This window comes from Phytoactinopolyspora halophila, assembly GCF_003287285.1.
GTDB classification, from domain to species: Bacteria; Actinomycetota; Actinomycetes; order Jiangellales; family Jiangellaceae; genus Phytoactinopolyspora_A; species Phytoactinopolyspora_A halophila.
On the sequence record NZ_QMIG01000020.1, the window covers coordinates 1 to 57,671 of the forward strand.

49 protein-coding genes, 1 tRNA gene and 1 pseudogene (1 of these 51 running past the window's edge) are annotated in these 57,671 nt (G+C 67.2%); 23 read left to right on the plus strand and 28 right to left on the minus strand.

Translation table 11 applies throughout. From position 1 onward, the window contains the following. Positions 1-107 precede the first annotated feature (107 nt). The 3 genes from DPM12_RS16425 to DPM12_RS16435 form a co-directional block, all read right to left on the minus strand. Complete coding sequence (locus tag DPM12_RS16425; RefSeq protein ID WP_112259432.1) at positions 108-518, minus strand: cytidine deaminase; 411 nt, start codon at positions 516-518, stop codon at positions 108-110. 16 nt (positions 519-534) lie between these two features. Further along, a complete protein-coding gene (locus tag DPM12_RS16430) occupies positions 535-2,115 on the minus strand; it encodes an acyl-CoA mutase large subunit family protein (RefSeq protein ID WP_112259433.1) in 1,581 nt (526 codons plus the stop codon). Positions 2,116-2,373: 258 nt separating this feature from the next. Continuing rightward, positions 2,374-2,979 carry a hypothetical protein gene (locus DPM12_RS16435; RefSeq protein ID WP_112259434.1) on the minus strand — a complete coding sequence of 202 codons (606 nt, stop codon included), beginning with the start codon at positions 2,977-2,979 and terminating at the stop codon, positions 2,374-2,376. Positions 2,980-3,526: 547 nt separating this feature from the next. Here DPM12_RS16435 and guaA point away from each other — a divergent pair. Beyond that, positions 3,527-5,098 carry a glutamine-hydrolyzing GMP synthase gene (gene guaA, locus DPM12_RS16440; protein WP_112259435.1) on the plus strand — a complete coding sequence of 524 codons (1,572 nt, stop codon included), beginning with the start codon at positions 3,527-3,529 and terminating at the stop codon, positions 5,096-5,098. Between the two features lie 75 nt (positions 5,099-5,173). On the opposite strand, the gene DPM12_RS16445 is transcribed toward guaA, so the two are convergent. Together DPM12_RS16445 and DPM12_RS16450 are read right to left on the minus strand one after the other, a co-directional pair. Continuing rightward, entirely contained in the window at positions 5,174-5,368 is a 195-nt protein-coding gene (locus DPM12_RS16445; RefSeq protein WP_112259436.1) for a hypothetical protein, read from the minus strand. Beyond that, the gene (locus DPM12_RS16450) at positions 5,365-6,930 is read right to left on the minus strand and encodes a PspC domain-containing protein (protein WP_158542926.1); all 1,566 of its coding nucleotides are present in this window, start codon (positions 6,928-6,930) and stop codon (positions 5,365-5,367) included. Before DPM12_RS16450 ends, DPM12_RS16445 begins: the two co-directional genes overlap by 4 nt. Before the next feature lie 157 nt (positions 6,931-7,087). Between DPM12_RS16450 and DPM12_RS16455 the strand changes: the two genes are divergently transcribed. The 8 genes and pseudogenes from DPM12_RS16455 to DPM12_RS16485 all read left to right on the plus strand — a co-directional run bounded on the left by DPM12_RS16455 (position 7,088) and on the right by DPM12_RS16485 (position 16,242). Beyond that, the gene (locus tag DPM12_RS16455) at positions 7,088-8,443 is read left to right on the plus strand and encodes an ATP-binding protein (protein ID WP_112259438.1); all 1,356 of its coding nucleotides are present in this window, start codon (positions 7,088-7,090) and stop codon (positions 8,441-8,443) included. A gap of 40 nt (positions 8,444-8,483) precedes the next feature. Continuing rightward, on the plus strand, positions 8,484-9,170 hold the full coding sequence (locus DPM12_RS16460) for a response regulator (protein WP_342778802.1): 687 nt from the start codon (positions 8,484-8,486) through the stop codon (positions 9,168-9,170). 58 nt (positions 9,171-9,228) lie between these two features. Continuing rightward, a pseudogene (locus DPM12_RS24360) lies at positions 9,229-9,375 on the plus strand (alpha/beta fold hydrolase); the annotation flags it as partial. 13 nt (positions 9,376-9,388) lie between these two features. Further along, on the plus strand, positions 9,389-9,616 hold the full coding sequence (locus DPM12_RS16465; protein WP_123788572.1) for an alpha/beta fold hydrolase: 228 nt from the start codon (positions 9,389-9,391) through the stop codon (positions 9,614-9,616). Positions 9,617-9,740: 124 nt separating this feature from the next. Then, positions 9,741-10,094: a hypothetical protein gene (locus DPM12_RS16470; RefSeq protein ID WP_112259441.1), complete on the plus strand. Its 354-nt coding sequence runs from the start codon at positions 9,741-9,743 to the stop codon at positions 10,092-10,094. A 106-nt stretch (positions 10,095-10,200) separates the two neighbouring features. Then, positions 10,201-12,570 carry a DNA helicase PcrA gene (gene pcrA / locus DPM12_RS16475; RefSeq protein ID WP_112259499.1) on the plus strand — a complete coding sequence of 790 codons (2,370 nt, stop codon included), beginning with the start codon at positions 10,201-10,203 and terminating at the stop codon, positions 12,568-12,570. A 127-nt stretch (positions 12,571-12,697) separates the two neighbouring features. Beyond that, a complete protein-coding gene (locus tag DPM12_RS16480; RefSeq protein WP_112259442.1) occupies positions 12,698-14,503 on the plus strand; it encodes an ABC transporter ATP-binding protein in 1,806 nt (601 codons plus the stop codon). Then, entirely contained in the window at positions 14,500-16,242 is a 1,743-nt protein-coding gene (locus DPM12_RS16485; RefSeq protein ID WP_112259443.1) for an ABC transporter ATP-binding protein, read from the plus strand. The genes DPM12_RS16480 and DPM12_RS16485 overlap by 4 nt, the downstream gene beginning before the upstream one ends. 90 nt (positions 16,243-16,332) lie before the next feature. Here the strand turns inward: DPM12_RS16485 and DPM12_RS16490 are convergent, their stop codons facing one another. The 3 genes from DPM12_RS16490 to mfd form a co-directional block, all read right to left on the minus strand. Beyond that, positions 16,333-17,052, minus strand: a complete 720-nt coding sequence (locus DPM12_RS16490) for a nucleoside triphosphate pyrophosphohydrolase (protein ID WP_112259444.1) — start codon at positions 17,050-17,052, stop codon at positions 16,333-16,335. Further along, the gene (locus tag DPM12_RS16495; RefSeq protein ID WP_164465312.1) at positions 17,030-17,692 is read right to left on the minus strand and encodes a SurA N-terminal domain-containing protein; all 663 of its coding nucleotides are present in this window, start codon (positions 17,690-17,692) and stop codon (positions 17,030-17,032) included. Before DPM12_RS16495 ends, DPM12_RS16490 begins: the two co-directional genes overlap by 23 nt. Positions 17,693-17,825: 133 nt before the next feature. Next, positions 17,826-21,488: a transcription-repair coupling factor gene (gene mfd / locus DPM12_RS16500; RefSeq protein WP_112259446.1), complete on the minus strand. Its 3,663-nt coding sequence runs from the start codon at positions 21,486-21,488 to the stop codon at positions 17,826-17,828. Between the two features lie 123 nt (positions 21,489-21,611). Here mfd and DPM12_RS16505 point away from each other — a divergent pair, with 123 nt between their 5' ends. The 3 genes from DPM12_RS16505 to cysC are packed head-to-tail and all read left to right on the plus strand — an operon-like array spanning position 21,612 to position 24,496. Further along, positions 21,612-22,472 (plus strand): SDR family NAD(P)-dependent oxidoreductase, encoded by an 861-nt coding sequence (locus DPM12_RS16505; RefSeq protein WP_211659058.1) that lies wholly within the window; start codon positions 21,612-21,614, stop codon positions 22,470-22,472. A gap of 21 nt (positions 22,473-22,493) precedes the next feature. Further along, positions 22,494-23,168, plus strand: a complete 675-nt coding sequence (locus DPM12_RS16510) for an SDR family oxidoreductase (protein ID WP_112259448.1) — start codon at positions 22,494-22,496, stop codon at positions 23,166-23,168. A 23-nt stretch (positions 23,169-23,191) separates the two neighbouring features. Further along, positions 23,192-24,496, plus strand: a complete 1,305-nt coding sequence (gene cysC, locus DPM12_RS16515; protein WP_211659059.1) for an adenylyl-sulfate kinase — start codon at positions 23,192-23,194, stop codon at positions 24,494-24,496. On the opposite strand, the gene DPM12_RS16520 is transcribed toward cysC, so the two are convergent. Continuing rightward, complete coding sequence (locus tag DPM12_RS16520) at positions 24,471-25,106, minus strand: dTDP-4-dehydrorhamnose 3,5-epimerase family protein (protein WP_112259501.1); 636 nt, start codon at positions 25,104-25,106, stop codon at positions 24,471-24,473. The two genes, cysC and DPM12_RS16520, sit on opposite strands and share 26 nt — an antisense overlap. A gap of 266 nt (positions 25,107-25,372) precedes the next feature. Between DPM12_RS16520 and rfbB the strand changes: the two genes are divergently transcribed. Next, positions 25,373-26,356, plus strand: coding sequence for a dTDP-glucose 4,6-dehydratase (rfbB, locus tag DPM12_RS16525; RefSeq protein ID WP_112259449.1), 984 nt, complete (start codon positions 25,373-25,375; stop codon positions 26,354-26,356). Positions 26,357-26,455: 99 nt separating this feature from the next. Here the strand turns inward: rfbB and DPM12_RS16530 are convergent, their stop codons facing one another. After that, positions 26,456-27,352 carry a LysR family transcriptional regulator gene (locus DPM12_RS16530; protein WP_112259450.1) on the minus strand — a complete coding sequence of 299 codons (897 nt, stop codon included), beginning with the start codon at positions 27,350-27,352 and terminating at the stop codon, positions 26,456-26,458. Positions 27,353-27,462: 110 nt separating this feature from the next. Between DPM12_RS16530 and DPM12_RS16535 the strand changes: the two genes are divergently transcribed. Next, complete coding sequence (locus tag DPM12_RS16535; protein ID WP_112259451.1) at positions 27,463-28,425, plus strand: DMT family transporter; 963 nt, start codon at positions 27,463-27,465, stop codon at positions 28,423-28,425. A 31-nt stretch (positions 28,426-28,456) separates the two neighbouring features. On the opposite strand, the gene DPM12_RS16540 is transcribed toward DPM12_RS16535, so the two are convergent. The 10 genes from DPM12_RS16540 to DPM12_RS16585 form a co-directional block, all read right to left on the minus strand. Further along, positions 28,457-31,408 carry a discoidin domain-containing protein gene (locus DPM12_RS16540; RefSeq protein ID WP_112259452.1) on the minus strand — a complete coding sequence of 984 codons (2,952 nt, stop codon included), beginning with the start codon at positions 31,406-31,408 and terminating at the stop codon, positions 28,457-28,459. Between the two features lie 362 nt (positions 31,409-31,770). Beyond that, entirely contained in the window at positions 31,771-32,559 is a 789-nt protein-coding gene (locus tag DPM12_RS16545; RefSeq protein WP_112259453.1) for an alpha/beta fold hydrolase, read from the minus strand. A 41-nt stretch (positions 32,560-32,600) separates the two neighbouring features. Next, positions 32,601-33,893 carry a sulfate adenylyltransferase subunit CysN gene (gene cysN, locus DPM12_RS16550; RefSeq protein ID WP_112259454.1) on the minus strand — a complete coding sequence of 431 codons (1,293 nt, stop codon included), beginning with the start codon at positions 33,891-33,893 and terminating at the stop codon, positions 32,601-32,603. Beyond that, the gene (gene cysD, locus DPM12_RS16555) at positions 33,894-34,802 is read right to left on the minus strand and encodes a sulfate adenylyltransferase subunit CysD (RefSeq protein ID WP_112259502.1); all 909 of its coding nucleotides are present in this window, start codon (positions 34,800-34,802) and stop codon (positions 33,894-33,896) included. Beyond that, positions 34,802-35,671, minus strand: coding sequence for a 3'(2'),5'-bisphosphate nucleotidase CysQ (locus DPM12_RS16560; RefSeq protein WP_245951296.1), 870 nt, complete (start codon positions 35,669-35,671; stop codon positions 34,802-34,804). The genes cysD and DPM12_RS16560 overlap by 1 nt, the downstream gene beginning before the upstream one ends. A gap of 128 nt (positions 35,672-35,799) precedes the next feature. Next, positions 35,800-36,387 (minus strand): aminoacyl-tRNA hydrolase, encoded by a 588-nt coding sequence (gene pth, locus DPM12_RS16565; protein WP_211659061.1) that lies wholly within the window; start codon positions 36,385-36,387, stop codon positions 35,800-35,802. Between the two features lie 23 nt (positions 36,388-36,410). Continuing rightward, positions 36,411-37,052 (minus strand): 50S ribosomal protein L25/general stress protein Ctc, encoded by a 642-nt coding sequence (locus DPM12_RS16570; protein ID WP_112259457.1) that lies wholly within the window; start codon positions 37,050-37,052, stop codon positions 36,411-36,413. 174 nt (positions 37,053-37,226) lie between these two features. Next, positions 37,227-38,204: a ribose-phosphate diphosphokinase gene (locus DPM12_RS16575; RefSeq protein ID WP_112259458.1), complete on the minus strand. Its 978-nt coding sequence runs from the start codon at positions 38,202-38,204 to the stop codon at positions 37,227-37,229. Further along, on the minus strand, positions 38,201-39,661 hold the full coding sequence (gene glmU, locus DPM12_RS16580; RefSeq protein ID WP_112259503.1) for a bifunctional UDP-N-acetylglucosamine diphosphorylase/glucosamine-1-phosphate N-acetyltransferase GlmU: 1,461 nt from the start codon (positions 39,659-39,661) through the stop codon (positions 38,201-38,203). The genes DPM12_RS16575 and glmU overlap by 4 nt, the downstream gene beginning before the upstream one ends. A gap of 145 nt (positions 39,662-39,806) precedes the next feature. Beyond that, positions 39,807-39,879: transfer RNA gene (locus DPM12_RS16585), tRNA-Gln, on the minus strand. Between the two features lie 249 nt (positions 39,880-40,128). On the opposite strand from DPM12_RS16585, the gene DPM12_RS16590 reads away from it, so the two are divergent. Further along, positions 40,129-41,184 carry an acyl-CoA desaturase gene (locus tag DPM12_RS16590; protein ID WP_112259459.1) on the plus strand — a complete coding sequence of 352 codons (1,056 nt, stop codon included), beginning with the start codon at positions 40,129-40,131 and terminating at the stop codon, positions 41,182-41,184. A gap of 36 nt (positions 41,185-41,220) precedes the next feature. On the opposite strand, the gene mgtE is transcribed toward DPM12_RS16590, so the two are convergent. Next, complete coding sequence (gene mgtE / locus DPM12_RS16595) at positions 41,221-42,549, minus strand: magnesium transporter (RefSeq protein WP_112259460.1); 1,329 nt, start codon at positions 42,547-42,549, stop codon at positions 41,221-41,223. A gap of 583 nt (positions 42,550-43,132) precedes the next feature. Here mgtE and DPM12_RS16600 point away from each other — a divergent pair. Continuing rightward, positions 43,133-43,747: a TetR/AcrR family transcriptional regulator gene (locus tag DPM12_RS16600; protein ID WP_112259504.1), complete on the plus strand. Its 615-nt coding sequence runs from the start codon at positions 43,133-43,135 to the stop codon at positions 43,745-43,747. Between the two features lie 121 nt (positions 43,748-43,868). Here the strand turns inward: DPM12_RS16600 and DPM12_RS16605 are convergent, their stop codons facing one another. Further along, on the minus strand, positions 43,869-44,618 hold the full coding sequence (locus DPM12_RS16605; protein WP_211659062.1) for a trans-aconitate 2-methyltransferase: 750 nt from the start codon (positions 44,616-44,618) through the stop codon (positions 43,869-43,871). Positions 44,619-44,710: 92 nt separating this feature from the next. On the opposite strand from DPM12_RS16605, the gene DPM12_RS16610 reads away from it, so the two are divergent. Continuing rightward, entirely contained in the window at positions 44,711-45,211 is a 501-nt protein-coding gene (locus DPM12_RS16610; RefSeq protein ID WP_245951297.1) for a MarR family winged helix-turn-helix transcriptional regulator, read from the plus strand. Between the two features lie 2 nt (positions 45,212-45,213). Here DPM12_RS16610 and DPM12_RS16615 read toward each other — a convergent pair whose 3' ends face one another. From DPM12_RS16615 to trpS, 3 genes are read right to left on the minus strand one after another with little or no spacing between them, the layout of a single operon-like run. Then, positions 45,214-46,140 (minus strand): YihY/virulence factor BrkB family protein, encoded by a 927-nt coding sequence (locus DPM12_RS16615; protein ID WP_158542928.1) that lies wholly within the window; start codon positions 46,138-46,140, stop codon positions 45,214-45,216. Then, on the minus strand, positions 46,137-46,769 hold the full coding sequence (locus tag DPM12_RS16620) for a 2'-5' RNA ligase family protein (protein WP_112259463.1): 633 nt from the start codon (positions 46,767-46,769) through the stop codon (positions 46,137-46,139). The genes DPM12_RS16615 and DPM12_RS16620 overlap by 4 nt, the downstream gene beginning before the upstream one ends. Before the next feature lie 8 nt (positions 46,770-46,777). After that, entirely contained in the window at positions 46,778-47,800 is a 1,023-nt protein-coding gene (gene trpS, locus DPM12_RS16625; RefSeq protein WP_112259464.1) for a tryptophan--tRNA ligase, read from the minus strand. 61 nt (positions 47,801-47,861) lie between these two features. Between trpS and pgm the strand changes: the two genes are divergently transcribed. The 6 genes from pgm (at position 47,862) to DPM12_RS16655 (ending at position 55,036) form a co-directional block, all read left to right on the plus strand. Continuing rightward, on the plus strand, positions 47,862-49,523 hold the full coding sequence (gene pgm, locus DPM12_RS16630; protein ID WP_112259465.1) for a phosphoglucomutase (alpha-D-glucose-1,6-bisphosphate-dependent): 1,662 nt from the start codon (positions 47,862-47,864) through the stop codon (positions 49,521-49,523). Between the two features lie 167 nt (positions 49,524-49,690). Then, positions 49,691-50,473: a DeoR/GlpR family DNA-binding transcription regulator gene (locus DPM12_RS16635; RefSeq protein WP_112259466.1), complete on the plus strand. Its 783-nt coding sequence runs from the start codon at positions 49,691-49,693 to the stop codon at positions 50,471-50,473. An 85-nt stretch (positions 50,474-50,558) separates the two neighbouring features. Continuing rightward, positions 50,559-51,638 carry a galactose-1-phosphate uridylyltransferase gene (galT, locus tag DPM12_RS16640; RefSeq protein ID WP_112259506.1) on the plus strand — a complete coding sequence of 360 codons (1,080 nt, stop codon included), beginning with the start codon at positions 50,559-50,561 and terminating at the stop codon, positions 51,636-51,638. A gap of 40 nt (positions 51,639-51,678) precedes the next feature. Further along, positions 51,679-52,650 (plus strand): UDP-glucose 4-epimerase GalE, encoded by a 972-nt coding sequence (galE, locus tag DPM12_RS16645; protein ID WP_112259467.1) that lies wholly within the window; start codon positions 51,679-51,681, stop codon positions 52,648-52,650. Continuing rightward, a complete protein-coding gene (gene galK / locus DPM12_RS16650; RefSeq protein ID WP_112259468.1) occupies positions 52,647-53,825 on the plus strand; it encodes a galactokinase in 1,179 nt (392 codons plus the stop codon). The genes galE and galK overlap by 4 nt, the downstream gene beginning before the upstream one ends. 194 nt (positions 53,826-54,019) lie before the next feature. Continuing rightward, positions 54,020-55,036 (plus strand): siderophore-interacting protein, encoded by a 1,017-nt coding sequence (locus DPM12_RS16655; protein ID WP_211659064.1) that lies wholly within the window; start codon positions 54,020-54,022, stop codon positions 55,034-55,036. Here the strand turns inward: DPM12_RS16655 and DPM12_RS16660 are convergent. The 3 genes from DPM12_RS16660 to DPM12_RS16670 all read right to left on the minus strand — a co-directional run. After that, positions 54,993-55,973, minus strand: coding sequence for a hypothetical protein (locus DPM12_RS16660; RefSeq protein WP_112259470.1), 981 nt, complete (start codon positions 55,971-55,973; stop codon positions 54,993-54,995). The two genes, DPM12_RS16655 and DPM12_RS16660, sit on opposite strands and share 44 nt — an antisense overlap. Positions 55,974-56,079: 106 nt before the next feature. After that, positions 56,080-57,294: an NADP-dependent isocitrate dehydrogenase gene (locus tag DPM12_RS16665; protein WP_112259471.1), complete on the minus strand. Its 1,215-nt coding sequence runs from the start codon at positions 57,292-57,294 to the stop codon at positions 56,080-56,082. A 146-nt stretch (positions 57,295-57,440) separates the two neighbouring features. Continuing rightward, positions 57,441-57,671, minus strand: the final stretch of a protein-coding gene (locus tag DPM12_RS16670; protein WP_112259472.1) for a malate dehydrogenase. Its footprint extends 795 nt past the window's final position; only the last 231 of its 1,026 coding nucleotides appear in the window; the start codon falls outside the window, past its right edge; its stop codon occupies positions 57,441-57,443.

Here is a 57,671-nt window from a genome sequence, read left to right on the forward strand (position 1 = left end):
GACGCCATCAACGCCCACCTCCACCGCTAAGCATGAACGTTGCAAGCACCGCTTGAGCCCGCCATGTAGTCGCTTAGTGTTCATGATCAGCGGGAGGAGGCGGGGGCTCAGGAAAGTTCGCGGGCGTCGAATGCTTGCGGAAGCACCTGGTCCATGGCAAGCACCCCCTGTGGCGTTTCCACCAGCAACGACGCGCCTCCATGCTCCCAGAGCAGCTGACGGCAACGCCCACACGGCATGGTCGTGGCCCGATCGTCACCGCCGACACAGGTGAACGCGACGAGCTTCCCGCCGCCGGACGCGACCAAGGCCGAGACCAGCCCGCATTCGGCACACAGGGTCAGGCCATAAGACGCGTTCTCGACGTTACAACCGGTCACCACACGCCCGTCGTCGACGAGGGCCGACGCGCCTACCGCGAAGCCGGAGTACGGCGCATACGCCCTCCCCGCCGCCTCGGCCGCAGCCTGCCGCAGCGCCTCCCAGTCGATGGGCTCACGGTCGATGGGTCGGCTCATGGGTACATCGTCGCACTCAGATGGTGGCCGGCGGCTGGTACATGCCCCAGACCTCGCGCAGGGCGCTGCACACCTCACCGACCGTGGCCCGCGCCGCCAGCGCGGCACGCATGGGGTCCATCACGTTCTCCGAGCCCTCGGCCGCCCGGCGCAACGCCGCCAGGGTGCGCTCGACCTCGGCGGCGTCCCGGCTGGAGCGCAGCTTCGCCAAGCGCTCGACCTGCGCCTCTTCAAGCGCCGGATCCACCCGCAACGGCTCGTACGGCTCCTCGTCGTCGGTGTCGTACTTGTTCAGGCCGACGACGACCCGCTCGCCCGAGTCGATCTGCTGTGCCGTGGCATAGGCGGAACGCTCGATCTCGGTCTTCTGAAAACCCTGCTCGATGGCGGCGACGGCGCCGCCCAAATCCTCGACCTGCTGCATCAGGTCCACCGCCGCCTCTTCGAGCTCGTCGGTCATCGACTCGAGTGCGTAGGAGCCCGCAAACGGGTCGACGGTCTTGGTCACGTCCGTCTCGTGCGCGAGCACCTGCTGGGTACGCAACGCCAGGCGAGCGGCCTTCTCCGTGGGCAGCGCGATCGCCTCGTCGTAGGCGTTGGTGTGCAGCGACTGCGTACCTCCGAGCACCGCGGACAATGCCTGCACGGCCACCCGCACCAGGTTGACTTCCGGCTGCTGGGCGGTGAGCTGGACGCCGGCGGTCTGGGTGTGAAAGCGCAGCATCTGCGACTTCGGATTGCGCGCGCCGAACTCGTCGCGCATCATCCGCGCCCAGATGCGCCGCGCGGCCCGGAACTTGGCGACCTCCTCGAGGAACGCGGTCCGGGCGACGAAGAAGAACGACAGGCGGGGCGCGAACTCGTCGACATCGAGGCCCGCCGACAGCGCCGTGCGGACATACTCCCGGGCGTTCGCCAGGGTGAACGCCACCTCCTGGGCGGGCGTGGCACCGGCCTCAGCCATGTGGTAGCCGGAGATGGAGATCATGTTCCAGCGGGGGATCTCCCGGCGGCAGTACGCGAAGACGTCGCTGACGAGCCGTAACGACTCGGCCGGGGGGAAAATGTAGGTGCCGCGCGCGATGTACTCCTTGAGCACGTCGTTCTGGATGGTGCCGGTGAGCTTGTCGCCCGGCACGCCCTGCTCGGCGGCCACCAGCTGGTAGAGCAACAGCAACAACGACGCCGGGGCGTTGATGGTCATCGACGTGGAGACCTTGTCCAGAGGTATGCCGTCAAACAGGACACGCATGTCCTCGATCGAGTCGATGGCCACGCCCACCTTGCCGACCTCGCCGGCGACCAGCGGCGCATCCGAGTCGTATCCCATCTGGGTGGGAAGGTCGAAGGCCACCGACAGACCTCCGGTGCCGGCCTCAACGAGCTGGTGGTAACGCCGGTTGGATTCGGCAGCGGTACCGAAGCCCGCATACTGGCGCATCGTCCAGGCTCGTCCGGTGTACATCGTCGGATACACGCCGCGGGTGAACGGGAACTCGCCAGGATCACCCAATTGCTCGTCAGGATCCCAGCCGTCGAGCGCATTCGGTCCGTAGACCGGCTCCATGGGCAGACCAGACTCCGTTGTCGCGCTCATGTTCGCCTCTATTTCCGAACGGGAACCGCGGCCCTCCGGCGGTCACGCCCCCGCTGTGCCGTCCCGCCGGACCATCACATCGGCGTGTTCACCGGTGACGGACTCCAACCGTAGCTACTCCGCCAGCGTACGACCGTGAAAATGCCCACACCAGGAGATACTTCACACACCATGCACCCCCTACCCGCTGATCATGAACACTAAGCGACTACATAGGTCGCTTAGTGTTCATGATCAGCGGGTAGGGGGAGTGCGAGGTTAGTTCACTTGGTGCGCCGAGGTCTGCTCGTCGGCCTGGACCACGAGGAAACGCTCCCCGCGGCCGATCTTGCGTCCGATGGGTATGTTCTGCCGGCCGTCACCGAGCCTGCCGACGAATATCGGCATCTGATGCAACCGGTGCATCAGATCGAGCCGAAGCATGGTGACAGTGACATCAGCCGACCTTTGCATCATGAGTACAACGCGATTATTCACTTGTTCATACACGGCGCTATTGACAATTCGCGCATCACCTGACGGTGTACTCAGTGATTCCTGGATCTGCGCGACGAGCAATTGAGGTATCGGAGCCAAACCGTCGACGACTTTCAACGACGGATTTTGTGCACGCAACGCGGACACGAGTGCCTCACGCTTTGCGCCCCGCACCGCTCGCCCCAGCGCAACGACATCGACGCTGGAGCCATCGATGCTGTTCCGCGCCCGTTCCAGATCCGTCTCCTGGATCGCTTCCATGCCCAGGTGCTGCAACGATCGACCGAGCTCGTCAAGTACCCGAACCCGCTTCCCGACCAATAGAACTCGTGCGCTTCGTGCCGCTTCCGCTGTCATCGGCATCCCCTGACCGTGCTGCTCCGCCATCCCTTGACAATGATCATGGATGTTCGTCGCATCAGAAGTCACGACCCCATCTCTCATCGTGAGATTTCACACACGAACAATCCAGCCGTCACATTTCTCGTCATCCGATAACGGCAAATAACAATTCCGGTCCTCGCCGGAAGCGGCATCCCTCTCCCTTCCATCACCGGGCTGCAGAACACGAGGCCCGCGGACGGCTCGCGATCTTTCGATCTTGATCATCACAGAGCCTCGGCGACACCGTCCAGCCGGGTCCCACCCCCGCGCAGCCCGGTCCCACATCGGCGGGGAACAGGTGATGGCGCGGGTCGCAGTCCCGCTCCCCGCACAGCCGGGTTCCCACCCCGGCGCGCGGGCCTCACGCGTTCATCAGACGGCACCTCAGCGGCGCGAAGCTGTTCCACCCGGCGCGCGGGCCACGCGCGCACCACTTCCTGCCCGATCTCCTGGCCCGACGGGCAATACTTCAGCCCGCAGACCACCGTCGAGACACCTGCGCGCGGACACCTGCGCGACCGGGTGCACACGAGTTAGGTAGGGTCACAGAGTGGCTGAGAACGAGCACGACACCGTCCTAGTCGTCGACTTCGGCGCCCAGTACGCCCAGCTGATCGCACGGCGGGTACGCGAGGCCAAGGTCTACTCCGAGATCGTCCCGCACACCATGCCGGTGGCGGAGATGCTGGCGAAGAATCCGCGAGCCGTGATTCTGTCCGGAGGACCGGCCAGCGTCTACGCCGACGACGCGCCCGGAGTCGATCCCGCACTGTTCGAGGCGGATATCCCGGCCTTCGGGATCTGCTACGGCTTCCAGGCGATGACCTCGGCGCTCGGCGGCCAGGTCGCACGCACCGGCATGTCGGAGTTCGGCCGCACCCCTCTCGCCGTCACCGAACCCGGCGTCCTGCTGCGCACCATGCCGGACGACGTCGCCGTGTGGATGAGCCACAACGATGCGGTGACCCACGCACCGCCGGGATTCGAGACCCTCGCGGTAAGCGACGGCACGCCCGTCGCGGCCTTCGAGGACACCTCGCGCAAGCTGGCGGGTGTCCAGTGGCATCCAGAGGTGCTGCACACGGAGTACGGCCAGGCGGTACTGGAGCACTTCCTCTTCGATCTCGCCGAGGTTCGCCCCACCTGGACGATGGTCAACATCGTCGACGATGCCGTCGAGACCATCCGGGCCCAAGTCGGCGACAAACAGGTGGTGTGCGGGCTGTCCGGCGGCGTCGACTCCTCGGTAGCGGCCGCCCTCGTGCAGCGCGCCATCGGAGATCAGCTTACCTGTGTCTTCGTCGACCACGGCCTGCTCCGCGAGGGCGAGGCCGAGCAGGTGGAGAAGGACTTCGTCGCCGCCACCGGCGTCGATTTGCACGTCGTCGACGCCGCCGACCGTTTCCTCATCGCGCTGAAGGACGTCGAAGATCCCGAGGAGAAGCGGAAGATCATCGGCCGGGAGTTCATCCGCGCCTTCGACGAAGCCGCACGCGAGATCGTGGCCAGGGCGGGCGCCGAGGGAAGCGAGGTCGAGTATCTCGTGCAGGGCACCCTCTATCCCGACGTCGTCGAGTCGGGTGGTGGCGAGGGCGCCGCGAACATCAAGAGTCACCACAACGTCGGTGGCCTGCCCGAAGATCTCCAGTTCACGCTGGTCGAGCCGCTGCGGTGGCTATTCAAAGACGAGGTGCGTGCCGTGGGCGAGCAACTGGGCATCCCCGCTGACATCGTGTGGCGGCACCCGTTCCCCGGTCCCGGGCTCGCCATCCGGATCATCGGTGCCGTCGAGAAACAGCGGCTGGAGGTGTTGCGCCGCGCCGACGCTATCGCCCGATCCGAGCTGCACGCTGCCGGCCTCGACCGGGAAGTCTGGCAGTTCCCGGTGGTCCTTCTCGCCGACGTGCACTCGGTAGGGGTTCAAGGCGACGGGCGCACCTACGGACATCCGGTCGTCCTGCGTCCGGTCAGCAGCGAAGACGCGATGACGGCCGATTGGTCGCGGCTGCCGTTCGAGCTGCTCGAGAGGATCTCCACCCGGATCACCAACGAGATACCCGAGATCAACCGGGTGGTGCTCGACATCACCAGCAAACCACCCGCCACCATCGAGTGGGAGTGACAGCGGCGAGCACCTCGATACGATCCCGGCACGGCCGGGCGAGCGAGCTGTGCGGCCAGTGAGCGAGGCGGGCGGCTAGCGATCGCGGCGCGCCCGCACGAGTGAGGCACCGATGCCCACGAGCCCGATGGACACCAGCGCGATCGGTCCCGCGATACGGAGCCCGTCAGGCTCCATGGCGCCAGACTCCACCGCGAACCACAGGCCGCACACGCTGAGAAACAGCAGGCCGAAGACGAGGGATGTGACGTCCGTAGCGTGCCGTTTCATCGCGCTGCCTCCTCGTCCTGCAACGGCGAGCTGTCCCCGTCGTCGGTGGCCGGTCCGGCCTCATCCGTGCGCTCGATCTGGATATTGCCGACACTGACATCGAGGTCGAGCTCGATGGTTCCGCCATCGATGCCGGCCGGTCCCTCCGCTATTATCTGCCGCTGCTGCCCGAATCCGCTGTATGCCTCGTCGAAAGCCTGCATGTTGCCGAGGGTCACGTTCCCGTCTACGGCGACGTCGACGTCCTCGGGCACGATGATCTGCATGCTTCCCACGGCAAGGTGCAGTTCGAGATCGACCGTCTGGCCCTCGTCGAGTTCCAGAGCGGAGAGGTCGTAGATCAGCTGCCCGACGGCGTGGTTGACCGGCTCGCCGGGCAAGGCGGCCGGATCTGCTTCGGCAACCATGACATGTCGCCCCATCAGCGTGTCCCAGTTCGCGACGAGGGTTCCGGGGACCAGCGCCACGGTCAGCACGATCCCCCAGCCGATCATCGAACGTGCACGGCCGATCCACGTGCCCACCAGCAATCCGATCGCGATCACGCCCAGCGGCATCACGAGATACAGCGCGCCGGGATCGAGCGCGCCGGACGCATCGAACAATGCCAGCACGCCCACCGACACGAGTGATACGCAAAACGTCAGCCAGCCCAGCGCTGGCCCGGTCCGTTCCGGATCATCACCGGTGTCCGCACCTCTGCCGTCCGGCCCGGCTGAGAACGGCGCCTGCTCCGGCGCCCGGTACACGCCGTCATAGCCCGTGTGACCACCGGGAACGTTCCAGTCCGGACCCTCTGGCCAGCCGCTCGAGTACACCGGCGACTGCGCCCGGGATGTCCAGCTCACCGGCTCGGCCGGGGTCCGCTCGGGTTCGAAGCGTTCGGGTTCAGCACGCCCGGATTCAGCACGCTCCGCTTCGGCACGCTCGGGTTCGGCGCGCTCCGCTTCGGTAGCATCTCGAGCTGCCGTGCCTTCCCACACCCGCTCGGGCGCACGGCCGCCATCCAGCTGGCTGCCGGGTTCGCGCTCGTCGTCCGCCGGACGGTCCGCGCCCGGTATCCACCCCGCGTCGCCGGAACTACGCGCATGCCCAGCGGCACCCGGATCACCCGCCTCACCATGCCGCTTGACCAGCACGTACAGCCCGAATCCGGCGAGGGTCAGCAAGACCAGGCTGCTGAACGACCCGCCGATGATCACTACCGCCGAGATCAAGGTGATCGCTCCCAGGGCGAGCGCGAGCGGCACCGCAGCAGCGTCCCGGACCTCGTCCCGTCCAATCGCCTGTTCGAGAACGGATGCCTGATCCCCCTCGGCGGGAATCAGCAGCCAGGCGAGTGCGTAGATCGCGATACCCACGCCACCGAACACCGCGAGCACGGCGGTGACGATCCGCAAGATCATCGGGTCGATACCCAGTTTGCGGCCGAGACCATCGAGCACGCCCGCTACGACACGATCGTCCCGGCTGCGGCGCAGCGCGCGAAATCCCTCGTCCCGGTCGGGCGGCGTCGTCGCGGTGGCCTCGCTGGCCGAGGCGTCCGGCGGTTGTTCGGTCATATGTCGATCGTGCCCTGTTCGATCGCTTCCAGCCATCAGGGATCCCCCTGATCGCGCCCCGATCGTGCTCGTCACCCACACCTCCTCCGGGGTTCGGGGCTGCGCCTCAGGGTCTTCCCTCATGGCAGAGCAGGCGCACACGTGTGACTATCGAACAATGACCGTTGCACCACGCGCTCCGTCCGCCGACCGGGCGGGTGATGCGGATAGCTCGGAGCGTAGCCGTGAACACCGGGATCGCGAGCCCGAACCACCCAGGTTTGCCCGCGGCTCCGATGGCCGGCTCATCGGGGGTGTCGCCAGTGGCCTCGCCACCTACTTCGGCATCCAGCCACTCACGGTGCGCATCGCGTTCTGCGTTCTCAGCGGGATCTCGGGGTTCGGTGTCGTGCTCTACGCGGCATTGTGGATCTTCACACCGTCCGCCGACGACGTGGCACGCCAGGAGGAGAACGCGTCGCCAGCCGGCATCGCCGCCGCATCCCGAGCGGGCAGGCGCTGGCGATCCGCCGGTCACCCGCTGTCCGCCCGCCGCGGAGACCTCGGCCAGCTCGCCGCCATTCTCCTTCTCGGGCTCGGAGCGTTTCTCATCCTCGGGCAGACACCGCTCGGGCTCCGGGCGGAGGTCGCCTTCCCACTCCTGCTCACCGCAGTCGGCCTGGCGCTGGTCTGGCGTGGTATCGAGCACGATGAACGCCGCGCGACAGCCCACCCGGAGCGCGCACCGTGGCTCACGGCCATCACCGAAGGGGGAGGCTGGCTCGCGGTACTCCGGCTCGGTGCGGGAGTCGTCATCGTGGTCCTCGGCGTCGGCGTGTTCCTTATGGGCCAGGGCCAGCTCGCAGCGATGCTCGACGCGCTGGCCGGGATCGTGGTCCTGCTCGTCGGCCTCGGGCTGATCATCGGGCCCTGGTTGTGGAAACTGTGGCGTACCGCTGACGCCGAGCGGCGGGAACGGATCGTCTCCCAGGAACGCGCCGACATGGCGGCGCACCTGCACGACTCGGTGCTCCAGACACTCGCCTTGATCCAGAAACAGGCACACGATCCCCGCGCCGTCGTCAGCCTGGCCCGGCGGCAAGAACGCGATCTGCGCTCCTGGCTGTACGGCGACCAGAGCGGCGACGAGGAATCCTCCCTGGCCGCTGCACTCTCCACGACCGGCACGGAAGTCGAGGAGGACTTCGGCGTGCCGGTCGAGGTGGTCACCGTTGGCGATGCCCCTTTGGACGACCTTGGGCGAGCGATCATTCAGGCCGCGCGGGAAGCCGCCGTCAACGCGGCCAAGCATTCCGGCGCGCAGAAGATCGATATCTACCTCGAAGCCACCGAGGACGGCATCGACGTGTTCGTCCGCGATCGGGGAAGCGGATTCGACCCGGAGCAGATACCCGACGACCGCCTGGGCGTACGACATTCGATCATCGATCGGATGCGTCGCCACGGGGGCTCCGCGCAGATCCGTTCCGAGCCCGACGTCGGAACCGAAGTCAGGCTGACCACGATGCCGTAATGTGACGAGGAGCGTTACTGTGACCGAAGACGGAGGCAACGTGACCGAACCGAACAGCCGCGAGAGCGAACGCCAGCGTGCCGAGCCCGTCCGGGTGGCTCTGGTGGACGACCACGCGATGTTCCGCACGGGCGTGCGCGCCGAGCTCGCCCAGAATTCGGATCGGGTCCACGTCGTCGGCGAGGCCGCCGACACCGCCGAGGCGATCCGGGTCGTTGCCGAACTTCAGCCCGAAGTGGTGTTGCTCGACGTGCACCTGCCGGGTGGCGGCGGTGTCGAGGTGCTTCACCAGCTGCACTCGCGCGTTCCCGACGTCAAGTTCCTCGCGCTCTCCGTCTCGGACGCCGCCGAAGACGTCATCGGCACGATCCGTGCCGGGGCCCGGGGATACGTCACGAAGACGATCACCGGTGACGACCTGGTCGACGCGATCGTCCGCGTCGCCGACGGCGATGCCGTGTTCTCGCCTCGTCTCGCCGGCTTCGTGCTCGACGCCTTCGCCGGTTCGCCGGCACCCACGGTGGACGATGATCTGGATGCCCTGACCCAGCGCGAGCGCGAGGTACTGCGGCTCATCGCACGCGGCTACGCCTACAAGGAAATCGCCAGGGAGCTGTTCATCTCCGTCAAGACCGTGGAGACTCACGTGTCTGCGGTGCTGCGCAAGCTACAGCTCTCCAACCGCTACGAGCTGACCCGGTGGGCAACCGATCGCCGGTTGATCTAGCAGCGCCACGGCGGCCCGTCCTCAGGGGGCGCTTTCCCCGGTTGACGACTTTCTCGACACGGTGAACGCGCTCGGTATCGAACGATGCCACGTGGTAGGTGCCTCGTTCGGTGCTGGCGTAGCCGTCGAGGTCGCGCTGACACGGCCAGAGCTCGTGGACTCGTTGCTGCTCAGCGGGCCGGGTGGATCACTCATCGACGAGCCGACACCTGAACTACGTGCGTTCGCTCGATCGGCTTGCCGAAATCCGAGCACGCACCCTGGTCCTGGTAGGCGCACTCGATCTTCAGGCGATCCACGACGCGGCGCGGCGGGTGGCCGACGGGATCGACGGCGCGCGTCATGTCGTCTGGCCAGGTGTCGCCCACCTGCCGTCGATGGAACGCCCCGACGACTTTCTCGAACTGCTGCGTGATTGGCTCGCCCCTCGTTCGCAGCCCACATGATCGTCGCCGAACGTGCACATGCCCATGTAGGCAATCGTTGATGATCAGCAAAGGGCGAGGGATGCGAGACCGATACGACGATGTGTAGTAGCGTGCTCCCTGACCCCGTACCGAAAGGATGACGATGGAGTTCCTCTACAACATCGTGGTCGCCCTGCACTTCCTCGGCCTCGCCAGCCTCATCGGCGGCGCGCTCGTCCAGATGAAGGCACGGGGCGAGCGCCAGATCAATCGCGCGATCATCCACGGTGCATTGGTCCAGGTGCTGACCGGCCTGATCCTCGTCGGGATGCAGGAGATGGTCGACTCCTTGGACCGGGATCCCAACCACGCCAAGGTTGGTGTGAAGCTCCTGGTGGCACTGGTCATCGCCGTCGTCGCGCTGATCAACGAGAAGCGCCCGACCATTCCGGACGGCGTCTACTTCACCGTGTTCGGGCTGGCCGTGGCCAACGTGCTCGTCGCCGTCTTCTGGTGAGCTCAGCCGGGGTTATGATCGCGGCGATTCCGTCTCGGACTCGCCCGGCGCGCAGGGCCAGATGGAATCGTCGTTGTCGGTCACGGAACATAGGCTAGAGGACACGATGAGCGCACCGACCGAACAGACCACACTGTCCCCGGCCACGTCCGCTTCACCTGAGACGAGTTCCCACTCCGGCACGGGAGAGGACCGCGAGGAGCGCCGGCGCACGGACGCCGCGTCCATCCTCGAAGGGCTCAACGCTCAGCAACGCGAGGCTGTCACGCACGAGGGCCCGCCGCTGCTCATCGTCGCGGGAGCCGGATCCGGCAAGACCCGGGTCCTTACCCGCCGGATCGCCTACCTCCTGGCCGAACGCGACGTTCATCCCGGCTCCATCCTCGCCATCACCTTCACCAACAAGGCGGCCGGCGAGATGAAAGACCGGGTCACCGAGCTGGTCGGGCGCCGCGCCGGCATCATGTGGGTGTCGACGTTCCATTCCGCGTGCGTACGTATCTTGCGCCGGGAGGCGAAGCGCCTCGGCTTCTCGTCGTCGTTCTCCATCTACGACCAAGCCGACTCGCAGCGGCTCATGACCCTCGTTTGCCGGGACCTGGAGCTCGATCCACGCCGTTACCCGCCGCGCGCCTTCAGCGCGGCGGTCAGCAACTACAAGAACGAGCTCATCGATCACGAGACCGCGGCCGAACAGGCATCCAGCCATTACGAACGCCAGGTCGCGGAGGCCTATGCCCTCTATCAGCAGCGGCTGGCCAGCGCCAACGCGTTCGACTTCGACGATCTCATCATGACCACGGTCAACCTCCTGCAGGCCTTCCCCGAGGTCGCCGAACACTACCGCCGCCGGTTCCGGCACATCCTGGTAGACGAGTACCAGGACACGAACCATGCCCAGTACGTACTGATCCGCGAGCTCGTGGGCGCGCCGGGTGCCACCGCACCCGCATCCGGTGCCGGCTCGGATGCTGGCGCGGCTGCCGGCTCCGTCGGCCCGGCCTCTGTCGGCCCGGCCGAGCTGTGCGTCGTCGGCGATGCCGACCAGTCGATCTACGCGTTCCGTGGCGCCACGATCCGCAACATCGAGGAGTTCGAGAAGGACTTCCCCAACGCCCAGGTCGTGCTCCTGGAGCAGAACTACCGCTCCACGCAGACAATCCTGTCCGCGGCGAACACCATGATCTCGCACAACTCGGGCCGCAAGCCGAAGCGGCTGTGGAGCGACGGCGGTGACGGCGAGAAGATCGTGGGCTACGTCGCCGACGACGAACATGCCGAGGCGCAATTCATCGCCGAGGAGATCGATCGACTGTCCGATGAAGGGCTGGCCACTCCCGGAGACGTCGCCGTCTTCTATCGCACCAACGCCCAGTCACGGTCCATGGAGGAAGTCCTCATCCGGGTCGGGTTGCCCTACCGGGTGGTCGGCGGCGTGCGGTTCTACGAGCGGCGCGAGATCAAGGACGCGCTCGCCTACCTCCGCTTCCTCGCCAACCCGGAAGACACCGTGTCCCTGCGGCGCATCCTGAACGTTCCCAAACGCGGGATCGGCGAGCGAGCCGAGGCGATGATCGACGCGTTGGCGCAACGTGAGCGCATCACCTTCTGGCAGGCGCTGCGCCAGGCCAGGGACGCTCCAGGGATCGCCACCCGCTCGGTGAAGGCGATCGAGAACTTCGTGTCCCTCGCCGACGAGCTCCGCGAACTCGCCGCGGAGGCGGACCCGGCCACCACCCTCGAAACCGTGCTCGAACGTACCGGCTACCTCGCCGAACTCAGCGAGTCCGACGATCCGCAAGACGAGACTCGGGCGGAGAACCTGCGCGAGCTGATCGCCGTGGCCACCGAGTATGACGCCGAGGCGACCGACGAGGCGGTCGACACGCTCACCGGCTTCCTCGAACGGGTCAGCCTGGTGGCCGATGCCGACGACATCCCCGAAGGCGAAGACCACGACGGCGTCGTCACGCTGATGACCCTGCACACCGCCAAGGGCCTCGAATTTCCGGTAGTCTTCCTCACCGGCCTGGAAGACGGCGTCTTTCCCCACCAGCGCTCGCTCGGCGAGCAGCGCGAACTCGAAGAGGAACGCCGCCTGGCCTACGTCGGCATCACCCGGGCTCGCGAGCGTCTCTACCTCTCCCGTGCCATCGTTCGCAGCGCATGGGGAACTCCCAGCCACAATCCCGCGTCCCGGTTCCTGCTCGAACTTCCCGACGAGCTCATCGACTGGCGACGCACCGAGGAAGACCAGGCACGCTGGACGCGCCCCGCGCCCACCCGCGGCGCCGCGTCCACGAGCCGTCCGATGCCCGCGCTCACCACTGGAGATCGGGTGAACCACGACGCGTTCGGGCTCGGCAAGGTCGTGGCCACGGCGGGCAGCGGGGATCAAGCACAGGTCACCGTCGACTTCGGCGCGGAGGGCCTCAAGACGCTGATGCTGCGCTACGCACCCATCGCCAAGTTGTGACCCCCCCTTTTTTCGATGATCATGAACACTTACCTGGCCATATGGCCAGGTAAGTGTTCATGATCATCGAAAAAAGGGGGGAAAAATTCGCGTGCGACGCTGCGTTATCGGTCCGTAACGTAAGACCGTGCGCACGTTGCCCTATGCCGATCCGGGCCAGCCCGATCTCCGCTCGCCGTCGCGGTTCCTCCTCTGGATCGCGCGCGGCCAGATCGGTGTGATCACGCTCGCCACCGTCTACGGCATGATCTGGATGGTGGCGCAAGCCCTCATCCCGTGGGCCATCGGTCGCGGGGTCGACGGCATCGCCGCCGACGACACCGGCTCGGCCGTCCGCTGGGCTCTCGTCATCGCCGGGCTCGGCGCCGTCCAGGCGCTGGTCGGAGCGGTACGCCACCGTGTGGCCGTGGCCAATTGGTTGTACGCGGCGTTTCGCACCATGCAGGTCGTGACCCGGCACACCGCGCGTACCGGCCCGGCCGTGCCCAACGCGATGCCCACGGGCGAGGTCGTCGCGACCGCGTCCAGCGACGCGCCGCACATCGGCCACACCTTCGAGGTGGTCTCCCGGTTCGCCGGTTCGATCGCCTCCTACATCGTGGTGTCCGGCATCGTCCTCGGCATCTCTCCACCCCTCGGCCTGATCGTGCTCATCGGTGTGCCGGTGCTGGTGGCCGCGACCTCGCCCCTGATCCGCCCGCTGCAGAACCGCCAGCGCCAGCAACGCGAGGCGCTGGGCCACCTCACCGCGCTGGGAGCGGACACGGTGGCCGGGCTTCGCGTGCTGCGCGGCATCGGTGGTGAACAGGTCTTCCTCGGCCGATACGCGCAACGCTCGGAACGGGTGCGAGCCGCGGGCAACCGGCTCGCCGGCACCCACGCGCTGCTCGACGCCACGCTGGTGCTGCTGCCGGGAATCTTCCTCGTCGCGCTCACCTGGGTCGGCGCACGCCTCGTGCTCAGCGGGACGATCCTTCCCGGTGCACTCGTCGCCATGTACGGATTCGCGTTCTTCCTTGTGATTCCGGTACGGACGGCCGGCGAGATGGCTTTCGCCACGGCCCGCGCACTCGTGGCATCACGACGCGTGATCGCCGTGTTGACGGTCGATCGCGACGTCCACGACGTTCCCGATGCCCCGCCACCAGCCAGCACCAACAGCGACAGCGACGCTGCCGCTCCCGGCGAGCCGCGAACGAACGGAAAACCGAACGCAGGACTCCCGGCTGATGACCTCGAACCCGACGGCGCACCCAGGGGCATGCTCGTGGACACCGTCACCGGCCTGCGGGTCGAACCCGGGACGCTCACGATGCTGGTGGCCGACGACCCCGCTGTCACCGCCGCCGTGGCCGACCGGCTCGGCCGGCTCGTGCCCGGCACCGGCGTCGAGCTCGGCGGCTCTCCCCTCGATCACCTTCCCCTCACCGAGGTTCGCCGTCGCATCGTCGTCGGCGACCCCGAACCCGCGTTGTTCACCGGCACGTTGCGGTCCAACCTCGACCCGCACGAGTGCCACGACGACGAATCCCTTCGTCACGTCATGACGGTGACGTCCGGCGAGGACATCCTGGAGACGCTACGCGAGGGTTTCGACTCGCCGGTCGAGGAACGCGGCCGTTCCCTGTCCGGTGGGCAACGCCAACGCGTGGCACTGGCGCGAGTCCTGCTGACAGACCCGGAGATCTTGATTCTCGTCGAGCCCACCAGCGCCGTCGACGCCCACACCGAGGTCGCCATCGCCGAACGGCTCGCCACCATGCGAGCGGGCAAGACCACGGTCATCGCCACCGCGAGCCCGCTAGTGCTCGCGCATGCCGACACCGTCGTCTGGCTCGCTGCCGGCCGCGTCGCCGCCACCGGAACGCATCACGAGCTTCTCGACATCCCCGGCTACCGCTACACCGTGACCCGAGAGGAGGAGATGGCATGAAGCTACCCGTCGCCTCTCCGGGTGAGGTGCGGGCCGAAGCCGGCGAGCTTTTCCAGCAGCACCGCGGGCCGCTGAGCCTCGCGCTCTCCCTGCACGTCATCGCGGCCGCGCTGGGGCTGGCCGGGCCGTTCCTGCTCGGCACGATGGTCGACGCGGTGGCCAACGGCACCAGCACCACCCGGATCGATGTTCTCGCCGCCACGCTCGCCGCGTGCATCCTCGCCCAGGCGCTGTTCACCCGCGCGGCGGTCCGCCGCTCGCTCGTGCTGGGCGAGAAGGTCTTCGCCGAGCTGCGTGAGACGTTCATCGCCCGCATTCTCCGGTTGCCGCTGTCCACCGTGGAACGCGCTGGTACCGGCGACCTCATCGCCCGGACCACGGGGGATATCGATGCACTGGCACGGACCGTGCGGTTCGCCGTGCCGGAGATCCTCATCGCGATCGTCACCACGGTGCTGACCCTGGCGGCCGCGATCCTGACCGGTCCGTTTGTCGCGGCGGGAGCCATCGTGGGCGGGCCGCTGCTCTACGCCGGTACCCGGTGGTATCTCAACCGAGCCCGGCAGGGTTACCTGTGGGAACGCGCCGCATACGCGACGCTGGATGGCACCGTGACCGAGACGGTCGACGCGGCACGCACGATCGAGAACCTGGGGCTTGCCGGCGTCCGGGTCCGGCGCACCGAATCCGACCTGGCGGAGGCATACGCCACCGAGCGCCGCACCCTGTTCCTGCGCAGTGTCTGGTTCCCGACGGCAGAGTTGTCCTATGTGCTGCCCGTGGCGGCCACGCTGGCCTGGGGTGCTTGGCTCGCCTCTGCCGGGTGGGCCACCGTCGGGCAGGTCGCTGCGGTCGTGCTGTACATGGTGCAGATCGTGGATCCCGTCGACCGGCTCGTGTCCTGGCTCGACGAGCTTCAGGTGGGCACGTCGTCGCTCGCCCGCGTGGTCGGAGTGGCCAAGGTACCCGACGACCGCGAGCCCACCGGAGCCGCTCCGGATGGGGAGGATATCCACGCCGACGATGTGCGCTACGCCTATGTCGACGGCCAGGACGTCCTGCACGGTGTGTCGCTCGAGCTGCGGCCAGGCGAGCGGTTGGCCATGGTGGGTCCATCTGGCGCGGGCAAGTCGACGCTGGGCCGGCTGCTGGCCGGAATCCACCCCACGCGGGCCGGGCGGGTCGCGGTGGGCGGCGTCGAGCTGGTGGCGCTGGAACTCGACCAGCTCCGCCGCGAGGTGGTGCTGGTCACCCAAGAACACCACGTGTTCGTCGGCACGCTACGCGACAACCTCGCCCTCGCCGCCCCGTCGGCCAGCGACGACGAGTTACGGCAGGCGCTCGACGCGGTGGACGCGCGGGAGTGGGCCGACGCGCTACCCGACGGCCTCGACACGGTGGTGGGCTCCGGTGGTCACTCCGTGGGCCCGGCCCGGGCACAGCAGATCGCGCTGGCCCGGATCGTGCTCGCTGACCCGCACACGCTGGTGCTGGACGAGGCGACGTCGCTGCTGGATCCGCGCGCGGCGCGGCACCTGGAACGCTCACTCTCCGCCGTCCTGCACGGGCGGACCGTCGTCGCCATCGCACACCGGCTGCACACCGCGCACGACGCCGATCGCGTCGGCGTCGTGGAGGAGGGCCGGATCAGCGAGCTCGGCAGCCACCACGAACTCGTCGAGCACGGCGGTGCCTACGCCAAGCTGTGGGAGTCCTGGCACGGCCGTTCCCCCACCTGATCAGAGGATAACGAACCGACATTGTCGAGGTCATAGTCTCGACGATGTCGGTTCTTTATCGCCGGCCAGCGGACCCTTCTGCTCGCGGCCCTACGGCTGCCGGGAGGCGGGAGTGGACGCTGACTCCGCCTCGCGCACCCTGTCGATGTGGCGGCGCGTCGCATCACGGAGCGCCTGCTCGGGATCGATACCCTGCTGGCGCGCGGCGTTCACCACGCCCATCAGGTGATCGCCCACGTCCTCGGCGCAGGTCAGCTCGGGCACGGTCGATTCCGGCACCGCGACGTCCAGCTCCGACCGCTCCACCCGGTTCAGCACCTTGGTGGCCAGGGAGAGCGCCGGCTGCGCCAGAGGGACGCCGTCAACCGCCGACGACCGCTGTTTCTCGGCACGCTTCATCGCTTCCCAGCGGCCCTCGACGTGAGCGGCGGTGGGAGCGTCGGCGTCGCCGAACACGTGCGGGTGGCGCCGGACGAGTTTCTCGGCGATGCCGGCGGCGACATCGTCGATGGACCACGGATCGTCCGCGCGCTCCTCGGCGATCCGGGCATGGAACAGGACCTGCAACAGCAGGTCACCAAGCTCTTCTCGAAGGTCCGTGTCGCTACCGGCTTCGATCGCCTCGAGCGTTTCGTACGCCTCTTCGAGCAGGTAGGTGGCCAGGCTTCGATGCGTCTGCTCCGCATCCCACGGGCACCCGCCCGGCGAGCGGAGCCGGTCCATCACGCGGACCAGATCGAGCAGGCGCTCTCCGGTCGGCGCCTCACTCGTCCCCGGCCGGCCCGGGTCACTGCTCGACAGGGAGCTCATTCTCGCCCGCCGGCTCTTCTTCGAACGGCTTCGAGACCGACCCGCTCTCGGGGACGAACCCCTGCTCCGCCGTCCACTCCCCGTACCTGGGGTTGATCTCGATGTCCTTCTCCGCGACAGCAGACTGGAGCATTTCCTGCGCCGCTTGCTGACCGCCCTCGGCAGACGTGATCTCTTGCGAGATGAGCGCCGTACGGGCCTCCGTGCGCAGCAGCTCCTCGGTGAACGACTGCTCGGCGAGGAACGCGGTCATGTCACCGTCGGGAAACTGCTCGGCGAACTGCTCCAGAAAATCGTCGACATCGGCCTCGGTGATCTCGATACCCGACTCCGCCGCCAGATCCTCGTACAACCGGTTGATCACCCAGCGGCTCAAGAGCTCTTGCTGGATCTCCGCGGTGTCGTCACCGGCCCCGAGCGGCTGAAGTGGCAGGTCGTGTTCCTCGATCGCGGCGTTGCGCACCTCGATCACCTCGTCGACCTGCTCCTGCAGGCCGGAGACGCTGAGACGTTCACCGTCAACCGTGGCCGCGGCACCGACCTGCGCGGGGTCGCACGCGGCGAGCGCAGCGACGACCGCCGCGACGGCTGGCACGACAAGGAACCGGCAAGACTGGCGAGACCAGCGGGAGTTCGACACTGCTTTCCTCTTCGTCATCATCGTCAAGGTCGTCCATCGACGTCGGACCACCGTGCATCTTACCTATCCGGGCTCACTCGGGCTCGGGTGCCATCCCCGCTTCCCGTGGCGCTTCCGGCATCGCGAGCCACGATCACGCCGGTGCCGGCTCGTGAACCAGGATGTCGTCCACCACCTTGTCCACCCACGCGAGCAGTTCCATGCCGCGCAGCGGGGTACCACCGATCGTGGCGGTCGCGGGCCGCGGCACCAGCATCGTGCGTACGGCGTCCTTGATCAGAGCCTTCGGGTACAGGCGCTGGAGGCGTGCACGTTGCCAGTCCGCGAGCTCGACCTGGGCGAAACGCACGTAGTTCCCCTGCAACGTCACCTCGCTCAGCCCGGCGCGCCGTGCCTTGGCCCGGAACCGTGCGATCGCCAGCAGGTTGTCCACCGGTTCGGGTGGCGGCCCGTACCGATCCTGCAGCTCCTCCCGGACCGCCGCCACCGCGTCGTCATCAGCCGCCTCCGACAGCCGCCGGTAGGCTTCCAGGCGCAGCCGCTCGCTGGCGAGGTAATCGTGCGGGATGTGGGCATCGATCGGAAGGTCGATCCGGACCTCGGCCAGCCCTTCCTCGGCATCGCCACGGTACTCGGCGACCGCCTCCCCGACGAGGCGCACGTACAGGTCGAAACCGACGTCGGCGATGTGGCCCGACTGCTCGCCGCCGAGCAGGTTTCCGGCGCCGCGGATCTCCAGGTCTTTCATCGCCACCTGCATGCCGGAACCGAGATCGGAATGCTGCGAGATCGTGGCTAGCCGCTCGTGCGCCTCGTCGGTCAGCGGTGTCTCTCGCGGGTAGAAGAAGTAGGCATACGCCCGTTCACGACCCCGCCCGACCCGGCCGCGCAACTGGTGAAGCTGGGCCAGGCCGAGCCGCTCGGCATGATCGACGATCAGCGTGTTGGCGTTGGAGATGTCCAGACCGGTCTCCACGATGGTCGTACACACCAGGACGTCGATCTCCCGCTGCCAGAACGAGGTGATCACGTTCTCCAGCGTGTGCTCGCCCATCTGGCCGTGTGCCGCCGCCACCCGGGCCTCGGGAACGAGTTCACGCAGGCGAGCCGTCACCTTCTCGATGGTGTCCACGCGGTTGTGGACGTAGAAGACCTGGCCCTCGCGCATCAGCTCGCGCCGGATGGCCGCGCTGAGCTGTTTCTCGTCGTACCCGCCGACATAGGTCAGCACGGGATGCCGCTCCTCGGGCGGCGTGGCGATCACCGACATGTCCCGGATCCCCGTGATGGACATCTCCAGCGTGCGCGGGATCGGCGTCGCCGACATGGTGAGGACGTCGACGTTCGTTCGCAGCTGCTTGAGCTTCTCCTTGTGCTCGACGCCGAACCGCTGCTCCTCGTCGACGATCAACAAGCCAAGTTCCTTGAACCGGACGTCGCCGGTGAGCAGGCGATGCGTGCCGATGACGACGTCGACGCTGCCCTCGGCGAGCCCCCGGATGACCTCGGCTGCCTCCTGGTCGGTCTGGAACCGCGAGAGCGCCTTCACCGTCACCGGGAACTGGGCATAGCGCTCGGTGAACGTCGCGAAGTGCTGCTGCACCAGCAGCGTCGTCGGCACCAGGACCGCGACCTGGGTGCCCTCCTGGATCGCCTTGAACGCCGCACGCACCGCGATCTCGGTCTTGCCGTAGCCGACGTCACCGCAAATCACGCGGTCCATGGGCACCGTGCGCTCCATGTCGCTCTTGACCTCGTTGATGGTCGAGGCTTGGTCGACGGTTTCGACGTAAGGAAAGGCGTCTTCGAGCTCACGTTGCCACGGCGTGTCCGGGCTGAACGCCCGCCCGGGTGCGGCCTGGCGGGCAGCATAGAGCTTGATCAGCTCCGCGGCGATCTCCTTGACCGCGCTCCGGGCGCGACCCTTGCGCTTGGCCCAGTCCGAACCGCCGATGCGATCCAGGCCCGGCGAATCACCACCGACGTACTTGGTGACCTGATCCAGCTGGTCGGTGGGGACGTACAACCGGTCGGGTGGCTGGCCGCGCTTGCTTGCCGCGTACTCCAGGACCAGGTACTCGCGCACCGCGCCCTGCACGGTCCGGCTGGTCATCTCGACGTAGCGGCCGATGCCGTGCTGCTCGTGGACGATGTAGTCGCCGGGCTGCAGCTGCAACGGGTCGACCTGGTGCCGACGCCGGCTCGGCATGCGAGTCGCACTCTTATCGGAGACCCGCTGCCCGGTGAGATCGTCCTCAGTCAGCACGATCAGGCCGGCGTCGTCGGCGATGAACCCGTGCTGCAGCGTCCCGGTGGTCACGTGAACGATTCCGGGCTCCGGAGCGGCGTCGAGATCCTCGATCAGGCGCGCTGGCACCTCGGCCTCGCCGAACAGTTCGACGGCCCGCATGGCGGTCCCGTGGCCGCCGGTGATCACGACGACGCGGCCCCCGCTCCCCAGCCATCCCTTGACATCGGCGAGCGCGCGGGCAGTGTCCCCGCGATAGGTCTCCGCCGGCTTGGCCGTCACCCCCCGCGTCTGCACCGCGCCGGCCTCGACCATCTCGTCACCCAGATCGACCCCGTAGAGCTCCGCGTCGAGAGCTTCGGTCGTGGTCGTGCCAGTCGTGTCGGTCGTGCCGGTCGTGCTCGCGTCGGTCGCGGATCCGGCCTCGCTGTCCAGGCCGAACGAGCTGATGCTCCACCACGGCAGGCCGAGCTCGATCGCGTGTGCGCGCACGTCAGCGAGCGTGCGGTACGCGGCGGCACCCAGATCGATGGGCGCCGTCCCGCCAGCGGCAGCGGCCGCCCACGACGCGTCGAGAAACTCCTGGCTGGTGGCGACCAGATCGTGAGCGCGAGACCGGATGCGCTCCGGATCGCAGGTCACGACGTGGCTGCCGGCGGGCAAGAGGTCGACGAGCAGCTCCATCTCGTCCACCAGCACGGGAGCGAGCGACTCCATCCCTTCGACCGCCACCCCGGCGGCGATCTTGTCCAGCATCTCGGCGAGCTCCGGGTGCTGCTCGGACAGCGCCGCGGCGCGCTCCCGGACCTTGTCGGTCAGCAAGAGCTCGCGGCAGGGCGGCGCCCACAATCCGTGTTCGACCGGGCCGGCGGAGCGCTGATCTGCCACGGTGAAGTAGCGGATCTCCTCGATCGAGTCACCCCAGAAATCGACCCGCACGGGGTGCTCCTCGGTGGGCGGGAAGACGTCGACGATCCCACCGCGCACGGCGAACTCGCCGCGCCGCTCCACCAGATCGACGCGGGAGTACGCGGCGGCAGCGAGCTGATCGACCACATCTTCGAGCGAGACCTCGACTCCGGCCCGCAGGCGCACCGGACGCAGCTCGGCCAGTCCCGCAACCTGAGGTTGCAACACGCTTCGTACCGGCGCCACCACGACCTTGACCGGGGTGTCGTCCTCGGCCGGGTGCACGAGCCGGCGCAACACCGCGAGCCGTCGGCCCACGGTGTCGCTGCGCGGTGAAAGCCGCTCATGCGGGAGCGTCTCCCACGCGGGGTACTCGACCACGCTGTCGTCGGGTAGCAGGCATCGCAACGCTGTCACCAGATCCTCGGCCTCGCGCCCCGTTGCCGTGACGGCCAGGACCGGCCGGTCGGCTCCCACGGACGCGTCGGAGAGCGCCGCCACGACGAACGGGCGCATCGACGGCGGTGCGGTGAGATCCAGAGTGCTGACCGCACCGTGCCGCGCGTCTGCGACGGCCGAACGTAGCGCCGAGTCGCCGGCGTCGTCGAGCAAGGCGTGCAGGAGTCCAGTGAGTCTCATGATCCTCGTTTCGTGGACAGGCGGCAGTGCCCCAGACCGCTCGGCGGTAGGGGGTGGGCCGTCTTCTATCCTATGCGGGGCCGGAGGGCACCGACGTCCGGCCGGAGCTCCGAGGAGGTTGGGTTGACGGCTCGTTTCACCGGCCGCGTCGCACTCGTCACCGGTGCCGCGCGCGGCATCGGTCAGGCCATCGCCGCACGCCTGGTCGACGAGGGTGCTACCGCCGTCCTCGCCGATGTCGACACCGACGCCGTGACCGCGGCGGCGGATGAGCTAACCGCGTACGGCGACGTCCTCGGCGTCACGTGCGACGTGACCGACCGATCTTCCGTCGACGCCGCCGTCGGCGCCGCTGTACAGCGGTGGGGAAGGCTCGACGTGCTGGTGAACAACGTAGGTGTGAACGGTGGCCCGCCATTCATCGACGTCGACGACGAGGCGTGGAACCGCCAGGCGGATCCGACGCTGCATGGTGCCGCCCGCTGTATCCAGGCCGCGCTGCCGTCGTTGCTGGATTCGCCCGCGGGCGGATCGGTGGTGTCGATCGGTTCGGTCAACGGCATGGCCGCCTTCGGCAGCGAAGTCTACTCGGCAGCCAAGGCCGGATTGATCAACCTGACCCAGAATCTCGCCTTGCGTTACGGGCCAGACGGGGTGCGGTTCAACGTCGTCGCTCCGGGAACGGTGCGCACGCGCGCTTGGGAGCACCTGGACGACCGCCCCGACGTGCACGAACGGTTGCGCCGGCTGTATCCGCTCGGACGGCTGGGCGAGCCGTCTGACATCGCGGCAGCGGCCGCCTTCCTCGCTTCCGACGACGCTTCCTGGATCACGGGTACGGTCCTCAACGTCGACGGCGGCATCCTCGCCGGTGTTCCGGGATTCGTCGCCGCCACCACGCGCGACGACGACGGCGGTGGTGATGGTGCCGACCGTGATGACCGGGATGACCGGGATGACACTGCCTCTGCCTCCGATCGGTGATCATGGCGTACGGTGTTGCGCATGCGGGTTGTGATCGCGGGCGGGCACGGCCAGATCGCGATACGTCTGGAGCGCCTTCTGACGCTCCGCGGTGACGAGGCGATCGGCCTGGTCCGGAGCCATGAACATGCGGCAGATCTCGCCGGCGCCGGAGCGACGGCGGTGGTTCTCGACCTCGAATACACGACGGCGGACGAGATCGCCGCCGAGCTCCACACCGTGGACGCCGTGGTGTTCGCCGCCGGCGCCGGACCCGGCAGTGGTATCCCCCGCAAGGACACGGTGGACCGCGCGGGAGCGGAGCTGCTCGCGGATGCCGCGATGCAAGCCGGAGTCCGCCGCTACATTCTGATCTCGGCGATGGGCGCCGGTGCGGAACCGCCCCCGGACACGAGCGAGGTGTTCGCCGCCTACCTCCGCGCCAAGGGAGCCAGCGAGGACGATCTGCGCGCCCGCCCGCTCGACTGGACCATCCTGCGTCCGGGGCGGTTGACCGACGAGTGGGGAACGGGGCGGATCAGCTTGGCGACGTCGGTGCCGCGCGGGCCGGTCCCACGCGACGACGTCGCGGCGGTCCTCCTCGCCCTGCTCGACGAACCGGCGACGGCAGGTATGACGCTCGAACTCGTCGCCGGCGACACACCGATCGACGAGGCCGTCGCCGCCTTCCGCAACGACGGCACGTTCGCGCCCTGAACCGCCCTCGTAGGCTTGGTGCCGTGCCCGCGAACGATTCGACACCTGTGCCGGAGCTGCCCACGGTCACGCCCGGCGCCGTGACACTGACAGAGATCGAGCTCGCACTCCTCGGTATCGGCCCTGCCACCATGTCGATCGACATTCCGGCTGGTATCGGTGAGCGGGTCGAGCAGTCCGGGCGCCTCGTGCTCACCGATCCCGAGGGCGCCCCCGTGGCCGAGCTGGCCGATATCCAACCAGCCCGGCCACCGGTCCCTGCGGACGGCTCGACCGGCGAATTCGCCGTGACCGGCCGCGTTGTCCGTACGGGTATCCCCGCCAGCACCACCGATAGTGACGGGCCGTATTCGTGGCTCCGGTTGCCACCGTCCGGGCAGTTCGAGGGCGCATCGGCCGTGGTGAGCCACGACCCGATCGACGCCTACGCCCTGCAAGCAGCGGATCCGCACGGCCCGCTGCTGCTCGTCGTCCTCGATGGCCCGCGCGCGCGTCCCGGGCCGGATGCTCCCACCGTCGCCCGGGCCACGCTTGCCCTTCGTGACCAGCTACGCGAGCAAGGCCGCCACGCCGATGCCGTGCTCGTCCCCGCTCCCCAGTACGGCGACGAGCGCGACGAGCACCTGGCAGAAACGATCGCTCGTGCGTATGGTGCCCGCCTCGTGCGGCCCGCCCGGCGTCCAGATCTCGCCGCTCTGTTCGCCGGACTGGATGGCCGGGCTGTGCCTCCTGTCGACGAGTGGCCGGAACCGAGCCTGCACGCATGGCAGCGATGGCGACCACCCCGGCGGGACCGCGGTCTGGTCGTGTTCTTCACCGGCCTCTCCGGCTCCGGAAAGTCCACCGTGGCACGCGCGGTGACCGACCATCTCGCCGAGGACGGACGCCGCCGCGTCACGCTGCTCGACGGCGACGTCGTGCGGCGGAATCTCTCCGCCGGGCTCGGATTTTCCCGGGCAGATCGGGACCGCAATATCGAACGGATCGGTTACGTCGCCGCCGAGATCGCCCGGCACGGCGGGACGGCCGTGTGCGCGCCGATCGCCCCGTTCGCCGCCACCCGAGCACGCGTGCGCCAGATGGTCGAGGCCCACGCCGACTTCCTGCTGATCTACGTCGCAACCCCGCTCGCCGAGTGCGAGCGGCGGGACCGCAAGGGCCTCTACGCGCGAGCTCGCGCGGGCGAGATCGCCGACTTCACCGGCATCTCCAGCCCCTACGAGGCACCGGAGGACGCCGAGCTCGTCGTCGACACCTCAGACCTGACGATCGAACAGGCTCGCGATGCCGTGATCGGCCTGCTCACGAACGGCGGCTGGCTGGACTGAGCTGCTCGTTCCGGGCCCGGGCGGTGTAGAAGGCCAGCGTGCGCTCGTAGTCGGGCAGGACGCCCGCATCCCGGGCCTCGCGAAGGGTCGGCGCCTGCGCGTCTTTGGCGGACAGCTGGGCCGTTAACAGCTCGCCGTCTCGCCCCTCCGACGGCCAGTCGATGTCCAGATCGGCATCGAACGGATGGACACCCCGTTCCCGTTCCGGCGCGTATTCGCTCGAACACAGATACATCACGGTCGAGCCATCCGCCAGCGACATGAACGCGTGCCCGAGCCCTTCGGCGATGTAGACGGCTCGCCGATCCCGGTCATCGACTACGGCCCGGTCCCACTGGCCGAAGGTCGGAGAGCCCAACCGCAGGTCGATGACGACGTCCAGCACCGCTCCGACCGCACAGGTGACATACTTCGCCTGGCCGGGAGGCACGTCGGCGAAGTGCACGCCGCGAACCACGCCCGCCGCCGAGATCGAGCAGTTGGCCTGGCGCAGATCGAGCGGATGGCCGAGCACCGCTTCCAGGAGGTCCTGCCGGAAGAACTCCAGGAACCTGCCGCGCTGGTCGCCGAACTGCCGCGGCGTGAACGTCCAGGCGCCCTCGATCGCCATCGGATCCAGGCGCGGTGCGTCACCGTTGCGTTCTGTCACCGGTTCCCACTCCCGATCTGTCGGCCCGAGCGTTTCCCCGCCACGTGCATACTCGCCCGGCGTCACGGCCGTCGTGAAGGTGCCCATGTCCGCCGTCCGGCCCGCAAACGGCGGAAACAGTCCGGTATCACACCCGCGGTGCGCCTGGATACCGTTCTTTTGCGCTGGTGATAGGCGCCCAGCGCGGGCAGGGCACACAGGACCACGAGGGCACCGGAGGGGTTCGGATGCGGATCGTCGTGACCGGGGGCGCGGGATTCATCGGCTCGCACTTCGTCCGCGAGGCGGCGGCCGGTCGTTACCCGTCGCTGGCCGATGCGCACATCGTCGTCCTCGACAAGCTGACCTATGCCGGGAACCGCGCCAACCTCGCTCCCGTCGCCAACTCGCCACGGCTCACCTTCGTCGAGGGCGACATCCGCGATGCCGCGACGGTCGACGCCGTGGCGGCGCGTGCCGACCAGATCGTGCACTTCGCCGCCGAGAGCCACGTCGACCGTTCCATCACGGGCGCGGCCGACTTCGTGCTGACCAACGTCGCGGGCACGCAGACGTTGCTCGACGCCGCACTGCGCCACGGCATCGAGCGCTTCGTACACGTTTCCACGGATGAGGTCTATGGATCGATCGAGGAGGGATCGTGGCCCGAAGAACACCCGCTCGAGCCCAACTCCCCGTACAGCGCGAGCAAGGCGGGCAGCGACCTGCTCGCGCGTGCCTATCACCGCACCCACGGCCTCGAGGTGCTCATCACCCGTTGCTCCAACAACTACGGCCCGTACCAGCACCCAGAGAAGGTCATCCCGCTGTTCGTCACCAACCTGCTCGACGGCAAGCCCGTCCCGCTGTACGGGGATGGTACGAACATGCGTGACTGGCTCCACGTCGACGACCACTGCCGGGCCGTCGAGCTGGTCCGCACGCGGGGGCGCCCCGGCGAGGTCTACAACATCGGAGGCGGCACCGAGCTGACGAACCGCCAGCTCACTACCGAACTCCTCGCCGCCTGCGGCGCGTCGTGGGCGAGCGTCGAGCACGTGGAGGATCGGCTCGGCCACGACCTGCGGTACTCCGTCGACACCACGAAGATCCGGAACGAGCTCGGATACGTGCCGCGGATCCCGTTCGAGCGTGGCCTGGCCGACACCGTCGCCTGGTACCGCGCCAACCGTGCCTGGTGGGAACCGCTGAAACGGCCCGTCGCCGTCTAGACTGGAAGGACCACTTCTTGGTTCTGCGGAACGTGCAGGAGCCCCAAACTCCGCCTGAACGTTCCGCAGAACCAAGAAGAGAGAGCAGAACCTCGACGCTCAGCGGCTCTCGGTCACCTTCATCCGGAACAGCTCCAACGCGCGCAGTACCGCGGGATGCTCGGCGACGGGCCGTCGTACAGCGACGCTGATGTGCCGGGTCGGAACGGGCGACACGACGGGAACCGTGGCCAGCCCATCGGGCACGTCGCCGACGGCGAGTTCAGGGACCACCGTGATCCCGACTCCTGCGGCCACGAACTGGATGGCGGTCCGGTAATCGTGGGTCTCGACCGAGAACTCGGGAACGAATCCGGCTTCTGCGCATGCGGACATGAGAACCCAGCGGCAAGCGCCATCCTTAAGGTCGTTGTCCACCCACCGTTCGCCAGCCAGCTCGGCAAGGGGCACCGAAGCTGCTGACGCCAGGGCGTGATCTCCGGGGACGACCGCAACGTACGGGTCGTCGACGAGGCGCTGGACCTCGACATCGTCCGGCCGTACCGGCTCCGGGCCTTCCACGAAGATGTCGAGGTCCGGCACGGGCTGTGCGATACCTCCTCGCTCGGCCTCCGTCATCCGCAGCTCGAGCTGGAGATCGGGGAACTCCGCGTGCAGCACTGACACGACCGATGGCAGCCACACCGCACCGATCGAGGCGATGTAGCCGATCGACAACCGGCCGATCCTGCCTGCTCGCAGGTCTCCGGCCACTCGCTCGACGCGGTTGAGCGCTTCGAACAACGGCTCTGCTTCACTCGCGAGCATCCGCGCGGCACCGGTCGGCACGATTCCCCGGCCGGAGCGCTCGAGCAGGCTCAGCCCGGTCTCGCGCTGCAGGAGCGCCAGCTGCTGACTGACCGCTGACGGTGTGTACCCCAGGGCGGAGGCACTAGCGCGGATCGAGCCCGTAGCCACGACGGCCCGCAACAGGCGAAGACGGGAAACATCGATCATGACAATGACTATATAGTGCTACTTAACATTCATCGACAAATATTTGCTTGTCCTTTCTATTGCGGGCGTCAACGATGGAGTTCGTGACCGCTCAACTACAAAATCTCGACATGATCTCACGGCTCCGCTCCAGCACCCGCCTCGCCGCGGCCGCAGCAGCCGGCACCGTGGTGCTGTGGGCCTCCGCGTTCGTTGTCATCCGCGACGTCGGCCACACGTTCTCTCCCGGCTCGATGGCACTCATCCGCCTCTTCGTCGCCGCCGTCGCCCTGACCGCGCTGGCCCTCGTCACATACCGGAGTACCGCGTTCACGCGCGTGCCACGGCGCTCCCTCCCATTGGTCGTTGCCTGTGGCGTGCTGTGGCTCGCCGGCTACACGGTCGCGCTCAACGCGGCAGAACAGCACATCGATGCGGGCACGGCGGCGTTTCTCGTCAACCTGGCACCGCTGCTGATCGCCTTCGGGGCGGGAACGTTCCTGGGCGAAGGCTACCCCCGGCCACTCATTGTCGGTTCGCTCGTCGCGCTGGGCGGCCTCGGGATGATCGCCATGGGCTCCAGCGGACACCGCGACGGAATCGGCGTCGCCCTGTGCCTGCTGGCCGCCCTCCTCTACACGGCGGGAATGCTGATCCAGAAAGTGGCGCTCCGCCGAGTGGACGCGCTCCCCACCATCTGGCTCGGAAGCGTCGCCGGCACCACGGTCCTGACGCCCTGGGCACCCCAGCTGATCGGCGAATTCGAGGCAGCTTCGGCTGGCGCCGTTCTCGGGGCCGTCTACCTCGGCGTTTTCCCCACCGCCGTCGGCTTCACGTTGTGGGCCTATGCCCTCAGCCGGATGAACGCCGGCCGGCTCAGCGCCACGACATACGCCGTTCCACCCGTCGCCGTCCTGCTCTCCTGGCTTTTCCTCGCCGAGATGCCGACGGTCTACGGGCTGATCGGCGGTGTGGTCTGCCTCGCCGGTGTCGCGTTCTCGCGCCGTTCTGGCGGAGCTCGTGCCCGGACCCGGCACCGGCCGCGGGCTGAGGCGGCCGGTGCCGAAGGAGTCCCGAGCTCTACGGGACGCTGACCGGGCGAGCGAACATACGAGTACTCCTCGCCTACGGGGCCTCGGCGACGTGCAGCTCGGCCGCCGCCGCGACGTCGAAGTGCCCGGCCGACGCGGTCAGGCGCACGTAGCGCGCGGATGTTGGCTCCCACGTGGCGTACTTCTGGGTGTCGTCGTCGGCCCAGTCACCGCCGGTAACGGTCGTGAACTGTTCACCGTCAGTGCTGACCTCGACGTCGTACGACGTGATGTTGCCGTTCGGGTTGCCGTCCTGACGCGGCAGGTAGGCCAACCCCTGCACGTCCCGGTCCTGACCGAGATCCAGTGTCACGCTGGCCGGCAACGGCCCGGTAGCCGCCGGAGCGGAGTGCCAGAACGTGGAGGTATCGCCGTCGACGGAACGGCACGGAATGTAGGGGTCGCTGTGCACGCTGCTCGCCGTCGCCGACATCTCCGCCTGGGACACGAGATGGTCGAATTCCTCCGGTGCGTCGTCGGGCAACGGTGAGCGGGGCGGCGCCGGTGGTGTGGTCGTCAGATCGGGCCCCTTGGCCTGCACCACCCCGAGCTCTCCGGCCGTGGCGGTCGCGTCACCGCAGCCTTCGTCGTCGTCCGCCGCGATCAGACGGACGTAGCGGGCTCGCTGCTTGGGCCAGGCCGCCACCTTGGTCGAACTGTCGGCCGACCACATTCCGCTGGCGACCTCCTCGAAGGTCTCACCATCCGCGCTCAGGTGGACCTCGTAACTCCTGATCATTCCGTTGGTGTTGCCATCGAGGCGCGGCTGATACGTCAGCGCCTGGATGCGCTGAACGCTTCCGAGGTCCACCGTGACCGCCTGTGGCAGCCCTTCCGGAGGATCGAAAGCTGAACTCCACTCCGTCTCGGGACGGTCGTCGATCACGTGCTCCGCACCGTAGGTCCATCCCTGAAAGAACCCGTGTTCGGACGTGGCGCTCGCGGACATCGAATCCTTGGACACGAACTTCGGTTCTCCAGCGGTGGGCACCACGCGAACGTCGTCGAACTGGGCGTTGTCCCACGCACTGACGCTCAGCGCGACGTTGCCGGTTCGCTGGGTCGTGTCCTGCACCTCAGCCAGGCGTCGATCGTCGAGGAACACCCCGATGGTGTCGCCGTCCATCCGCAGGATCACCTCGTGCCAGCTATCCACCTCGATGGACTCGTCTCCACTGGCCAGCGACACCTCGGCCGCGCCCGCGTGGTCGCGGCTGAAGAGTTCCCAGCCGTCGGTGCCGACGCGGACGTGGTACCCGCTCGCGGGTGAGCCCCAGGATTGCCCGGACACCCGGCCGCCCACTTCGACGTATCCGGGCTCTTCCAGCATGACGTCGGCATGCACAGCGTAGTCACCCCACCAGCGCGGATCACCGACCATGGTGCTGAGCGGGACCTCGCCGACGTGGGTCCAGCTGATCGGCTCCTCGGCCAGCATCTGGCGATAGCACGTGCCATCGCGGTCACCATCACACGGCGCGGCTTCGAAAGCACCGGCGAGATCCGAGAAGTAGCGTGCGGTCCGGCCGTGGTCGACGTCCTCGAACGTCTCCTGGAACGGCACGGACAGTCGCTCGTCGACGCTCGCGCCGGGTTGCGCGTCACCCTTTCCTTGCCCGTCGGAGGTCGTCACCGAATAGATGTGACCGGGTTCGACGTCGAGCGTCACGCTGCCGCCCTCGGGTGTGAGCACGCCGGCACGACGGAACCGGTCGGCGTCGTCGTCGGTGCGGAGATCCGACGACCACACCTGCAGCTGCTTCCCGGGGAGGTTTTCCAGCTGCAACGTGACGGACGACGGCTCGTCCATGTCGAACGTCTCGATCACCGCGCTCCAGTCGTCGCCGCTGGGCGACACGAGCGACACCTGGGTAGCACCGGATTCGAGACGCTCGCTACCGGTATCGAGATAGCGCCAGCCCGGATCGGCGAACTGGTTCGTGTGCGCGTAGGACCAGATGCTGTCACCGACGTCGTAGAAACCGGACCATGGCCACTCGGCGACCATCAGGCCCGTATCGGCCATGGTGATGTTCGAGTACCACGCCGAGATCGGCGACCAGACCATCATGCCGGTGATGGCGGCGTCGATATACATCCGGTTCGCCCCGCGAGCCAGCGGCGCCGCACCCGCATCGTGGGCCATGGAACTCTGTTCGCCGATCCACAGTGGCTTGTCGAGCGACCGCGCCGTCTGCGTGCTGGAGCACTCCGCGTACGTCGAGCGCCAGCCGCACGGCGAGTGCATGTTCGCGATGTCTACGGCGTCACCGAAGTCCGCATTCTCAACCATGTCGTCGGCGACCCGCCAGCCCCAATACGGGGTGTCGTCCGCGGCGGTGAGCTGGACGTCGGGATAGTGCTCGTCGAGCGCTGCGTCCCACTCGACGAACCACTCCTGGTCGTAGCCGGCCTCGTTCCAACCGCCCATGAAGTCGATGTCGATGTCGTGTTGCTCGGCGCAGTCCAGCCAGTTGAGCAGGTAATCGATGTTGTCCTGGCTCCAGAAACCACCGTCGAACCAGCCCGGCGCGCCCCATTGCAGGCCGCCGAGCTTGATGTCCGGGTTCCGCTCCTGCGCCTCGCGCATCAACCACCATTCGTAGCCGCGCCCGCAGTCGATCTCGTCGGGAGTGCGCATGTGGCTGGGCTCGGCACCGGATGTCGAGTTCGTGTCACCGCCGATCTCCACTTTGAGGATTTCGAGTTCGGCGCCGTATCCGGGTTCGAAGAGGTAGTCGAGAATCTGGCTTCGTTCGGGCTCCGGGTAGTCGTAAAGCAACCGGCTGGACGCCCCGGCACTGACGGCGCCGAGGCCATCGAAGGTGCGGCCCGCACTGTCGCCGTCGACGACGACGGTTTCGTGTTGCGCGCCGTCCACCGTCGCGTCCTCGGCCGCTTGCCCCGGGGGGATCGCCACCATCCAGGACCCGGCCAGGGCCGCTATCGCGACCGTGCCGGCGGCCCTCCGTCGCTGAAGTTGCATGCGCAAACCTCCCAATCTTCGTTCTCCGACGACGACGTGGATGTCCTGCCGGGAGGAATCTCCAAGCCGTCGGGCGCGTCACCGGCGCTGGCGTGGCCCGGTGACTGTCATGGCGACCTGCCTCTCGACATCGAGTGCGTTCTGATGAACAATGGCCGGTGATTGGTAAGAGGTTCGACCAATTTCAGCGAAAAGGACCTCCTGGGCCAGCAATCGATTTCCGACAGAGTAGGGGTGTCCCTTCACCCTGTCAATGCCTCGGACCCACACCTCGCGACACCGCCACCGGCACCGCACCTCGGGCCGCCCGTCCTCAGGGTCGAACGCCGCGCACACGCTTCCCGCCCGGCACGCGCGGCAGATCAGCCCATCCACGGCTCCGGGTCGCGCAGCTTGGGCGGCAAGAGCCGCTCGGTGACCCAGCTATGCACCATCGCATTGAACAACTCCGGCTGTTCCACATGCCATGCATGCCCGGCTTCCGGGACGTACTTCGCCCAGCTCGGAGTGAATCGATCGGCCAGGGGACGAAGCGAGCCCAGCACTTCCCGGCTCTCGTGCTCACCCGCGACCGCGAGAAGCGCGCAGTCAAACTGCGGGGGCCTGTCCGGCAGGCGAAAGTTGATCACTTCGTCGGCGATCCGTTTCGATATCATGCGTGGCAGCGCCGCGGCAGGATCCGGGCGGTCGTCTGCCCCGCTGTCGTGGCCGCCAACCGTTCGGGTGGCCGGGGACACGAGCCGTCGCACGCTCGTATAGCGCGCCATGAGTTGTCCCCGCTGCCAGACGCGAGTGCCGAACGATGCAGGCACCACACTGACCCCCGAAACGATCATGCCCGCCACGAGATGCGGGGCCGCCTGTCCCAGATGAATCGCCACGTAGCCACCGAGCGAGAGGCCAACGACGCTCGCCCGTCCGCCGGCACGTCCCTCAATGACGTCGGCGACGCGGCGGGCAGCGTCGTCGAGCGACTCCCAGGCCACGTTCACGCTCTCGCCATGCCCGGGAAGGTCCACGACGAGGCAACGAAGATCGTTCGCAAGGTATCGGCTCTGCGCATCCCACATCGAGCCGCTGGCTGCGGCGCCGTGCAAGAAGATCACCGGAATGCCGCTCGCCGGCCCGCTCTCTGCCACATACAGCCCCACGGAAGACGAGCCTAGCGATCACGCCCGCCGAGCAGTAGGGGTCAGCCGGCGCTGCTGATCATCCCGGCACCGACGGTGTGGTTGGTCGACTCGTCGATCAAGACGAAGCCACCGGTGATCCGGTTCCGCCGGTACTCGTCCGCCAGCAACGGCGCCGTGGTACGCAAGCGCACCCGTCCGACGTCGTTGAGTCCCAGCTGGGTCACGGTGTCATCGCGGTGCAGGCTGTTCACGTCGAGCTTGTACTGCAACTCCTTGACCATGGCCCGCGCCGAACGCGTAGTGTGCTTGATCGCGAGCTTCTGCCCCGGAACCAGCGGCTGATCCGTCATCCAGCAGACCATGGCGTCGATGTCCTGCGCGGCCGCTGGCCGGTTGTGCGGACGGCAGATCATGTCTCCACGAGACACGTCGAGCTCGTCTTCCAGCTGAACCGTGACAGACATCGGTGCGAATGCCTCGGAGACCGGACCGTCTGCGGTCTCGACCTCCGCGATCCGGGTGGTGAACCCACTGGGCAGCACCATGACCTCGTCGCCCTTCTTGAGCACACCACCGGCGATCGTGCCCGCGTAGCCCCGATAGTCGGCATACTGCAACGACTGCGGGCGGATCACATACTGCACCGGGAATCGCACATCGACGAGGTTGCGATCGCTCGCGATGTGCACGTGTTCGAGATGATGCAGCAGTGACGATCCCTCGTACCACGGCATGTTCGTCGACCGCGAGACGATGTTGTCTCCGTACAGCGCCGAGATCGGGATCACCGTGAGGTCGGGAATGTCGAGTTTGGTGGCGAAACAGGCGAAGTCGTGCGAGATCTGCTCGAACACCTCTTCCGACCAGTCCACCAGGTCCATCTTGTTCACGGCGAGCACCAGGTGTGGCACCCGGAGCAGCGAGACGATGAAGGCGTGCCGGAGGCTCTGTTCGACCAGCCCCTTGCGCGCGTCGACGAGCACGATCGCCAGATCGGCCGTCGAGGCGCCGGTGACCATGTTGCGCGTGTACTGGATGTGGCCGGGAGTGTCGGCGATGACGAACTTGCGCCGCGGCGTCGCGAAGTAACGGTAGGCCACGTCGATCGTGATGCCCTGCTCGCGTTCGGCGCGCAAGCCATCGGTGAGCAGGGCAAGGTTGGTGTATTCGTCGCCCCGCTCCTGGCTCGTGCGCTCCACGCTCTCCAGCTGGTCATTGAAGATCGACTTCGAATCGAAGAGCAACCGGCCGATCAGCGTGCTCTTGCCGTCATCCACGGATCCGGCGGTGGCGAATCGCATCAGATCCATGTGGTGAATCGGAGGCGTCGTGGTGGTCGCTGCCGTGTCCATCTAGAAGTAGCCCTCCCGTTTGCGGTCTTCCATGGCAGCTTCGCTGACGCGGTCGTCTCCGCGGGTCGCGCCCCTCTCGGTGATGCGGGTTGCGGCGATCTCTTCAACGATCTTCTCGATCGTGTCAGCGTCCGACTGCACTGCGGCCGTGAGCGTCGCGTCGCCGACGGTGCGGTACCGGACCTTCTCGATGAACGTCGGCTCGCCGTCCCGGGGCCGGCAGAACTCGTTGACGCCGAACAGCATCCCGTCCCGCGAGAAGACCTCTCGCTCGCGCGCATAGTAGATGGAGGGGACGTCGATGTTCTCGCGGCCGATGTACTGCCAGACGTCCAGCTCCGTCCAGTTGGAGAGCGGAAAGACCCGGATGCTCTCGCCGAGGTGGATCCGGCCGTTGTAGATGTTCCACAGCTCGGGGCGCTGATTCTTCGGGTCCCACTGGCCGAACTCGTCCCGGAACGAGAAGACCCGTTCCTTCGCCCGCGCCTTCTCCTCGTCGCGGCGTGCACCGCCGAACAACGCCGAGAAACGGTTCTTCTCGACCGCTTCAAGCAGTACGGGCGTTTGGATCCGGTTACGTGAACCGCTCGGTTCCTCGCGCACCACCCCGCGATCGATCGCGTCCTGCACCGACGCGACAACCAGGTTGACGCCCAGCTCGGCCACGCGCCGATCGCGAAATTCCAGCACCTCCGGGAAGTTGTGCCCGGTGTCGACGTGCAGCACCGGGAACGGGATCGGCGCCGGCCAGAACGCCTTCTCCGCGAGACGGAGCATGACGATGGAGTCCTTGCCACCCGAGAAGAGCAGCGCTGGACGTTCGAGCTCCGCGGCAACCTCGCGGAAAACGTGGACGGATTCGGCTTCCAGAAGATCGAGCTGGCTGAGTTGATATTCGTGGAGTGTCATCACGTGGACCTCGGGACGGCGGATACCGGACGGGAGCCGGGCGTACAACACGCGTCAAGTACCGCACTGGCGACCTCGGGACGGGCCACCAGCAGGTCAGGAAGATACGGATCGGCAGCGTTGTACCGCAGCGGGGAACCATCGATGCGGCTGGCGTGCAAGCCCGCAGCACGAGCAATGGCCACCGGCGCCGCCGAGTCCCACTCGTACTGCCCGCCAGCGTGCAGGTAAGCATCCACTTCGCCCAGCACCACAGAAACGATCTTATATCCGGCGGATCCCAGCGGCACGAGCTCGACCGGAAGCACCTCCGCGACCTGCCGAGCCACCGCAGGCGCCCGGCTGCGGCTCACCGCGATCCGCCAGGGCCGCTGCGTCGAGGGCGGGTCGGCACGATCGGCAGCGTCCCCGATATCGAGACCATCGGGATGAGCGGTGACCGAGCGCAGAGCGGGGTCACCCGACAGCGTGACCGATCGGCCCGGCAACGCCACGGCGCCAGCGACGAGATCACCGCCATCAGCCGGCTGATCACTGCCAGCCGTATCGGTGCGCTGCCAGAGCCCCACGTGTACGGCCCAGTCCGAGCGACCCTCGCCGTACTCGTTGGTGCCGTCGAGCGGGTCCACGATCCATACCCGGTCTGCGGCCCGACGCCGGGCATCGTCGGCGCCCTCCTCGCTCATGACGACATCACCGGGACGCTGTTCGGCCAATGTGCGCACCAGGTATTCGTGAGAACGCCGATCACCGGCGGCGCCGAGCTGCCTGGCATCTCCGGACGGCACCTGTTCAGCACGCAGGTCGAGCAGCAACTCGCCCGCCTCACGTGCAAGGCGGGCGGCCAGAGCTATGTCGGTGTCGTTCACGAAGCTCCTTGAGGACGGCATCAAGCCCTCTAGGATACGCACTCACCCGGTCACGGCAGCCGTGCGTCCATATTCCAGAACAAAACGCCCATGATGTGAGCAGGCCGTCCGCACCCTTCACGCGTCGTTCACGCGTTGTACCGGTTCTGCGCGTGCGTCAGCCCGGAAACGACCACCGTTTCTGCCGCATCGGCCGCCCGATCCACCTCCAGCTCCAGATCGCGACGCTCCGCCGGTGAGAACGGTTTGAGCACGTAGGCCGCCGCGTCCATCCGGCCGGGCGGCCTGCCGATGCCGAACCGTACGCGGATGTAATCACCGGTACCGAGCGCCCCACGCACCGAGCGCAGTCCGTTGTGGCCGTTGTCCCCGCCGCCACGTTTCACGCGCAGCGCGCCGAAGGGCAGGTCGAGCTCATCATGGATGATCACGACGTTTTCCGGCCCGATCCCGTGATAGCGGCACAGCCCGGAGACCGGCCCGCCGGACTCGTTCATGTACGAGCGCGGCCGGGCCAGCACCGTGCGCACGCCGGGTGGTTCACCCAGCCGCACCTCGGCGACGTCCGCGCGGCGGAGACGCTGCGGCTTGAACCGGGCGCTGGCGCGCGCCGCCAACAGGTCGACGACCATCGCGCCAACGTTGTGCCGGGTGTCGGCGTACTTGGTTCCCGGGTTTCCCAGCCCGACGACGAGCCAGGCGCTGCCCGAACTCACGCCCGTCCTCGAGGTCGCGACCGTCAGGACTCGTCGGAGCCCGACTCGCCCTCGGCCTCCGACTCGGCAGCTGCCGGCTGCTCCTCGGCGGCCTCCGCCCCTTCTTCCTCTTCAGGCTCGGGCGCCATGGCCATCGCGCTCACGTTCACCACGAGCAGTTCCGGATCGGAGATCAGGGTGGTGCCGCGCGGCATCTCGAGATCACCGGCGTGGATCTGCGAGCCGATGTCCAAGCCGTCGACCGAGACGTGGACGCTTTCCGGCAGGCGGGTGGCGTCGGCCTCGATGGCGATGGAGGTGTTCTCCTGAGTGACCATGGATCCGGAGATCGGCTCCCCGTCGATCACGACCGGAATGTCGACCGTCACCTTCTCGCCGCGCCGGACGAGCAGCAGATCGACGTGCTCGATGAAGCCCTTCAGCGGATCCCGTTGCACGTGCTTGGGCAACGCCAGCTCGTTGCCCCCGCCGGCGATGTCGAGTGTGAGAAGTGCGTTCGGGTTCTTCAGGGCCATCATCGTGTCGTGGCCCGGCAGCGCCAGATGAACGGGGTCGGTGCCGTGCCCGTACAGGACCGCGGGTACCTTGTCGGCACGACGCAGCCGGCGCGCGGCACCCTTACCGAACTCAGTACGCAGCTCGGCGGCAATCTTGATATCGGACACGGTGAAACTCCTCCAACGGCAGCGTTCAGTCGAAAGCGTCAGTGGTGGCGGTACGGCGAAGAGCGCGCGCCGAAGTACGCGCCGCGTCGATCACGGCACCCTTCGAAGAGCGCCCTCGCCGAGGCAACCACGCGATTCTACTCGCCCGCCACGCTTCGACGCGAACCGGGCCCACTAAGCATTGCCGTCGAACAGACTCGTCACCGAGCCGTCCTCGAAAACCTCACGAATGGCACGCGCCAGCAACGGGGCAATGGACAGCACGGTCAGCGAGTCGAAGCGCCGCTCGTCCGGGATCGGCAGCGTGTTCGTGACCACCACCTCGTTGATATCCGAGTTCTTCAGCCGGTCCACGGCTGGACCGGAGAGCACCGCGTGAGTGGCCGCGACGACGACGCTCCGCGCGCCGTTGGCGATGAGTGCCTCGGCGGCCTGCGTGATCGTCCCCGCCGTATCGATCATGTCGTCCACCAGCAGGCAGGTACGGCCCGCGACCTCACCCACGACCTCGTGCACCTTGACCTGGTTGGCAACGTTGGGATCCCGGCGCTTGTGGATGATCGCGAGAGGTGTACCGAGCCGATCCGCCCAGAGGTCGGCAACCCGGACTCGGCCAGCGTCCGGCGACACGACCGTCATGTTCCCCGAGTCGTAGCTTTGCGCGATGTAGTCCGCCAGCAGCGGCAGCGCCCACAGATGATCGACGGGGCCGTCGAAGAACCCCTGGATCTGCGCGGTGTGCAGGTCGACCGCCATCAACCGATGCGCACCTGCCGTCTTGAACATGTCTGCGATGAGCCGTGCCGAGATCGGCTCGCGCCCCTTGTGTTTCTTGTCCTGGCGGGCATACCCGTAAAACGGCATCACGACGGTGATCCGTTTCGCCGATGCGCGTTTGAGCGCATCGACCATGACGAGCTGCTCCATGATCCACTCATTGATCGGGGCCGTGTGACTCTGCAACACGAAGGCGTCGCACCCGCGGACACTCTCGTCGAAGCGAACGTAGAGCTCCCCGTTGGCGAACTCGTGCGCCTTCATCGGAATCGGGTCGACGCCGAGGCGCTCGGCCACCTCGTCGTTGAGTACGGGATGCGACCGGCCACCGAACAGCATCAACGTCTTCGTGCCACTTGCCCGCAGCCCGTTCACTGGTCGCTCCCCTCGACGTTTTCTCGTCCAGTCTGCCTTTCCTGGGCCCGCCGCGCAGCCTCTACTTCCGGAGTCCCCGGCCGTTTCCGCGCGACCCACCCCTCGACGTTGCGCTGCCGCCCGCGCGCCACGCCCATGGCCCCTGGAGGGACGTCATTGGTGATCACCGATCCCGCAGCGGTGTACGCGCCGTCGCCCACATTCACCGGCGCGACGAACATGTTGTCGGCGCCGGTCCGGCAATGGTCCCCGATGGTGGTGTGGTGCTTGCTCACGCCGTCATAGTTGACCGTGACCGTCGCCGCGCCGATATTGGTCCGCTCCCCGATGGTGGCGTCGCCGACGTAGGACAGGTGCGGCACCTTCGACTCGCGGCCAATGTCCGCGCTCTTCGTCTCGACGAACGCACCGATCTTTCCGCCCTCCCCCAGCCGGGTGCCGGGCCGCAGGTAGGAGAACGGACCGACACTGGCATGCGGGCCAATCTCCGCGCCGGCGGCATGCGTTCGGACGACGGTGGCGCCCGCGCCAACGGTTGTGTCGTACAGCGTCGTGTCGGGGCCCACCTCGGAACCGGTATCGATGCGGGTACGGCCGTGCAACTGGACACCGGGACGTAGCACCACGTCCCGATCCAGCTCGACGGTCACGTCGATCCACGTGGTAGCGGGATCGACGATGGTGACGCCAGCACGCATCCACCGGGTGGTGATTCGGCGATTGAACTCGCGGTGGAGGTTGGCGAGCTGGAGCCGGTCGTTGACTCCCTCGGTCTGCCAGGTGTCGGCGGTCACCAGGGCGCCTACCGTCCGGCCGGCGTCGCGGGCCAGCTGGATCAGGTCGGTGAGGTACAGCTCACCCTGCACGTTGTCGGTGTCGAGCTGGGACAGCCCGGTGCGTAAGACGTCGGCGTCGAATACGTAGATCCCCGAGTTGAACTCGGTGATCCGCAGGACGTCCTCGGTGGCGTCCTTGTGCTCCACGATGCGCTCGACGGAACCATCCGCACCCCGCACGATCCGGCCGTAACCGGCGGGATCGTCGAGCTCGGCGGTGAGCACGGACACGCCGTGGCCACCGGCGACATGCTGCCCGACGAGTTCCTGCAGCGTCTGCCCGGTCAACAACGGCACGTCGCCGTATGTCACGACGACCACGCCATGCAGGTCGGGCAGCGTTCGCAACGCACACTGGACGGCATGGCCCGTGCCGAGCTGCTCTTCCTGCACCGCGGTCGCGGCCCCGGGCGCGATCTCCGCCAGATGCGCGACCACGTGCTCACGGCCATGACCCACGACGACGGTCAGATGGTCGGGATCCAGCTCCTGGCCGGCCGCCACCGCGTGGCCGACGAGACTCCGGCCAGCCAGTTCATGCAGGACCTTCGGGGTGGAGGACTTCATGCGAGTGCCCTCGCCCGCGGCGAGGACGATGACAGCTGCGGGACGCGTAGACACGCGGGCTCGCTCCTGAGCATCGGATGGGTGGGAACGTGCACGACGATACTCCGCCACGACGGACGGCACGAACCCGACCGGCCACACCGGCCATCCACACCGGGCGTATCGGTCATGCCGACGGTGGGGTCAGGTTCTGGCCACGCTCCCGGGAGAGGACTCGAACCCCTATTTCCAGAACCAAAATCTGGCGTGTTAACCGCTTACACAACCCGGGATCACGGAAACCACGAGGCTCCGTGTCGAGCTTACCGCACGCTGCCGCACGGCCCGGCCGCTCACCCCACGGGAAAGTGGCACTCCGTCGTTGCCCGCCGCCCTCGCATCGGCCAATCCCTCGAAAGAAGCGCCGAAGCGTCGCCGTGGTGAACAGGAGATGACCACGGGCACCGGGATTTCAATACTTACGGCAGCGTAGGTTACGGTTGCGTAGGAAAGGTATTCCTAAGCACCCGGAGGAACCGTTCATGGCTCCCACCGACACCGCCACTCCCCCGTCCAGTCAGTCGTCGACGTCCGGGCCCGATACCTCCACCCTGACATCGACTCCCAGCGCGCCCCAGAGCGCGCCCTCGGACCTGCCCAGCGGGACTCTCGGCGGTGACACGCAGAACACGGGTGAGCGCATCACCATCGGCCTGTTCATCGCCGTCCCATTCGTCGCCCTACTCGCCGCCATTCCGGTGGCCTGGATGGGCGGGATGCTGAGCTGGCTGGACGTCACACTCGCCGTGGTGATGTACCTCATCGCCGGTCACGGCATCACGGTGGGGTTTCACCGCCACTTCACGCACCGGGCATTCAAGGCGAATCGTCCCACGAAGATCGCCATGGCGATCTCCGGAAGCATGGCAATCGAAGGGCCGGTCATCCGGTGGGTCGCCGACCACCGGCGGCACCACAAGTACGCCGACAAGGAAGGCGATCCGCACTCTCCCTGGCGCTACGGCAACAACGTTCCGGCCTTGATCAAGGGCATGTTCTTCGCCCACATGGGCTGGATGTTCGACGTGGAGCAGACTGATCAGCGCAAGTTCGCGCCGGACTTGCTTAAGGACAAGGACATCCGTCTCGTCAGCCGGCTCTTCCCCCTCTGGGTGGCCATCTCCCTCCTGCTGCCGCCGATCGTCGGTGGCCTGGCGACCTGGTCCTGGCAGGGCGCGCTGACCGCGTTTTTCTGGGCAACGCTGGTTCGCGTCGGGCTGTTGCACCACGTGACCTGGTCCATCAATTCGATCTGCCACGCGATCGGCGAACGCCCCTTCGAGAGCCGGGACAAGTCCGGCAACGTGTGGTGGCTCGCGGTGCTGTCCATGGGCGAGTCCTGGCACAACCTGCATCATGCCGATCCGACCAGCGCCCGCCACGGCGTGCTCAAGGGCCAGATCGACTCGAGTGCCCGAGTGATCAAGATCTTAGAGCGCTTCGGGTGGGTCTGGGATGCTCGCTGGCCCAGCGCGGAACGTATTGAGGGCAAGCGAGTCGACGACTACGGCGGCGAGAAAACACTCGTCGCACCCTGATGACCCCCGAGGTCACCGTGGCGGTCACGGGTGTGCTCAGAGACCGAGTATGGTGCGGGCGGTCATGAAGTAGATGATCAGACCCGTGGCATCGACCAGCGTGGCGACCATGGGGGCGGACACGACGGCGGGGTCGATGCCGAGCTTCTTGGCGAACAACGGCATGCATCCGCCAACGATCGCTGCCCAGGTACACACCGCCAGCAGTGATATCGCAATGACCAGCGCGAGCTGGAGATCGGCGAACACCAACCCGATCACGATGCCGACGAGACCGAGCGCCAAGCCGAGGAGCGCGCCCACGCGCGCTTCCGTCCACAGCACTCGCGGAACGTCGCGGACCCGCACCTCGGCCAGGGCTAGAGCACGCACCACCGAGGTCGCCGACTGGGCACCAGTATTACCCCCACTTCCGGTGATCATCGGGATGAAGAGCGCGAGCGCCGTGACCTCGGCGAGGTTCTCCTCGAAATGGTCCAGCACATTGATCGTCAAGATGGCGGCGACGAACAACAACATCAGCCACGGCACCCGGCGGGTGGCGAGCATCCAGATCCCGGCCAGGAGATACGAGCCGGCCAGCGGTTCGGAGCCGGACTGCCGGTAGGCATCCTCGGTTTCTGCTTCCTCCAAGACCTCCACCGCGTCGTCGATAGTCAACAGCCCGAGCAAGCGGTCCTCACTGTCGACGATCGGCAGGTCGAGCAGGTTCGCGTCCCGCATCAAACGGGCAGCGTCCTCCGCCTCGTCGGTGGCGCGCGCCGAGACGAAGTCCATCGTCGCGATGTCGTTGACCCTCCTATCGGTGGGCGCGGTGACGAGATCGCGCAGGGATGTGATGCCCACCAACCGCCGCCCATCGTCCACGACCGGCAACGTATAGACCGTCTCCGCGTTGGCGCCCTTGGTCCGCACCACGTTCAGCGCCTCCGCAGCGGTCAGCGACCGGTGCAGCGCGACCACCTCCGGGGTCATGGCGCGCCCGGCCGAGCCTTCCGGGTAGCCGAGCAGGGCGGCCGTCATCTGGCGCTCATGTGGGCTCAGCCCGGCAAGCACGCGGCGGGCGACCTTGGCCGGAGTCTCACCGATCAGCCGCGCACGGTCGTCCGGGTCCATGCCTTCGACCAGCTCGCGGAAGGCACGGTCGCGCAGGCCGGCGAGGATTTCCTGCTGATCCGATGGGTCCAGCTCCTCGAAGACCGCCAGCGCCTTCCCCTTGTCCAGCAAGCGAAAGACCAGCGCCATCCCTGCGGCATCGGCATGCAACAGCTCGTTGGCGATTTCGTACGGCTGCTTCGAGTTCAGCCAGTCCTTCAGGTAGGGGAGGTCTTGTTCCTTGAGCATGTCAAGCAGATCCGCCGTCATGCCTTACCTCCCAGGATCACTCGCCCGTCTAGGCACCTGCTCGGATCGCGATTCGGTCGAGGTTGACCTGGACAGAAAGTCCGGTAGCGCAGCGCTTCACGGCACATGGGTGTACTCCTTTGATCAGCACGGCCGCACACCCAGGCATGTTCACAATGCGCTGCACGCCCGCCTTGCGGAGGCAGAATTATGAAATGGCACGCCGGAGTGCGCGTCGGGTGAGGTCGGCATGAATAGCAATCCAGCTACTATGGCTGGGCTCGGCGTCGGCTACAGATGATCGACGTCGCATTGCCCTCACCTCCCCAGCACGAATCACGGCGTGGTACTCACTGTGACAAGAATTTGACGACGTTCGGCAGCACGTCCCGTACTACCTACAGCGGCATGTCAACGCGACACCTGCACACGAGCACATGTCACTAATCTCGCGTGGCTGACAAACCTCCAAGATTCTAGTCCGCAAACGCAGCGCATCCAAGCCAACCCAGAAAACCCGACGACGGGGGATGATGGGGTGGTGGACATCGATGACGGATCGGAAAACGGGTCAGAAACACGCCCTACGGGCAACCGGACACGCATGACGGCGAAACAACGCCGCGAACAGCTCATCGACATCGGCCGCACCCTATTCGCCGAACGCGGTTTCGACGGCACGTCGATCGAGGAGATCGCCGCCCGCGCACGGGTTTCCAAACCGGTCGTCTACGAACATTTCGGCGGCAAGGAAGGCATCTACGCGGTCGTGGTCGATCGCGAGATGGAGCAGTTGCTCGACAGCATCACGACGGCTTTGAGTTCCGAGGGACATCCCCGCGTCCTGCTCGAACAGGCCGCACTCGCATTGCTCGATTACATCGAGACGTCCACCGACGGGTTCCGCATTCTCGTTCGCGATTCGCCCGTCGCCAGTTCGACCGGTGGGTTCGCCAGTCTGATCTCCGACGCGGCCAGTCAGGTCGAGCATCTGCTGGCCGAGGAGTTCGCCAATCGGGGTTTCGACGCCGGACACGCCCCCATGTACTCGCAGATGCTGGTCGGCATGGTGGCTTTGACCGGGCAGTGGTGGCTGGAGGTCCGCTCACCTGACAAGCGCGTGGTCGCCGCGCACCTGGTCAACCTCGCGTGGAACGGGCTGGCCGGACTCGAGGGTGATCCTCATATCGACCAGGCCGAGCACACAACGTCGTCATGACGCGCGGACCGCCGACCCGTGCGGACTCCATGATCATTGACGACGGTGCACATGTCCATGTCGGCGATCGTCGACGATCAGCAAAACCTGACCCTCGGGCTCACCTATCCACCGAGCTTCCCTAGATGTGACCGACGGCGAAGATGCGCCGGTACCGAAGCACGGTGCCGTGCCGGCCGGCCGGATAGGCCTCGTGCAAGCGTGCCCGGTATTGCTCGACGAACTCGTCCGCCTCGGCCTCGCTCAGCTGCGCGATCACGGGCCGCAATCCACTGCCACGTAACCACTCGAGAACGTCATCGGGCCCGTCGAGAAGGTGGACATAGGTCGTCTCCCAGACGTCGACGGCCATTCCGAGATCACACAGCACGTCCACGTATTCCACCGGATCGTGGACCACGGGCCACGCAACTTCGATCCGATCTGCCCAGCGCGCGGACGCGGCCAGATCACGCATCTCGACGTGGGCCGGCTCTTCATAGTTGCCCGGAACCTGAAACGCCAGCCAACCACCTGGCGCAAGAAACGAGGCGAGACGCCGGAGTACCCGCGCGTGTTCGGGCACCCACTGCAGCATCGCGTTACTCACCATGACATCCACGGCGGCCTCTGGAGCCCATTCGCGCACGTCGGCCCGGACGAATTCCACGCCCTCGCACCCGCGGGCGCGCTGGATCATCTCCGCCGACGCATCCACCCCGACGATCTTCGCCCCGGGCCAGCGTCGCTCCAGCTTGGCGGTGAGACCCCCTGGCCCGCAGCCCAGGTCGACGACGTAGTCGGGCCGTTCGACGGGTATCCGTGCGACAAGATCGTGAAACGGGCGTGCACGTTGCTCGGCGTAGAGAAGGTACTGCTGGGGATCCCACACGGACGGCCTCGCATCGTGATATATCTTGATGTCAAGATACCTTAGGCATCGCCTTCCTTGAAGTCAAGATTCTTGATGCATACAATTCTTCTGTGGCGGCAGATGAGGTAGACCGGCTGGTAGCTGCGTGGCAACGGGAACGCCCCGACCTCGACGTCGCGCCCATGGGAGTGCTCTCCCGCGTCAGCCGGCTCGCCCGGCATCTCGACCGCGCCCGGCGCTCCGCGTTCGCCGCCCACGGACTCGAACCGTGGGAGTTCGACGTTCTCGCAGCACTGCGCCGGTCCGGCCCGCCATACGAGCTCTCTCCCCGAACGCTGCTGGCTCAAACTCTCGTGACCAGCGGCACGATGACCTCGCGAGTCGACAAGCTCACCGCACGCGGCCTGGTGACCCGGCGCGCCGACGAGCACGACCGGCGCGCCGTACGAGTCGTTCTGACCGAACAAGGCAAGTCGTCCGTCGACGCAGCTCTGGAAAGCTTGCTCGCTCACGAACGCAGCATCCTCGCCAATGTCGCACCCGATGACCAGGCGATGCTGGCGAACCTCCTGCGAGCACTCGTCCTGCCGTTCGACGACACGGCCGAGTGACCTCACGTCCCGCCGTGGCTGTCGTGCGCCAGGGCCTTGTCCCGTTGCTCGGCGTCGAGGTGGTCGATAGCGCTTTCAGCTGTCAACGCCGCCAGGACCATGAGCAGCCTGGTGACCACGTAGATCCAGGCGATGAGCGCCAGGGGCGCCGCGAACGCGGCGAACGTGTCGTCCGCCCCCGGTCCCAAGACGTACTGGACCAGGAAGTTCTTGAGGATCTCGAAGACGACGGCGCCCAGCAACGCGGTGAGCGCCTGCTCCTTGGCGGGGACGATGATCCGCGGCAGGCCGGTCAGCAAGTAGGCGAACAACAGCGTGTTCACGCCGATCGACAGCACCCAGCTGACCACGCCCAGCACACCCGTGGCATCGACACCTTCGACCCCAAACCACTCCAGGAGCTGCTGAGTCATGTGCCGCGCGACGACACTCATCCCCCAGGACACCGCCAGCAGGAGACCCAGACCGATGAGCGCGACAAGATCGAAGAGTTTCCGGGTGATGATGTTCCCGGGTTTGTCGTCCATGCCCCACATCGAACGCACCGCTGCCCGGATCGAGTCCACCCAGCGCAACCCGGTATAGATCAGCACTATCGCGCTGACCACACCAACCGTGCCGGCGTTCTCATAGAACCGGGCGACGTCGAGGCCGATCTCTGGAAAGTTGTCGTCCACGACCTGCTGGACGGTCTCCACACCCGCACGCCCGGCGACCCGGCTAGCCACGGCCGAGGCCAGCAATAGCAACGGGAAGAGCGAGAAGAAGCCATAGAAGCTCGCCGCACCGGCCAGCCGATCACCACGCAGATTGCCGTAGCGCTTCCACGCCCGAACCGGCAGCGTCGGTTGTAGCCATTTCCACAGCGCCCGGGCACGGACCCACAGTGCCCTGGCGCGACTCCACAGCGCCCGGAGTCGGGCGTTCACGCCCGCCAGCCCTCCGGCACCGCGTCACTGGCGGAGATCCGCCGTGCGGCCTGCAACCGGCGCTCGCCACCGGGGCGTCCGGCGGCAACCTCACCCTCAGGGCTCAGCTCGAAGTCGCATTCTCGCCGCCAGTAGCCGTCAGTGCCGTGCTCATACAGGCTGAATGCCGTCACGTCGAATACCGCCTCGTACCCGGCAAGCGTGTTGAACGCCGTCGCCATCGCCTCGTCGGGGAGGTAGTGCGCCACGGTGACGTGCGGGTGGTACGGGAACGACAGCTCGACCGCCAGCGGTCCGGTCCGAACCGCCATGGAGAGCCGCTCGCACGCCGAGATACCTTCGGCCAGCGCGACGAACACTACCGGTGATACCGGCATGAACGTCGCCGTACCGCGTAAGCGCACCCGAAACGGCGGGAACGTCGACGCTACCTTCGCCAGATGTTCGCGTACCCGGGCGTAGTGACCGTTCGAGCCATTCTCGATCTCCGTGGGCGGCACGAGGGTGATGTGCGAGGGAATGGCATCGGCCAGGGGATCCCCGAACGAGCGTCGCCAGTCCTGCAGCTCGGTGCCATACGGCTCCGGAATGGGCACCGCCACCCCGATGGTGCGGACGTCACTTTCCATGGAACGCGTCACCGTCTCACCGCGCCGGCCGGCACGAGGAAACCGACACGCTCGTATGCTCGCCGCAGGGTTGGAGCCGCGACATCTCTGGCCTTGGACGCTCCCCTGGCGAGCAGCGCATCGAGCTCGGCCGGGTCATCGAGCAACTCACGAACCCGCTTCTGGAACGGAACCACCGTGTCAAGCACCGCCGACGCGACCTCCTTCTTCAGATCGCCATAGCCCCGACCCTCGAAATCGTGCTCGATCTGGGCCACCGCTCGTCCGGTCACAGCGGACAGGATAATCACGAGATTCGTCACTCCGGGCTTGTTCTCCGGATCGACGACGATTTCGCGACCCGAATCGGTGACCGCGCTCTTGATCCGCTTCTCCACGACCTTGGGATCGTCGAGAAGATCGATCAGTCCCGAGCCACCCATGCTCTTGCTCATCTTCGCTCCCGGATCCTGCAGATCCAAGATCTTGGCGGTCTCCTCCGGAATGTATGGTTTCGGCAGCACGAATGTCTCGCCGAAGCGGGCGTTGAAACGACCACCGAGGTTCCGCGTGAGCTCGACGTGCTGGCGCTGGTCCTCGCCCACCGGCACCATGTCGGTGTCGTAGAGCAGGATGTCCGCCGCCTGCAAGATGGGATACGTGAACAGGCCGACCGTTGTCCCCTCCGTGCCTTCACGCCCCGCCCGGTCCTTGAACTGGGTCATCCGGCTCGCCTCGCCGAAGCCGGTAATGCAGCCGAGTATCCACGCCAGCTGGGCGTGCTCGGGCACATGGCTCTGCACGAAGAGCGTGCTGCGCTCCGGGTCGATCCCGCCGGCAATGTACTGCGCGGCGGTCACCCGGCTGCGCTCGCGCAGCGCGTCCGGATCGTGTCCGGCGGTGATGGCATGAAGATCGACGACGCAATAGAACGTGTCGTACTCGTCCTGCATGGCAGCCCATTGCCGCAGCGCTCCGAGATAGTTGCCAAGATGAAGGGAAGAACCGGTGGGCTGCATGCCGGAAAACACGCGGGGGCGATCTGTCGTCATGGCCCTATTCTGGCAGCATCCCCGAATCTCCGAGCGTCTAGACGGCCTTTAAGGAGAACCGATGCCCGATCATCCGCGTGCCGGACAGCCAGCTACGGCTGCCGACCTCGTCGACATCGCCAAGCTGGTCACCGCGTACTTCACGCGGCACCCGGAACCTCAGAATCCAGCACAGCAGGTCAGTTTCGGCACCTCGGGACATCGTGGTTCGGCCTTCGACACGGCGTTCAACGAAACCCATATCGCAGCCACATCGCAAGCGATCTGTGACTACCGGTCAGACAACGGTATCCAGGGGCCCCTGTTCCTCGGCAAAGATACGCACGCGCTGTCGGAGCCCGCATGGGCGACCGCGGTCGAGGTCTTCGCCGGGAACGGCGTCACCCTTCTGATCGACTCCGCCGATCGCTACACGCCCACCCCCGCCGTCTCGCGCGCCATTCTCGCGCACAACGCGACCGGGCAGCACCGGGCCGACGGTGTCGTCGTGACGCCCTCGCACAATCCTCCGCAGGACGGTGGCTTCAAGTACAACCCGCCGGACGGTGGACCGGCAGGCTCGGAGATCACGAGCTGGATCCAGCGGACGGCGAACGGCTACGTCGAATCCGGCCTGAAGGGTGTGCGGCGAATTCCACTCGGCAGCGCGCTCGCCGCGGACACGACGGATACGTACGACTTCCTCGGTCACTATGTCGATGACCTGCCCGCCGTCGTCGACCTCGATGCCATCCGCGCGGGTGGTGTCCGCATCGGTGCCGACCCGCTCGGAGGCGCGTCGGTGGACTACTGGGAGGCCATCGCCGAACGGCACCGTCTCGATCTCACGGTCGTGAACCCGCTCGTCGACCCGACATGGCGGTTCATGACCCTGGACTGGGACGGCAAGATCCGGATGGACTGCTCGTCGCCGTCGGCCATGGCCTCGCTGATCGGCCGGATGCGCCGCGATGCGGCACAGGAAGCCGACTTCGACATCGCGACGGGCAACGACGCCGACGCCGACCGGCACGGCATCGTGACTGCCGACGGCGGCCTGATGAACCCGAACCACGTGCTGGCCGTGGCCATCGACTACCTGTTCACGCACCGCGACCACTGGCCGGTCGACGCAGCGATCGGCAAGACCCTGGTGAGTTCTTCGATGATCAACCGGGTCGCGGCGTCGCTCGGCCGGCCCCTCGTGGAGGTTCCGGTCGGGTTCAAATGGTTCGTGCCGGGACTGCTCGATGCGACCATCGGGTTCGGAGGCGAGGAGTCTGCCGGTGCCTCCTTCTTACGCCGCGACGGCCGCGTGTGGAGCACCGACAAGGACGGGATCAGCACGTGCCTGCTCGCTGCCGAGATCATGGGCACCACAGGCAAGACACCGAGCGAGCACTACCGAAAGCTCACCGCACGGCATGGCGAACCGGCGTACGCGCGTATCGACGCGCCCGCCACCAGAGAGCAGAAGGCCGTCCTCGCCCAGCTCTCACCCGAGCAGGTGTCCGCTACCGAGCTGGCGGGTGAACCGATCTCGGCCAAGCTGACCCGAGCGCCGGGCAACGACGCCCCGATCGGTGGGCTGAAGGTTCTCACCGAGTCCGGGTGGTTCGCCGCCCGCCCGTCCGGAACGGAAGACGTGTACAAGATCTACGCCGAGAGCTTCCGGGGACGCGAACATCTGAACCGGATCCAGGAGGAGGCACGCGCCGTCGTTGACGAAGCGCTCGCCAGCTGACTCCCTGGATGACTCCTGGCTCGTCGGCTGGGCCGGTGGCGCTCCGACATGCCGTCGACGGAGGCGTCACACATCCACACTGGAACGAACATTTATGTGCGATGATGTTTGAAACATCGCAGCGTCGTGCCCATAGATCCACGGCGAGCATCCAGAGGGAGGGCCACATGCTCGCAGCCGAACGGCAGGCGCACATCCTCGACGAAGTACAGCGCCGCGGCGCTGCCAGGGTCCGGGAGCTCGCCATGCTGTTCCAGGTCTCCGACATGACCATCCGCCGCGACCTCGACGCTCTGGTGTCGCGCGGAGCGCTGGACAAGGTCCACGGCGGGGCAACGTCACGTCGCGCGGCGAGCACGGAGGAACCTGGATTCGACGTCAAGTCACTGCGCCAGCAGGCGGAGAAGGACGCGATCGCCCGCGTGGGGGCCGAGCTCGTCGCGCCCGGCTCGGCGGTCGGCCTCTCGGCGGGCACGACCACGTGGGCACTGGCGCAGCACCTGCGCGGCATTCCCCAGCTCACCATCGTCACCAACTCGCTGCCCATCGCCGACACGTTCCACCACGACGACGACGTCGACGTCGTGGTCACCGGCGGCGTTCGCACTCCCTCGGACGCGCTGGTGGGACCGATCGCCGTGACGTCGCTGCGCCAGCTCCACCTCGACCTCGTCTTCCTGGGCGTGCACGGAATCGACCTGCACGCGGGCTTCACGACACCGAACCTGCTCGAAGCCGAGACGGATCGTGCCCTGGTCACGGCCGGCCACCGGTTGATCGTCGTAGCCGATCACACCAAGTGGGCGACGGTGGGGCTCAGCACGATCGCCACCCTTGGCGAGGCCGATGTGCTGGTCTGTGATGCCGGCCTACCGGGGGAGGCGCGGCACGCTCTGGACGAGCACGTGGGTGAGTTGATCCTCGCCTCGGAGCCCGACCAGCAGGTGTGATCAGCCGCCCTGGCCATCGCCGAACGTCTGTGGGATAGTGTTTGCTCTAGTTCGAAACTGTTTGAACCATAGCGGCGGTGTGATGGTGAAGCGAACCTCGGCCCGGCTCGCGGACAATCGCGAGATCATCTATTTCGACATCGAGGGAGTCGATCGGAAGAGCGACGATCCCCGGGACCTGCCACCCGTGAGCACGGCCGCCCAGATGCGCCACGATCCGTTGCTGAACGAGTGGGTGGCCATGGCCTCCCACCGGCAGGAACGCACCTTCCTGCCACCGGCCGACCGCTGCCCGCTGTGCCCATCCCGGGACGGCCTGCACACCGAGATCCCGGCGACGGACTATGACGTCGTGGTGTTCGAGAACCGCTTCCCCAGCCTGTCCATGAGCGCCACCGAGCCGGGGACGCGCGTCGCGCCCGGCAACGAGCTCGTCGCCAGGCGTGCCGGGACGGGCCGCTGCGAGGTCGTCTGTTTCAGCAGCCGTCACGATGCCTCGTTCGCCACCCTGCCTCCGGAACGCGCGCGGCTCGTCGTCGAGGCATGGGCGGATCGCACGGCTGAGCTCTCCGCCATGCCAGGAGTCGAGCAGGTCTTCTGCTTCGAGAACCGGGGCGAGGAGATCGGGGTCACCCTCTCGCACCCGCACGGTCAGATCTACGCCTATCCCTACATCCCGCCCCGGACGTCGACGATGCTGGACAACGCCCGGCACTACCGGGCAGATCGGGGGCGAAACCTGTTCGCGGACGTCCTGGCCCAGGAGCGCGCCGGTGAGCGGGTCGTCGCCCAATCCGCACACTGGACCGCATTCGTGCCGGCAGCCGCCCGCTGGCCGGTCGAGGTCCACCTCTATCCACACCGCCAGGTGCCGGACATCCCAGCGCTGAGCGATGCAGAACGGGACGACTTCGTCACGGTCTACCTCGACATCTTGCGCCGCTTCGATGCCCTCTACGATGCGCCGCTGCCCTACATCGCCGCCTGGCACCAGGCACCCGTCGCCGCCGACCGGGACCTCGCCTACCTGCACATGCAGCTCTTCTCGATCCGCCGCGCGGCGGACAAGCTGAAGTATCTGGCCGGGTCGGAGTCGGCCATGGGCGCGTTCATCACCGACGTCCTTCCCGAAGATGTCGCTGAACGGCTCAGGGACGCTCGATGACCCCTTCGATGACCCCAGGTGACCACGTGGAGGTGGGATCGTGAAGGTTCTGGTGACCGGCGGGGCCGGCTACATCGGATCCGTCGTCGCGGCGCAGCTTCTGCAGGCCGGACACGACGTCGTCGTTCTGGACAACCTGTCCAGCGGTCACGCCGACGCCGTGCCCAGCGGCGCCGCGTTCGTCGAAGGCGACATCGACGATGCCGGCGACGTGCTCGACACCTCGTACCACGCTGTGCTGCACTTCGCGGCGAAATCCCTGGTCGGCGAATCGGTCGCGCGTCCGCAGCTGTACTGGTGGAACAACGTCGTCGGCACGTTGCGGCTGCTCGACGCCATGCGCGAGCAGGGCGTGCGGAGCCTGGTGTTCTCCTCGACGGCGGCGGCCTACGGCGAACCGGAGACCACCCCGATCCGGGAAGGCACGCCAGCCGCGCCCATCAACCCGTACGGGCAGAGCAAGCTCGCGATCGACCACGCCCTCGCCGGCGAGGCAACGGCGCACGGGCTGGCCGCCGTCAGCCTGCGCTACTTCAACGTCGGCGGCGCACTCGGCCGCTACGGCGAGCGTCACGACCCCGAAACCCATCTCATCCCGAACGTGCTCGCCGTTCCCGCAGGCCGGCGAGAGTCGGTCGACGTGTTCGGTACCGACTACCCCACCCACGACGGCACGGCCATCCGCGACTACCTGCACGTCGAGGACCTCGGACGGGCACACCTGCTGGCGCTCGACTGGACCGCGCAGACCGCCAGGGGCCAGCGCGGAGAGCACCGGGTCTACAATCTCGGCACCGGAACCGGATACACCGTGCGCGACGTCATCGACGCCGCACGCCGTGTCACGGGCCATCCCGTTCCCGCCATCGAGCGGGAACGTCGTCCGGGCGATCCGCCGGTGCTGGTGGCATCGGCGGACCGCATCGCCACCGAGCTCGGCTGGCACGCAGCACACGACCTCGACCGCATCGTCACCGACGCCTGGGCATTCATGAAAGGAACCGACGCATGAGCGACGTCACCACCGTCGACGTGGTGGGATCGGCACCGGGCCGGGTCAACCTGATCGGAGAGCACACCGACTACAACGGCGGTTTCGCCCTGCCCCTGGCGATCCCGCACCGCACGACGGCGGCGGTGCGGCGACGCGACGACCGCATCGTGACCGCGACGTCCAGCCGCCGGGATTCCGGGCCCGTCGAGTTCCATGTCGATTCCGAGCCTGGTGACGTCACCGGCTGGAGCGCCTACGTCGCCGGGGTTTTCTGGGCCTTGCGGCATGCCGGATACGACGTCCCCGGCGCCGACGTGCACATCGACAGCGACGTCCCGAGCGGCGCCGGCCTGTCATCGTCCGCCGCCCTCGAGTGTTCGGTACTCGTAGCGCTGAACGCGTTGGCCGGCCTGGAGCTCGACCCCACGAGATCGGCGCTGCTCGCGCAGCAGGCGGAGAACGAGTACGTCCGTGCACCCACGGGCCTGATGGATCAGATGGCCGCCATGCACGGGCGCGACGGCCACGTGATCCTCTTCGACGCCGCGGACGTCAACGCCGAGCCGATCCCGTGCGATCTTGCCGGTGCCGGGCTGACGCTGCTGATCATCGACACCCGGGCACCACACCGGCACGCTGACGGCGAGTACGGCGCGCGCCGTCGTAGCTGCGAGCACGCCGCACGCAGGCTCGGCGTCTCGTCGTTGCGGGATGTCCAGGACGAGCCGGTCGAATCCGTCGTCGGCCGGCTCGAGCCGGGCGCATCCGGTGAGCCGCACCCGGAAGGCACTCCCCTCTCGCCCGACACACCCGACGTGACCCGGCGCCGGGTACGGCACGTGCTCACCGAGAACGGCCGTGTTCAAGAAACCGTCCAGCTCCTGCGTGCCGGCCGGATCCGCGACGTGGGCCCCCTGCTCACCGCGTCACACGTCTCTTTGCGCGACGACTACGAGGTCACCGTGCCCCAGCTCGACGTCGCGGTCGACGCCGCGCTGCATGCCGGAGCGCACGGAGCCCGCATGACCGGCGGAGGCTTCGGCGGTTCGATCATCGCGCTCGTGGACACCGAGCGCGCCGAGGCCGTCACGGCTGCCGTCCGGCAGGCCTTCACTCGGTACGGGTTCGCCACCCCGGACGCCTTCGTGGCCGTGCCGTCGGCCGGCGCCGGTGTCGTTTCACCGTCCCGATAACGGCTCCGAGCATCCCCCGGCTGACCTCGGGCACGCTCCCCGAGCCTCACGCATGTCGGGAGGGTCTTCGGCCGGATCACCCGCCATCGGCAGGGCTCGAAACGCGGATCGTTGCGAAACCCGATGTGTACGTTTAGGCTAGCCTAAGTTAGCCTCGCCTATGCTTACGTACACACTTTCTCGACGGGGATATGATGACGAGTACCGCAACTGACGCAGCCACCCGCACGCCCGGCGGCACCATCACCGCGGACCCGAACGCGCCACGCTGGCGGCCCTTCCGCGTCGTCGTCGCCGATCTCAAGCGGCTGAGTCCCACCTTCCTGCGGGTCACCTTCACCGGCGACGATCTGGACCAGTTCGGGCACGACGGCCCAGACCAGCGCATCAAGCTCTACATTCCCAGGGCGGGCCAGGGCATACCGCAGTTCTCCACCACGGACTGGTACACCGAGTATCGCAACTCTGACCCGTCCACTCGGGGGTTCATCCGCACCTACACCATCCGGGCGGTGCGGCCCGAGCGTCGCGAGCTGGACGTGGACTTCGTTCTGCACGGCCCCGCCGGCCACCACCCGTCCGGCCCGGCAGCGAGCTGGGCCGCGCGGGCAGCCGTGGGTGACGAGCTCGCCGTCATCGGGCCGAACCGGCTGTTCCCGGGCGACTGCCTCGGGCACGAGTGGAATCCACCGGTGGGCGCGCGCGACATCATCATCGCCGGCGACGAGACGGCGGTCCCCGCCATCGGTGGCATCCTGGAGCGCCTGCGTCACGGCCAGAGCGCCGCAGGCGGCACGTCGCCGGCCCCCGCACCACGGATCCGGGCTTTCCTTGAAGTCCCCGAGCCCCAAGACGTCCTCGAACTTGCCGCGCCAGACGGCACCGAGATCAGCTGGCTGCCCCGCTCGCGACCCGACGGCTCGTCGTCCGGACATGGGCAGCTGCTCGTCGACGCGGTCACGTCGGCGTCGCTCACCCGCCCGGCGTCCTCCACCACCGACACATCCACGGTCGACACCGTGGACATCGATCTCGAGGTGCTCTGGGAGGTCGCGGCCAGCGCCAGCAGCCCCGTCTACGCCTGGGTGGCCGGCGAAGCGGGCGCGGTCAAGGCGATCCGCCGGCACCTGGTACGCGAGCGCGGGATCGACAAGGGCGCGGTCACCTTCATGGGCTACTGGCGCCTGGGCCGCGCCATCGACGAGGGCTGATTCCCGGCGTCGGCGGGTATGGCGAGGGACCAGCCTCGCCGGATGAGCGGCGCCGGAGGATGCCACGGCGCCGGGTGGCCCGCCGGTCAGCCTGAAACATCGCATCCGGGTAGTCGGCGTCAACCTCGTCGATCTCCACGTCGAACCCCTCGCCGTCACGATCGCCGCCGATGTCGCGAAGGCGCACCACGATGCCCGTCGCGACATCGAGCACCGTCTCGAACCGATCGGCGAAGACGGGCATCGGATCCAGCGGGGGCGCTCCTTCCGCGCGGTCGATCGCCACGCTGACCTCGCTGTGCAGCAGCGGGCAGCACGCACAGCGTGGGTCGTAGTCCGGGCTCGGTCGCACCACTGCCCTGAGGACGGCCCGGCCGAACAGCTCTCCCCGCTCCAGTTCGAGGACCTCCACGCCGGGCGGACAGGCGCCGTCCTGGGCCGGAACGTCCCCGGGCACGCCGGCACCGTCCGGCACATCGCCATCCGGCGCCCAACCGTCCAGCGCGCCGTCGGCGAGCTCTTGCGGATCCAGCATCGCGACCCACTGGTAATTCACGTACATCGGATCGTCATAGACGAGCTCGACGTCATCCGGCCGGGAGATGACCAGCCCGTCCTCCCGCCGGACCGGCTGCGGCGACCCCGGGTCCTGCGGGACGCGGTAGACCGGCTGCGGCACTCGCCGCTGAGGGATCGACTCGTGATCGTCTGTCGAGACCGCCCGGAAGACGCCGCGATTCCTTCCGAGCTGGTCGCGTTCATCGACGACGTGTACGTCACCATGTTCCGGTTCCACCCGCATCCGGGCGGGTCGTTTGATCCACGCCCGGAGCCGCTCGGCGCCGTCACGCGTCACCGTCGTCCGGGTGAACGCGACTGACGACCACAACCACGGCGACGAGCGCGCCAGCGCGCGGAACGTATCAGGATCAACCACGTTCCGACGCTAACCCCGGACGTGGACTCCAGGCGACCGCATTTCTGCCCGGCCCGACCACGCAGCTGCCGTCATCCAAAACCGGCAGCTGACGTCGTCCGATGTGTCAGGAGGCGAGGCGCTTGGCAAGATTCTCGTCGAGCGTGGCCAGGAACTCCTCCGTGGTCGCCCAGCCCTGATCGTCGCCGACCAGCAACGCGAGATCCTTGGTCATGACGCCGGATTCCACGGTTGTGACCACGACGTCCTCGAGCGTCTGGGCGAAGCTGGTCACCTCCGGGGTGTTGTCCAGCTTGCCGCGATGTTCCAGCCCGCGTGTCCAGGCGAAGATGGACGCGATCGGGTTGGTCGACGTGGGCTTTCCCTCCTGATGCTGACGATAGTGCCGGGTGACCGTGCCGTGCGCGGCCTCCGCCTCGACCGTGCCATCCGACGTCATCAGCACCGAGGTCATCAGGCCGAGCGAGCCGAAGCCCTGCGCGACCGTATCGGACTGCACGTCACCGTCGTAGTTCTTGCACGCCCAGACGTAGCCGCCTTCCCACTTCAGCGCGGCAGCCACCATGTCGTCGATCAGCCGGTGCTCGTAGGTGAGGCCGGCAGCCTCGAACTGCTCCTTGAACTCCTCCTCGTAGACCTCGGCGAACAGGTCCTTGAACCGCCCGTCGTAGGCCTTGAGGATGGTGTTCTTCGTCGACATGTACACCGGGAACTTGCGTTCCAGGCCGTAGCGGAACGATGCCCGGGCGAACTCCCGGATCGACTCGTCGTAGTTGTACATGCCCATCGCGACGCCGCCGTCCGGGAAGTTGGCGACCTGCATCTCCATCGGTTCGCCACCGTCGGCCGGCGTGTAGGTGATGGTCACCGTGCCCGGGCCGGGGACGACGAAGTCCGAGGCCTTGTACTGGTCGCCGTGGGCGTGCCGCCCGATGATGATCGGCTTGGTCCAGCCCGGAACCAGGCGCGGGATGTTGGAGATGACGATCGGCTCGCGGAAGATCACGCCACCGAGGATGTTGCGGATGGTGCCGTTGGGCGAGCGCCACATCTTCTTCAAGCCGAATTCCTCGACCCGCGCCTCGTCCGGCGTGATGGTGGCGCACTTCACCCCGACGCCGTGCTGCTTGATGGCGTTCGCGGCGTCGACGGTGACTTGGTCGTCGGTGGCGTCGCGGTTCTGGATCGACAGATCGTAGTAGCGAAGGTCCACGTCGAGGTATGGATGGATCAGGCGTTCCTTGATGAACGACCAGATGATTCGCGTCATCTCGTCGCCGTCGAGCTCGACGACGGGGCCAGCTACCTTGATCTTCGCCATGGTCAACGCTCCTGAAGTTCAGTTTCTCTCGACGTCAAGATATCAGACCCTGCCCGGGAGCCATCGGGGCGTCCGGCCCGCCCTCGCTCCTCCTACAGGGATCCCCCGACGATCACCACTGCACACCGCCGCGTGGTGATGTCCAGCTAGATCAGGCCGAGCGAGCGCACCGTCTCGCGCTCGTCGATCAACTCCTGGACCGATGCGTCGATACGCGCGCGCGAGAAGTCGTTGATCTCCAGCCCGGGCACGATCTCCCAACGGCCGTGACGCGACACGACCGGAAACGACGAGATCAACCCTTCCGCGACACCGTAAGAACCATCGGACGGCACACCCGCCGACGTCCAGTCTCCCTCCGGAGTACCCAGAACCCA

Bases quoted from the DNA above. Each gene is read 5' to 3' on its own strand.
- DPM12_RS16425 (WP_112259432.1), bottom strand. From the start codon at position 518: ATGAGCCGACCCATCGACCGTGAGCCCATCGACTGGGAGGCGCTGCGG.
- DPM12_RS16430 (WP_112259433.1), bottom strand. From the start codon at position 2,115: ATGAGCGCGACAACGGAGTCTGGTCTGCCCATGGAGCCGGTCTACGGA.
- DPM12_RS16435 (WP_112259434.1), bottom strand. From the start codon at position 2,979: ATGGCGGAGCAGCACGGTCAGGGGATGCCGATGACAGCGGAAGCGGCA.
- DPM12_RS16445 (WP_112259436.1), bottom strand. From the start codon at position 5,368: ATGAAACGGCACGCTACGGACGTCACATCCCTCGTCTTCGGCCTGCTG.
- DPM12_RS16450 (WP_158542926.1), bottom strand. From the start codon at position 6,930: ATGACCGAACAACCGCCGGACGCCTCGGCCAGCGAGGCCACCGCGACG.
- DPM12_RS16455 (WP_112259438.1), top strand. From the start codon at position 7,088: ATGACCGTTGCACCACGCGCTCCGTCCGCCGACCGGGCGGGTGATGCG.
- DPM12_RS16470 (WP_112259441.1), top strand. From the start codon at position 9,741: ATGGAGTTCCTCTACAACATCGTGGTCGCCCTGCACTTCCTCGGCCTC.
- pcrA (WP_112259499.1), top strand. From the start codon at position 10,201: ATGAGCGCACCGACCGAACAGACCACACTGTCCCCGGCCACGTCCGCT.
- DPM12_RS16485 (WP_112259443.1), top strand. From the start codon at position 14,500: ATGAAGCTACCCGTCGCCTCTCCGGGTGAGGTGCGGGCCGAAGCCGGC.
- DPM12_RS16490 (WP_112259444.1), bottom strand. From the start codon at position 17,052: ATGAGCTCCCTGTCGAGCAGTGACCCGGGCCGGCCGGGGACGAGTGAG.
- mfd (WP_112259446.1), bottom strand. From the start codon at position 21,488: ATGAGACTCACTGGACTCCTGCACGCCTTGCTCGACGACGCCGGCGAC.
- DPM12_RS16510 (WP_112259448.1), top strand. From the start codon at position 22,494: ATGCGGGTTGTGATCGCGGGCGGGCACGGCCAGATCGCGATACGTCTG.
- DPM12_RS16520 (WP_112259501.1), bottom strand. From the start codon at position 25,106: ATGGCGATCGAGGGCGCCTGGACGTTCACGCCGCGGCAGTTCGGCGAC.
- rfbB (WP_112259449.1), top strand. From the start codon at position 25,373: ATGCGGATCGTCGTGACCGGGGGCGCGGGATTCATCGGCTCGCACTTC.
- DPM12_RS16530 (WP_112259450.1), bottom strand. From the start codon at position 27,352: ATGATCGATGTTTCCCGTCTTCGCCTGTTGCGGGCCGTCGTGGCTACG.
- DPM12_RS16535 (WP_112259451.1), top strand. From the start codon at position 27,463: ATGATCTCACGGCTCCGCTCCAGCACCCGCCTCGCCGCGGCCGCAGCA.
- DPM12_RS16540 (WP_112259452.1), bottom strand. From the start codon at position 31,408: ATGCAACTTCAGCGACGGAGGGCCGCCGGCACGGTCGCGATAGCGGCC.
- cysN (WP_112259454.1), bottom strand. From the start codon at position 33,893: ATGGACACGGCAGCGACCACCACGACGCCTCCGATTCACCACATGGAT.
- cysD (WP_112259502.1), bottom strand. From the start codon at position 34,802: ATGACACTCCACGAATATCAACTCAGCCAGCTCGATCTTCTGGAAGCC.
- DPM12_RS16590 (WP_112259459.1), top strand. From the start codon at position 40,129: ATGGCTCCCACCGACACCGCCACTCCCCCGTCCAGTCAGTCGTCGACG.
- mgtE (WP_112259460.1), bottom strand. From the start codon at position 42,549: ATGACGGCGGATCTGCTTGACATGCTCAAGGAACAAGACCTCCCCTAC.
- DPM12_RS16600 (WP_112259504.1), top strand. From the start codon at position 43,133: ATGACGGCGAAACAACGCCGCGAACAGCTCATCGACATCGGCCGCACC.
- DPM12_RS16620 (WP_112259463.1), bottom strand. From the start codon at position 46,769: ATGGAAAGTGACGTCCGCACCATCGGGGTGGCGGTGCCCATTCCGGAG.
- trpS (WP_112259464.1), bottom strand. From the start codon at position 47,800: ATGACGACAGATCGCCCCCGCGTGTTTTCCGGCATGCAGCCCACCGGT.
- pgm (WP_112259465.1), top strand. From the start codon at position 47,862: ATGCCCGATCATCCGCGTGCCGGACAGCCAGCTACGGCTGCCGACCTC.
- DPM12_RS16635 (WP_112259466.1), top strand. From the start codon at position 49,691: ATGCTCGCAGCCGAACGGCAGGCGCACATCCTCGACGAAGTACAGCGC.
- galK (WP_112259468.1), top strand. From the start codon at position 52,647: ATGAGCGACGTCACCACCGTCGACGTGGTGGGATCGGCACCGGGCCGG.
- DPM12_RS16655 (WP_211659064.1), top strand. From the start codon at position 54,020: ATGACGAGTACCGCAACTGACGCAGCCACCCGCACGCCCGGCGGCACC.
- DPM12_RS16665 (WP_112259471.1), bottom strand. From the start codon at position 57,294: ATGGCGAAGATCAAGGTAGCTGGCCCCGTCGTCGAGCTCGACGGCGAC.